Here is a 57,671-nt window from a genome sequence, read left to right on the forward strand (position 1 = left end):
CTCAACATCGATATTAACACCATTATCAAGGCTATCGGACTTGGCCCGGAAGAGATAAATGCCTTAAGAAAGCAACTGGAAAATTGAGCCTGTTAAAGCAGTACCAGGCAAGGGTGGCGCAGGTGAACGCCGCCACCGACCCGGCGGAAAAGGAGAAGCTCACCCGGGAGGCGAAGGTCCTGGAAGAGCAGCTCAGCACCTGGGACCAGGAAACAAAGCAGAAAACCATAATATTATGGCTGGGGACGAGATAAGGGACCGCAAGGTCCCTTAATTTACCGGATTCAAGATGTTATTTGCTGATGGCGGCTATATACTATATAATGGTTTGAGGGAGGTGTAATTCAATGTCTGTGGAAGAAATCAAATTAGCACTTAGTAAAATAGAGCATGACGATTTATCTAAACTTATTCCCTATTTAATCGAGCTTCTGGAAAAAAGAGGCTATAAAATTACGCTTGCTAATGAGGCGGCTATCTGGGAGCATTTAGCTGCAGACTTTATTAAGAGAAATAGACAAGCCCTGGAGGAGCTTGCTAAATGATCTACTATCCAGATTTAGACATAACTTTAAAGATTTACAGAAAAGTGATCAATGAAACAGGCGGGAGTTATGGCATCAGGGATCTAGGTCTTTTAGAGGCAGCCCTGGCAAGACCCAGGGCTACTTTTGATGGTAACGATCTTTATCCAACACTTTTTGCTAAAGCCGCTGTATTGGCTGAAAGCATTGCTAAAAATCATCCCTTTATTGATGGTAATAAACGAATGGCCGTGGTTTTGGCCAGCATATTTTTGGAACGTAATGGTTATCGCTGCAGTGCAATGCAAAAGGAGTGGGTTAAATTCGGGGTCGAATTAGCTGAAAGTAAGCTGGATTTAAACAAAATTATTCAGTGGTTTCATCTTCATTGCCAGCCCTTATAATTTCTTGCTCATTACCTGGCAGCTTTTTTAGTGTCATACCATCTCACTAGCACCGACAGTCTCTTTTGCCGCTCCCCTTGCCCCTAAAGGGGAGCTGACGTAATCTGAGAATGATGTTTACCTACAACCCTACAACCCGCCCATTCGGCCGGATTTAGTCCCACAGTGGCTGCAATCCTGTTTAAATATAACTTTATGACACAATAGTTCATAAAACGGAGTGAAAGCGGAGAGGGTACGGCGTGGGTCCGGATCAGCAATTAAGTTATATTTATGTCTAATAAGTGTCCGGGGAATACCGGGCCTCCAGGGGTGTTCTTCTTGAACCTTGGGAGCCAGCGCTTTCGAGTACACTAATAACCCGTTTCAATAATTCCTGTTGTGACATTTAACAAGTCGCTCCAGGTAAATTTTTTTTATTTCCTCTTCAGGAAGATCTGGGTACCTCTGGCGTAAACCGTGCAAGAATAGCTGCCTGCCGAACTCGGAAAGCTCGCAAGCTTTCAGCAACCTTTGCTCAGGAGTCATCTTCCGTAGGACTTCAATATAAATCTGGTGATTGGGCCGCGGTTTCGGGTCCATAATATATCCACCCTTTCAAACTACCCGCACTGGTACGCTCGCAGCGTCGATAACAAGCCGTGTAGCACCAGAACAGGTGATGCTGCCCGGCAATGGTCCACCCGCGCCTTAGGCTGCCAGGCTGGGGCGCTCCCCATTATCTCTTCTCAGGCTTATAGCCAATTCCACGAGCTAATTGGTAATTGATAAATTGATTAAGGCTTGTATTTTCTTCTCTGGCCCTCTCAACCAGCGCCCGGTGCAAAGACCGGGTAGTCCGGATTAATATGCGGCCGCTATATTCCTCATGGGATGCCGGCTCTGGAATTGGGTCTCCATGTTCCAGGGCATCAACCAACCAGCAACGTTTTGCATCTTCAATCATAGCCAGGGCTTCTTCTTTCGTCTCCCCCTGGGAAAGACAGCCCGGCAGCTCAGGTATTTCTACCGCATAACCACCTTCGGGAGAAGGGTATAGAACTATTCTATAGGGTAACTTCATATAATATGCAAGATCTTTATTCATCTTCATCTGCCCCCTCTAAAAGCTTAATAGCCCTTATTACATAGCTTTGTAATACATATGGCTGCCGGTAAGGTATAACTAACTTATATTTTCCCTTTCTGTATATGTAATGGCTTGATCCTCCACCCGGCTGAGATCTTATAAAACCAGCTTTTTGCAAAAGTTTATCTATCTCATCAAAGCGGACCGTTTTGGGGTTTCTTTTATATTCATTTCACCCGTGCCAGGACGGCCGCGGCCTGGGCGCGGGTGAGGGGGGAGAGGGGGGCGAAGACGCCCGGCGCCACGCCGCGCATGAGGCCTTTTGTATAGGCGCGGGCCACGGCCTCCCGGCCCCACGTCGGGATTTCGTTCCAGTCGCGGAAGATATCGGCTACCGCTGGAGTAGAAGAGACGGGCGTACCGGATGTACCCAGCGGAGAAGATCCCGCCTGCCCGGCCGGGGATGCCGCCGGGAGAGGCGCGGTCGCTCCGGAGGGAGGGGCGGCCTCGTCTGCAGCGCTACCGTTCCCGGTGCCTTTACTTACTATCTCCAGGTAACGGGTGAAAAAGGCCGCCGCTTCTACGCGGCTGACGGGCCGGTCCGGGCGGAAGCTGCCGTCCTCGTAACCGGCGACCAGGCCGTGGGCCCGGGCCGCGGTCACGGCCGCCCGCGCCCATTCCGGGATGCTGGCCGCGTCGCTGAAGGGCAGGGTTTCCCCGCCACCGGGCGCCCAGCCCGCCAGGCGGGCTAGTATTGCAACCAGTTCCACCCGCCGCAATGGGCTGTCCGGCCGGAAGCTGCCGTCTTCATAGCCTGCCAGCAGGCCCCGGGCGGCTATTTTCTTGATGTCCTCCTCCGCCCAGTGGCCGCGAGTGTCCCAGAAGCCCTCTTCCAACGTATTGTCCAGGTCGATTTTCTGCCCTACCACGCCGCTCGTCGCCTGGTCCAGGGCCACCAGCAAGACGCTTTTTTCCCCGCCGGTTAAAAGCCGCTGGAAGTCGCCCCTGGCGTCCAGGGTGATTACCTCCTGCCTGCCGTCGTCAAAGTTTAAGTACAAGCGGCTGGCGGTAGTGGTCCCTTTGAGGAGGACACCGCCTTGCTGGGGCAGCACCGAAACAGCCAGTGCCGGCGGCTTGCTGCCGGGCAGCCCGGCGGCCGCCACCTGGGCCAGGATGGGTCCCTGGGGGCTTTCGAGCAGGGTCAGGGTCACGGGTACCCAGGCCGGCAGGCCGGCGGCGTCCACCCGGTAGCCGTTTAAAGTGACCAGGGTGCGGTCGCTTAAGGTATAGCTACCGCCGTCGGCGGTGCGCAAGACGCCCTTCTGCCCGTCAACGCCGGCCAGGACTTTAACGGTTTCCCCGGCCGGGGTGGCGACGTCAACCCGCCAGGCCTTCCCCTGGCCGGGCACTGCCGTAAGGCGCACCCAGTCGCCCGGGGTCAGGGTAGCGGCGTTTATCGGGAGCCCCCACCGAAATACCTGGGTGCCGTCGTCAAGCTCAAAGAGGCGAAACTGGTTGGCAAAATCCATGAGGTAGAGGCTGCGCCGGTCTACACTCACATAAAGGACGCGGCCGTAGGTGACGGTGCTGTAAGCCGTCAGGTCAATTATCTCCCGGCTGCCCGGCATGAGATTCAGGGCCACCCAGTCGCCGGTGCGGATAAAGTTCATCTGCACCGGCTTGCCGTCGCGTTTGACCGGCGCACCGGGGAAGAGGGTGTAGGTAGCGCCCGTGGCCAGGGTGAGGCTGCTGCCGTCAACTCTGGCTACCTTTCCCAGGGCCAGTTCCCTTTTCACGGCGATGTATTCCACCAGGCCTGTTGCCGGGTCGAGGACCAGGCGCACGGCCATACCCGGCACCAGGGTCCCCGGTTCGGCCCGCCCGGCAGCGCCGTAAGGCAGGTCGGCCCTGCCGGCGTCTACCAGTTTGTCGGCAAAGGTAACGGCTGCATGGGAACTGAAGGTATAGGGGGCATCGCGTCCCAGGAGCCAGAGTTCTCGCTTTTCCAGGTCAATGCGGGCGAGAATGCCTTCCTTTTCCTGGTAGCCGGCCAGGACCCGCCAGAGGGTCTGGGTTGACGGATTGAGGGTGGCGGCCAGAGAAAAGCCGGGCGGCAGGTCCGCGGCTACGCCGGGACGGTTGTTAACAGCAAGGCTGCCGGTAGGATTGAGGTAGTAGCCCCCAGTGCGGGCCTGGCTGTTAATCTCTAGGAACAGATCGCCCTGGCTGGTCTCCAGGGCCTGGGCGCCGGTGGCCTGCCAGCGCCGGCCCACGATGTACAGGGTATGGGGCCCCAGGTAGGCGTCGGAGCCCGGCAGGATGGAAGCGGCACCGGCCGGGGCCACAGCGCCGTCGACGCAGTTTTTAATGCCCCCTGGCGGGGCGGTAATGGTGCGGCCTCCAGTTAAAGTTACCTGGTTGGCGCCAGGAACCCCGGCCACTACTCCTCGCTCAAGGAGCTGGCCAAAGGCCACGGCAAAATCCTGGACTGGCTGCCGGGTCCCGGGTAGAGCGCTTTTATTGATGGTTACGGCCCGTACTTTAACTGTATAAGTGCCGGGGGGCGGGTCTTTTATGTAAACTTTCTCCACGTTGTTGCTGTGATCGGCTTTGCCGGCACCGCTATAATCATTACCGAAAAACTGGCGGCCGTTGGGCGCAATTACCACCAGGTCCAGGTCGTTAACCAGGGCAGCCGCCGCCCCGGCTGGCGGCGCCGGGTCGGTCCAGGCCAAGGTAGCCTTGAAGGGTGCCGCTGCGGTAGTCACTTCGACCTGGAAGGTCATCTCCTCCCCGGCCGCCAGGCCCTGGCTGGCATCCACCAGGTGCATGGTCTTTTCCTCCAGGGCCAGCACCGTACCAGCGAGATCCAGGATACCGGGAAAAGCAGTCGATGGCCCGGCAGGCGGCGTCCAGGCGCCGTTGACCAGGGCGGCCTTGATAAGGGCAGCCGATGGATCGGCAAAGCCCTTTATTTTCAAGTACTGGCGCAAGACGGCCGCGGCACCGCCGGTCACAGCCGCCGCCTGGCTGGTGCCGCTCTGGACGTTATAGCTGGCATTGAGAGGGAAATTGCCTTCTACCAGGCGAGAGCGGGGGGCAACAATACCTGTGCCCGGCGCCAGGAGATCGGGCTTATAACGGCCGTCACCGGTGGGGCCGCGACTGGAGAAATCAGCCTGGCGGCGGGCGTCGCTGGCGTCAGGGCTGAAGGCCGGGCGCACGGACTCGCTCGCCCCTACCACCAGGGCGTTTTTGCTGTTGGCTTCGGTAGTAAGCGACCCCTGGACCGGCCCGCTGTTGCCGGCGCCGAAGATGGGAAGGAAGTCAGGGTACTGGCGGACAAAGTTGTCAATCTGGACGGCAGCATCGCGATAGGCGTTGGGACCGCCGCCCCAGCCGTCGACGTGAATGCGGACGCCAGCCTCATAGGCGGGGCGGAAGAGGCGGGTCAGATCTTCGGGGGGCGCCAGTTCGCCCCCGGAGTTTAACAGGCCCTGGAAATAGATGCTGGCTCCCGGGGCGATGCCGCGGTACTGGCCGTTTGATGCCGCACCTGTACCGGCGATAATACCGGCCAGATGGGTGCCGTGGCCGACAGGGTCGTCGGCCTTCTCCCGGCCGGCCCAGCTCTTCAACATCAGCACTTTGGGCATCTGGCCGGGGGTGCTCTGCAGGTCGGCATGAATATCGCTCACGCTGCCTGCATCCAAGCCGCTGTCGGCTAAACCTACAATCTCGCCCTTGCCGGTAAGGCCGCTCGGCACCACTAGGCCCGGCGCCGCCAGGGGGCGGGCCCCGGTGATATCGGCGGCACGGTCGGTAAGGAAACCCCGGCCGTGCCAGCCGGGTGTAGGTCCCAGGAGGACTGCCAGCAGCAGGAACATGGAAAGTATAGTTACCCTGGCAGTGGTTTTCAGATTATGTAAACTCATGCCTATGAGTATACTCCTCATCTCAAGCTTTTCCTCAAACTTCTCACAATGGTAACCAGTTAAGTTGCTGTTGTTATTAGCAGCTTGCATCCTGAAGCTGCAGCCGGGGCCAGGAAACACAGCAGTACGCTGCTCGCTTGAGGGTAAGGGATTGTTTAGCTTTCAGGCAATGAGGCTGGTCCTGGTGTATAGTGGGCATGGGAATCAACCCCTCTTATGGGCCTGCCGCAGTACAACCAACATAAACTTCGGCAGGGCCAGCGTTCTTTTGACCCTCCCGGGCTCCTGAATCACCCGGTACAGCCACTCCAGGTTCAAGCGCTGCACCCAGGTCGGCGCCCGTTGCACCCGTCCCGCCAGGACATCGAAACTACCCCCCACGCCCATGACCACCGGCACCTGGAGTTCTTCCAGGTGGCTGGCAATCCAGTATTCCTGTTTGGGGGCACCGAGGCCCACGAGGAGAATATGGGGCCGCGCCGCTTTGATAGCACCTATAAGTCCCGGTATTTCCCGGGATAACAGGTAACCATGGCTGGTGCCGGTCACCACAAGGCCGGGATGCTCCCTTTGCAATCTGGCAGCTGCCGCCTCAGCCACGCCGGGAGCGGCGCCATAGAGGTAAAAGCGCCAGCCCTGGCGGCCCCCCGCGGCCGCCAGGGCCTGGAGGAGGTCAATGCCCGTAACCCTTTCCGGCAGGGGCGTTCCCAGCTTCCGGGCCGCCCAGAGGATGCCGGCGCCATCGGCCGTCACCAGGTGCGCGCGGTTGATGAGGGCCTGGAGTTCAGGCTCACAGTAGGCCCGGTAGGCGATTTCAGCATTAAGGGTCACCACGTGATGGGGGGTACCGGCCCTGATAAACTCTGTCACCCTGGCCACAGCCCCGGCCAGGGTGAGGGCATCTACCCGGTTACCCAGGACATAGCAACTTGACATAAGATTACCTTCTCCTTCGCGGCAGGCAATTAGGAGCGGTGGGAAGCGAGAGATATTGGGACAGGCGTCAGGCCTGGAACAGAGAGGCTTTCTTTACCGCAGGTTGGGAATAGCCGCCAGGGTTTCAGCCAGCTTCTTCTGGTCGACCAGGTAGTAGCTGATGCCGTTGATATACTTGCCTTCCCCCGGGACCAGGTGCGCGGTCACGTCACTGCCGTTTAGATCTTTCATGCTCAAGGCCAGGGAGAGCATTTCTTTGAGGCTGAGGTTGGTCTTGACCTCTTTACTGATTTCACTGACCAGTCTGGGTATCTTGGGAATGGTGCTCAGCCTTAAGGTTTGGTCAATGAGGGCCTGGAGGAATTTCTGCTGGCGGCCGATCCTGGTGATATCTCCTTCCGGGTCGTTGCGAAAACGCACGTAGCCCAGGGCATCGTAACCGTTCAAATGCTGTAAACCTGGGCGGAGATTAATGCCCTCTTCCGGGTAATACATGCGCTTGTCGACATTGATGTCGACGCCACCCAGGATGTCAATGATTTTTTCAAACCCCTGGAAGTCCACCTCGACATACTTCTCGATATGGGTACCCAGGAAATTATTGAGGGTATCCATTAACAGCCGGGGGCCGCCCAGGGCATGGGCGGCATTGATTTTATCATAGCCGTGGCCGGGTATTTTTACCTGCGTATCCCGCGGTATGGAGAGTAGATCAACCTGGGGTTTCCTGGGATCAAGGACCGCCAGGATAATGGTATCGGACCGGGAAGGCTCCTGGGGCTGGCGCCGGTCGATACCAATGAGAAGAATGGTCTGGGGCTGACCGGGTGCCGCCTCAGCCAGGCCGCTGCCGTCCTTATCTCCCTGGCCGGTAGCCAGGCCACCGGCCAGCCACAGGTTGGCCAGCCGGTAGCCGGCAAAGGCAAAGGCACCAAAGGTAAAAAAGGCCAGCAGGATTATACCGAAAATTAACAGTAAGGAGCTGCGGCGCTGCCGCCTGGCCAGGGCCGCCCCTTCACCCCAAAATTCAGTTTGATGCCTATCTGGTGTCGCCACCATGAGCTCTTCCCCCAAACTTATAGACGCTAAATTAGCTCTCCTGGTTCCCCTGTCCGCAAAAATTTTTCTTCCTGACAAAGGAATGGGCGCCTGGCGCGCCCTTTGCAGTTCTGCTGTACCTGTACAGATTATCAACATGCGTCCTCGCCCCAGGCTGCCTGCCACTGCTACCGGGAGTTTTCCTCCTGATAGGCACCAGGGGGCCGGCAGCAGCTACCCGGCAGGTAGACCAGTCATGGCCTGATGGTAATGGTCAGCGTAGCCTGGTCCCAGTCCACCCTGGCACCCAGGCCCTGGCTGATGACCCGCACCGGTACCATAGTCGTCCCATTTACCAGGGTGGCCGGCGCAGGAAGGTTATCTTTCCGGCCATCAAATGTACCGGTGGTGGTACCGATTTTCAGGATAACAGAGTGGGTCGCGGTGGTATAGCTGACAGTTTGCGTTGCTTCGTTATAATCAACTTTAGCCCCCAGGGCCTCGCCGATAAAGCGGAAGGGGACCATGGAGGTGCCATTGCCTGTCTGGTAGGGAGCAACCGGCAGCTGTTTGGCGGTGCTGCCTACATAAGCCGTCTTACTGCCTATAGTTAACTTAATCACCGGGCGCTGCTCCAGGGCAGTTATCCTGGCTTCCAGTTCAGCGATCTGCTTATTTATGTTATCAAGCTGCCCCTGTAACTCCCGGGTGCGGCTGTCGATGTAATTGTCGACATAAGATTTGGTCACCAGGGGATCCTGGTTGCTACCCGGCTCCGGTCCCCCGGCCTGGACTGACCGGCCGGCAAAATAAATGCCTGCGGCTATTATCAGGGCCAGGGGCAGGAGTATTTTCCAGTTGCGTAAGGAAGGTTGCTTCATACTACCGGGCCTCCTCGTAACATGGAAGTCACAAGCAGGAAGTCGGAAGTCAGATTGCCTGTGAGAACTGATGATGCTAAAACATATCTGGTTTAATTTCGACACAAAGGACGAGATTCCTGTTAGCAATTTTTTTGTCCTGACGAGGAGAAATAATTGCAATTTTTTTTCAAGCTATAATTCACAAAGTACCTGTCTTTGTGGTATAATAAGAATGGGGGTAACGAGAGATACTATTTAACAAACAATCTAGTTTTCCTGCAATTCCCCCGGTTTACTTATTTATAGCGAAGAAAGGAGGCATAAAAAATGTTAAAGGACATCCAGCGCAATCTCCTCCGCGAACGCAAGGCGCTCTTGGAACAGTGGGCCTACGCCTCGGAAAGGGAACGGCCCCACCTGCTCGTCAGGATTATGGACATTGACGAGCAGCTTGAACTGGGCAAAAGCAAAAGCAGGCCCCAGGCCAGGCTTCCCAAGCGAAATGTGGTCTAGGAGGAGTAAAAAGGCGCGGGTTTAAGCCGCGCTTTTTTTCTTGCCGCCCGGGGGAGGCAGGTAGGGCAGCGACCCCGGGACCGATATTGCGGGCGCCGGGTTAAGCGGCGGCACCAGCAGCCGCGTCCCCCCTACCCGCCGATGCCCTGGAGAATCATCGCCGCAGCTTCGCTGGCGATGGCGGCCGGGTCGAAATCCATATCGCTATCAAAGAAAAGCTGGTGGCCCAGGGCGGCGATAAAGCCGACGATCAGGTTGGCAGCCATCCATGGTGACACCGGGCGCATCTCCCCCCGTTCGGCGGCTGCCTTGAGATATGCAGCCATGCGCTGGAGTTTTTCCTGCTTGGCGGCGAAGAGCAACCTTTGGGTAGCAGCGTCTATAGGTGGGTGGTCACTTAAAAGAATTCTGGCAATTTCCTGATGCGCCTGGAAGTAGCTCAGGCTTTCCCTAAAAAGGCGCTCCAGGAACCCGGCAAGGTCCGGTTCCTGGACCACTTTTAGCAGGTGGTCCAGGTGGGCGTTGAAAAGGTGCAGCAGTAGCTGCTGGAAGAGGTCCTTTTTACTGCGGAAATACTCGTAGACGGTCCCCTTCCCCACCCCGGCGGCCGCGGCGATGTCGGCTATTTTAGCCTGGTAAAAGCCGCGGGTGGCGAAGATCTCGGTGGCGGCGGCCAGGATCTGCTGGCGCTTGTCGCCTGTCGCGCGGGTCATACCTCTCCCCTCCCCTTTCTCTTGCTTTTCATACCTGCCATTTACATTCCCGGCGCCGGCCTCCTCCCCGGGCGGGCCGCAGGCGGGTGCGGCCGGCGGCGGTTTATCCAGCCGCCGGGTACCGGGGAACCTCCGTACCTATGCCCCTACCCCCTGCCGGCGCCGCGCCGGCGACAGCAAGCGGGCCAGGCGCTGGCCCAGGTCCTCAAAGAGGGTGTACAACACCGGCACCAGGACCAGGGTCAGCACCGTGGAAGCCATCAAGCCGCCGATAACCGCCGTGGCCAGGCTGGCGTTCATCTCGGCCCCTTCGCCGATGCCGGCAGCGAGAGGCAGCATGGCGAGGATTGTGGTCAGGGCCGTCATCAGGATGGGCCGCAGGCGGGTGCGGCCGGCTGTCAGGATCGCCTCCTGCCGTGGTACGCCTTCCCGTCTCAGGATGTTGATGTAGTCCACCAGGACGATGGCGTTGGAGAGAACAATCCCGGCCAGCATGATGATCCCGATAAAGGCGACGACGTTGAAAGTTCTTCCCGTGGCCAGCAGGGCCAGTACCACCCCTGTCAGCGCTACCGGGATGGAAAACATAATGATAAAGGGGTGGAAGAAGGATTCAAACTGGGCCGCCATGACCAGGTACACCAGGACCACGGCCAGGAGCAGGGCCAGCCCCAGCTGGCCGAAGGTCTCGTTCATCATCTTGTTCTCGCCGGTGTACTCAATGCTGTAGCCCGGCGGCAGCTTTAACTGGTCCATGTGCGCCCGCACGTCGCCCATCACGTCGGCCAGGGGCCGCGCCCCGCTTAAATTGGCGGTGATACTGGCCACCCGGTCCTGGTTGTAGCGGCTGATGGTGCTGGGGGTAGTGTCCGGCTTGAGGTTGGCGATCTCTTTTAAAGGCACCTGCACCCCCAGGGGGGACAGCACCGTGAGGTTCTCCAGGTCAGCAATATTGCGACGGCTGGCTTCCGGGAGGAAGACGCGGACGTCGTATTCGTCACCGCCGGTACGGTAGCGGGTGGCTACCGTACCGCCTACGGCCGTGGCCACCACCGCGCCGACCTGCCCGGCCCCCAGCCGGTACAGGGCGGCTTTTTCCCTGTCGACGGTGATCTCTACCTGGGGCCGGCCTTTAGCCAGGCTGTTTTCCACGCCCACCGCGCCCGGCACGGCGGCCACCAGCTGCTGCGCCTCGGTGGCGAGCTCCTTTAGCACCTCCAGGTCGGAACCGTGGATGTCTACCTGCACGGGCGCGCCGCTCATAGCCCCACCGAAGCTGGAGGAGGTAGTGACGTTAATCCTGGCGCCTGCGATTTTCCGGACCTGCGCCCGGATAGCCGCCGCCACCTCGGTCGAGCTCCGGCGGCGTTTCTCCAGCGGTACCAGGTTGATATTCAGACTGGCTGCCTCTGGCGTCTCACCGCTCATAAAGCTGGCCGTGCCGCCGGTACTGCCGATCTGCTGGTAGATGCTCTGGACCTCCGGCTGCTGCTGGATAAGCCTTACTACCTGGTCGGCTACCGCGGCGGTGGCCTCGAGGGCAGTCCCTTTGGGGAGCTCGATAGACACGCTGATGGTCCCTTCGTCGGTGACCGGCATAAATTCCACCCCCACCGCCGGCACCAAGGCCAGGCTGCCGGCAAAGATGAGGGCCACCGCCGCTATGGTCAGCTTGCGGTGCCGCAGGGCCCAGTTCAGGAAGCGGCTGTAAGCGTTGCTTAAACGCGCCAGCCAGAGGCCGTTAACCAGACTCTGCCAAAAACTGCGGGCTGTCGTGGCCTCCGGGGGCAAGGCGCCGGCCAGGAGGCGGGCCGCCACAGTCGGGGTGACAGTCATGGAGACAGCCAGGGATGCCATCAAGGAGAAAGCCACCGTCAAGGCCAGGGGGCCGAAGATCTCCCGCGCCATTCCCTCAATAAAGGCGATGGGCAAAAAGACGGATACAGTGGTCAGGGTGGAGGCCACCACGGCCGTGGTCACCTGCCGGGTTCCTGATACGGCCGCCGCCATGGCTTCCCGGCCCTCCTGGCGGTGGCGGTAGATGTTGTCAAAGACTACAATGGCGTCGTCAACCATGCGGCCTATTCCCAGGGAGAGGCCGCCCAGGGTCATCATATTGAGGGTCATCTTGCCAAAATAGAGCAGGACAAAAGTCGTAATTACCGAGATAGGAATGGTGAGGCCGATGACTAGGGTGGCCCGGAAGTTCCGCAGGAAAATGAAAATAATCAGCATGGCCAGCAGCCCGCCGTAAAGCATATCCCGGTAAACGCCATTGATGGCGCTTTCGATGTAGCGGGACTGGTCAACTACCGGCTCCAGGATTACCCCCGGCGGCAGCTCCTTTTGCAGCTCCCTGATAGTTTGTTTAACGGCATGGGCGATCTGCACCGTATTGCCGCTGGTCTGTTTCTGGATGGACAGACCGATGGCCGGCCGGCCGTTGAAAAGGGCATAGTTCTGCCGCTCGGCATGATAATCCCGTACTTCCGCTATATCGCCCAGCCGCACCGTCCCCGCAGCGGTGGCCAGGGTTACCTGGCGGACCTGGTCCAGGTCTTTAAACTCGCCATCGACCCGGACCAGGACGTCTTTGCCAGCGTCGCTGACCTTGCCGGCGGAAAAGGTGCTGTTCTCCGCTTGTAGGGCCTGGACCACCTGGCTGATGGACAGGCCGTAGAGTTGTAGCCGGGCCGGGTCTACCAGTACCTGGATCTCGCGCTCCAGGCCGCCGGTGATGTTTACCGAGGCGACGCCGTCCAGGCGCTCGAGACGGCTCTTGATGGTATTTTCTGCCAGGTCTTTCAACTGCTGCTCGTCCATGTCGCCGTACATGGCCAGGGTCATCACGGGCATCATGTTAGGGTCAAACTTGATGACCATCGGTTTATCTGCTGCATCGGGTAAAAAGCGCTCAGCCTGGTCGACTTTCTCCCGCATATTCAGGGCCGCAAAATCCATATCCTGGCCCCAGTTAAACTCCAGCAGGACCAAGGATGTGCCGGACATACTGTATGATTGGATATTTTTGACTCCTTGAACCGTGCCCAGGACGTCTTCCAGGGGCCTGGTAATAGTCTTTTCGATTTCTTCCGGCCCGGCACCCCTGTAAGTTGTAATCACCGCGGCGTAGGGCAGGTTCAAATCAGGCAGGAGGTCTATCTGCAGTCGCGCCAGGGACACGGCCCCCAGGAGGATGGCTACCAGGACGGCCACGGTTACCGCTACCGGGCGCCTGACCAGTGCCTGAAGCCAGTTCATGCCCCTGCACCCCCGTTCACGACTTCCACCGGCTGGCCTTCACTGACGAAGTCCTGCCCTTTGACGATAATACTGTCCTGGTCAGCCAGGCCCTTGACGATCTCGACGTTTTTATCGTCAGCAATGCCGGTAGTGACTACCCGGCCTGCCGCCTTGCCTTCAACGACTGTGTAGACTATGTCCTGGGCGCCGCGCTTGACCACGGCGTTTTTGGGTACCAGGAGGGCATTATTGACCTGCCTGGTGGTGTAGATAACCGTGGCGGCCATACCCGGCTTAACTCCCGGCGGGGCGTTGACAAGGCTGACCTTGACTTTAAAAACCCTGGAGCGTTCGTCGGCCGCCGGGCTGACGCTGGCGACCCTCCCTTTCAGGGATTCTGCCGCTACCACCGGCACCTCCACGGCAACCTCCCGGCCCGGCTGGAGGTAGTTGACGTCCTGTTCGGTAACGCCAATCTCCACCTGGCGCTCGCCGGAGGTCACCAGGGTGACCACCGCTCCCTGGGCCAGCGCGCCGGGCTCCAGCAGGCGCGCCGCCACCTCCCCGCTCACCGGCGCCTTGATGTATGTATTCTCCAGGGCTACCTCGGCCTGGCGCACGGCCGCCTCGGCCGCGGTGACCTGGGCACGGGAGGCCGCCAGGGAGGCGCGGGCTACAGCCAGGTCTTCCTGGCTGACGGCCGCGGCTGTGCGGGCGGCATCCAGCTGCTGCTGGGAAGCTGCGCCCTGGTCGAACAGCGTCTGGGTGCGCTTCAGGTTGGTCTCATCCAGTCCCGCCCTGACTTCCGCCTGCTTTACCCGGGCGTCAGCCTGGTCCAGGCCGAGGCGCGCCTGCTCCAGGTTCGCCTTTGCCTGCTGCAGGCGCGCTTCTATGTCGCTGTTTTCCAACTCGGCGATTACCTGGCCCTGGGAGACTTTATCGCCGACATCCACCAGAACCAACTTTATCTTCCCCGGGATGGCGGCCATCACCTGGACGGTGGCCCCGGCCTGGACGGTGCCGGTCACCCTTACCGGCTGGGCGATGCTGCCCCGCTTGACCTGCGCCACTTCCACCGCTACCCTGGGTGTTTCCACCTGGCTTGCCGGCTTTTTACCACAGCCACCTAAAGTTACAGCCAGGAGAAAAAGGGCCAGGATAACACCGGCGGAGTTCCTTTTTAGCCTCACGGTTACAACTCCCCTGTCTCTAAATTGACCGGACGGTCGGTCATTTTTTTCGAACTCATTATAACAGGATGCTGGTAAGACGATCAATACTTGCCATTCCAATTTAACATAATTTAACTTTCCCGTAACAGAAGAAAAGGCAAGTAGTTTTTGCCCCTACTTGCCTCTTCCAGCAAAATTCTTACCGGCCCATGCGCCAGCCTTCTGAAGGGTTGTTCTGCTTCAGGACATCCAGCATGGTCAAGGCCTTGCCTGTCCCCAGGGCGACGCAGGAAACGGGATCGTCGGCCACATGCACCGGCAGTCCCGTTTCTTCACTCAGCAGGAGGTCCAGGCCATGAAGAAGGCTGCCCCCGCCGGTCATGACGATGCCTTTGTTCACCAGGTCCGCCGCCAGTTCCGGCGGCGTTTTTTCCAGCACCTCTTTCACCGCACCGACTATCTGCTGCAGGGGCTCCTGGATGGCCGTATAGATTTCCCTGGAAGTAATGTTTACCGTTTTGGGCAGGCCGGTTACCAGGTCGCGGCCGCGGACATCCATACTCGCTTCGACCCGGGACGAAGGATGGGCCGTACCAATATTGATCTTTAATTCTTCGGCGCTGCGCTCACCAATCATCAGGTTGTGCTCACGGCGTATGTAACGGACAATGGCTTCATCAAGCTTGTCCCCGGCCACCCTTAAAGAATTGCTGCACACAATACCCCCCAGGGAAAGGACAGCGATGTCGGTCGTCCCCCCACCGATATCCACCACCATGGAGCCGCTGGGTTCAGCAATATCCAGGCCGGCCCCCAGGGCCGCCGCCAGGGGCTCTTCAATGACATAGGCCTGCCTGGCCCCGGCCTGCTGGGCCGCCTGGCGCACCGCCCGTTCCTCCACGCCGGTAACCCCGGAGGGGATGCAGACCATCACCCGCGGCCGGAAAAAACCCTGCCGACCAATTGCTTTTTCTATAAAATAGCGCAGCATTTTTTCGGTACTGTCGTAGTCGGCGATGACCCCATCCCTTAAAGGGCGCAGGGCGATAATATTTCCCGGTGTCCGGCCCAGCATGCGCCGTGCTTCTTCCCCAACCGCAAAAATCTGGCCGTTATCCCGGTTAAGGGCTACCACCGAAGGCTCCCGTAAGACAATCCCCTTACCCTGCACATATACCAGAACAGTGGCCGTCCCCAGATCGATACCGATATCCTGATAACCCAGGCCAAACATTAATCTTGCTCCCTTCCTCTCCCATGGCAATCTTGTTAATAATTCTCCAGGAGAGGAAAGAATTCCTGTCGGCCCTTTCAAGAAACCTGCGTTTCTTTATATTTTTTCCTGGTAGCTTCCCCACCCCGGAGGTGACGTTCAGCTTTGTTGGCGTTAAGTATTACCCGTACCTCCCTGGCCAGGTTTTCGTTAAGGCGCGGCAAGCGTTCGGTGACGTCCTTGTGGACAGTGCTTTTGCTAACATGAAAAACAGTAGCCGCCTGGCGGACCGTACAGCGACGCTCCACGATGTAAGCGGCTATCTGCAGTACCCTTTCCTGGATATGATCCTGCATGGAGGCAGCCTCCCAATTTCAACTCCGCTATAATTTTATTGGCAGGCTGCCGAAAAAAGAACTTATTGCAGGGCCGGGACGGGGTCGATGGCCTTGCCGTTTTTTAGTAATTCCAGGTGCAGGTGGGCTGGCGTACCGGCTTCGGCTGTACCAGGGTCCCCCAGTTGCCCGAGGATGGTACCTCGCTGGACCTTATCCCCCTTGGCTATCTTGATGCTGCTTAAGTGAGCATAGACCGTCTGGTAGCCGTTGCCATTGTCAATGATCAGGCGGTAACGCCAGGCATCACTGTGCTCTACCTGCTTCACCACCCCGGCAGCCGCGGCTTTAACCTCGCTGCCTGCCGGGGCTTCCAGGTCTACACCGGAGTGAAAGCGGTAGTCGTCAAAGGCCGGGGTATAGGTAAAGCCGTACCCCTTACCCATTTTACCGCTCACGGGCAGAGCCAGGGAAGGCAGAGCCTCGTCTTTGCCGACCTGTCCCGCTGCCGTAGCCGGGGCAGCCTGGGCGCCAGGTTGCTCCTGGAGTTCAGGTGGTACGGTGGTCGAACCTACCAGGGGTTCCCGCGGCACAGGCAGCTCCTGGGAGGCCGGTTGGCCGGCCAGCGTAAAGGTCTGGATAGTGGGCTTTTTAAAAACAGCGTCGTTGGTTACCAGGTAGTAGCTACCGCCAAAGAGAATAGCGAGCAGGACCAGGTAGAGGCCACGACGCCTCAACGCCCGCTGCAGCCTTTCCAGGCTTCCCGGTCTAAACAGCGGTTGCCGTGATAAAAGTTTTTTCCATGAGGCCAGAATCTTCAGCATGTGGTTGCATCACCTCAGTTGGATTCTGCCCCCTTTTCTGGCATTTTATACATAAGCATTTACCGGCTCTCAATCTTTACTCCCCGGTAGTAGTAAGTAAGAATATCAGCGAAGTTTTTGCCCTCTCTGGCCATACCGTTGGCGCCGTACTGGCTCATGCCCACGCCGTGGCCATAACCGGTAGTAGTGAAAATCATGCGGTCCCCCTGGACCTGCCAGGTGAAATCGGTTGAGGGGAGGCCCAGGAGCTGCCGTAACTCAGTGGCAGCAAAGGTCTTGTTACCGATTTTTATGGTCTTGACGCGGCCGGTAGGAGTCTTTTCCAGGACCTTCATGGCCGTCCCCCCGGACGGAGCCAGGGCTGCCGCCGGTACGGATGTGAGGTTGACCCCCAGCTTCCGGTCCAGCTCTTCCAGGGTGAAGGACATGGTGTCGTGGTAGCGAGGAGCTTCCCTGTCCCAGGGGGAGGGTACGCTCTGGAGGTAGGGCAGGTCCCGGCCCCAGACGGCAGCAGCGCTTTCCGTCCGGCCGCCGCTGTTGGCATGGTAGACAGGATCGATGAGCTTGCCCTGGTAGGTCAGGACCATCCCCTGGGTGGCCCGGACGGCTTCCTGGATTTTGCTTTTATAGCGCCAGAAATTAAAGAAACCCCAGCGTTGCCGCAAAAGGCTGTCATCGGCAAAGGCCTGGCAGTGGGCGGGGTCGGTGCAGATGTCGGCACCGGGATGGCGGTCGTCGGGCTTGTTTCTGGCTTCTTCTATCTTTTTTAGGGTATAGGTACGAGCGGCCACGGCCTGGGCTTTGAGGGCTTCCGGCTCAAAGTTGGCCGGCATCTCCCCAGCCACCACCCCGGTTATATACTGTTCCAGCGGCATAATCTTGATGTCACCGCTCTGGTGAAAGTAGACCCGTACCAGTTGTTGCCCTGCCTGGACCTGGACCGGCGGCTGAAAAAGACGGATACCTTCGATAATCATGGCCGGTACGATAATTACGGCCGCAAAAATGAGGATAATGAAAATGCCCATTACTTTACGCATGGTGCTCCCCCTCCGGTGGCTTGAGGTTTTGTCCACCTGCTATGTCCATGTATATGAGGGCTTGACCAAAAAAAGACCGCCCCTGGTGAGGGCGGTCAGCATAAAAACGACAATCCGGCGCTAGGCCCGATAGGATATGCCTGTTTTGTTCTGCTTTGATGGGCCAGATCCGGGCTATCTCTACCTTTCTTCCCGGCTAATCTTCGCTCCCAGGGCCTCCAGTTTACCCACCAGGTCCTCATAGCCTCGGTCAATATGATGGACGCAGGAAATTACCGTCTCCCCCTCAGCCATAAGGCCGGCTATGACCAGGGCGGCACCGGCCCGCAGGTCGGTGGCCTTGACCGGCGCGCCAGTAAGCTTTTCCTTACCTTTCACAACGGCGCAATGGCCCTCTATGACGATGCTGGCTCCCATGCGCTTTAGCTCATTGACATGCATGAAACGATTTTCAAAGACTGTCTCTGTCACGACGCTGCTACCCCGGGCCGTAGTCAGGAGGGCCATGAACTGGGCCTGCATGTCCGTGGGAAAGCCGGGGTAAGGCATGGTCTTGATGTCTACCGCCTTCAAGGGCAGTTCCGCCCGAACCCTGATGCCGCCGTCTTCCTCTGAAAGTTCAGCCCCGGCTTCCGCCAGCTTGGCCATGACAGCCTTCAGGTGGGTGGAAATGACGTTCTCCAGGAACACGTCACCCCCCGTGGCTGCTGCGGCGATCATAAAGGTGCCGGCCTCCACCCGGTCGGGGATGACGGCGTGGCGGGCGCCGTGGAGTTCCCTGACCCCTTCGATCTTTATAACCCTGGTGCCGGCACCGCTGACGCGGCCACCCATGGCGTTGATGAAGTTGGCCAGGTCGACAATCTCGGGCTCGCCAGCGGCGTTTTCAATGGTCGTCGTCCCTTCGGCCAGGGCGGCGGCCATCATAATGTTTTCCGTCGCCCCGACGCTGGGAAAATCCAGGTAAATGGACGCTCCCTTCAGGCGCCCGGCCTCGGCCTCCACGTTGCCGTTATTGACATGAATGCTGGCCCCCAGAGCGGCCATGCCTTTAAGGTGCAGGTCAATGGGCCGGGCGCCAATGGCGCAACCGCCGGGCAGGGATACCCTTACCCGGCCCAGGCGGGCCAGGAGCGGCCCCATGACCAGGAAGGAAGCACGCATGCGGCGGACAAATTCATAGGGTGGCTCTACTCCCTGTAAAGATCCGGCCGCCACCCTTAAACCCCGGACCCCGTCGGGGTAAACTTCGGCCCCCATTTCGCCAATAACCCCGCACATGGTATCAACATCGGCCAGGCGGGGGATATCCTCCAGGTAACATTCATCCTCAGTCAGCAGGCAGGCTGCAATAATGGGTAGTACAGCATTTTTGGCGCCGCTGATGGCTATCCGTCCCTTAAGGCGCGAATGGCCCTTAATGACAATTGCCTCCAATTTCCCTTAGCCCCTTTGGCCGCAAATCTCTATTTAAATTTTATTATAACATATAACGGCTAATACTCGCCACCTAAAAGGGGAGAACCTAAATGTAAATAAGTATTGCCATCGGTGGCGTGATAGCGCAGGGCCACGTTGGCATTTACCGGCCGGCCGGCAACTTCCAGGGACCGGGGTAACCGGGGGGAATAAGCGCTGATGGAGAGGATCTCCTCCTCTTCCACTCCCTCTACCTTCTCGGCCGCCAGGGCGGCCAGGACGGCCATGGCCCGCTGTTCCCTTTCCACCAATGTAAGTTTCCCGGGGATAACGCCGGTCAGGCTGTAGATAAGATGGGGCTCCACCTGCCAGGGCTGGAAGGCCTCCCTCACCCTTTCCTGCCAGGACAGCATCTCCTCTTCACCCTGCTGGGGCTGGCCTTCCAGGTTGATGAGGAGGTAGGTCTCGCCGCCCTCCCCCGCCCCTGCCAGGCTCTGGAGGGAAAAGTACAGGACCACCCCCGGCTGCAGTTCCCCTTCCCAGTAAAGGGCATGGAAATTGGTGTCATCCTGCCTGGTAAAACTGCCTGTCCCCTCCAGCCCCAGGGCAGCAGCCACCCTACCGGCCAGGTCGTGGATGGCCTCGCCGTCCATAAAAGTAGAATTAAGGCTGCCCCAGGCTTCCAGGCCCATGGTTTCCAGGCGGGCGCCGCTGGCGGTAAAGGCGTTAAATAAAAGGTGGGGTACCGGTTCGTCCCTGTTAACGGCCTGACCGATACTGGCAGCCTGATTACCTGCTACGCGGGAAGTCCGGGCCGCCAGGGGGTGCATGTGCCTGGCCAGGGCCAGGCCCCCGGCAAAACTCAGGATGAGGACGATTAACAGGAAAATCTTAAAATTAAAGCGCAGGGAATTAAATGAGAACCGGCGCAAATTAATGCCCCCTTGCAAAAAAGGATTATACCTATTCTTGCCAGGGGGCCAGAAAATTAAACAATCTTTCTCATACCGCGCCAGCGGCCTTGAGGCGAGCCGTAGCCCGCTGCAGGGCGGCCTCGGCCCGGGCCACATCCAGGCCGGGCGGCCGTTCCCGCAGGCGCCTTGCGGCCCTCTCCCTGGCCTGGCGCGCCCGCTCCACATCGATTTCTGCCGCCTTTTCCGCCGTATCCGCCAGGATGACCACATGCTCCGGCCCGGCTTCCAGGAAGCCGCCCGACACGGCCAGGCGCTCCTCCCCCCCGCCCTCCGGGCGGTAGGTTACCACCCCGGCCTTGAGGGGGGTAATGAGGGGGGCATGGCCGGGCAAAACGCCCAGGTAACCAAGGACGCCCGGGGCGATAATGCTCTCAGCCTCCGCCTTTAAGGTCACCCTCTCGGGCGTAATAACCTCCAGCTTTAGAGGGGCCATTTACATCAACTCCTGCCCCTTCTTTACGGCTTCGTCGATGGTGCCGACCATATAGAAGGCCTGCTCGGGCAGGTTGTCATGACGGCCCTCTAAAATTTCCTTGAAGCCGCGGATGGTTTCCTTTAAGGGCACGTAGACGCCGGGCTGGCCGGTAAAGGCCTCCGCCACGTGGAAGGGCTGGGAGAGGAAGCGCTGGATCTTGCGCGCCCGGGCCACGATCAGTTTGTCGTCTTCCGACAGTTCATCCATGCCCAGGATGGCGATAATATCCTGCAGTTCCTTGTAGCGCTGCAGGATGCGCTGCACGCCGCGGGCCACCTGGTAGTGCTCTTCGCCCAGGACCCTGGGGTCGAGGATGCGGGAGGTGGAATCCAGGGGGTCCACGGCCGGGTAGATGCCCAGCTCGGCGATCTGCCGGGAGAGCACCGTAGTGGCGTCCAGGTGGGCAAAGGTGGTCGCCGGCGCCGGGTCGGTCAGGTCGTCGGCCGGGACATAAATTGCCTGGACGGAGGTTATGGATCCCTTTTTGGTAGAAGTGATGCGCTCTTGCAGGGCGCCCATCTCCGTGGCCAGGGTGGGCTGGTAACCCACGGCCGAAGGCATGCGGCCCAGGAGGGCCGATACTTCAGAACCGGCCTGGACGAAGCGGAAAATGTTGTCGATGAAGAGGAGGACGTCTTGCCCTTCGGCGTCGCGGAAATACTCGGCCATGGTCAATCCCGTCAGGCCTACCCGCAGGCGGGCTCCCGGGGGTTCGTTCATCTGGCCGAAGACCAGGGCCGTCTTGTCAATAACCCCGGATTCCTTCATTTCCAGGTAGAGATCGTTGCCTTCCCGGGTGCGCTCACCGACACCGGCAAAGACGGAAAAGCCGCCGTGTTCATAGGCAATATTGCGGATGAGCTCCATGATGAGGACCGTCTTGCCCACGCCGGCACCGCCAAAAAGGCCGACTTTACCGCCCTTGGCGTAGGGGGCCAGCAGGTCAACTACCTTAATGCCCGTCTCCAGAACTTCAGTCGACGGCTGCTGCTCCTCAAAGGGGGGCGCCGGCCGGTGGATGGGCAGCCGTTCAGAAGCTTCTACCGGTCCCTGGTTATCAATGGGTTCTCCCAGGACGTTAAACAGCCGGCCCAGGGTGGCCCGGCCTACCGGTACGGTGATGGGGGCGCCGGTGTCCACGGCTTTCATGCCCCGCTGCAGGCCGTCGGTGGAAGACAGGGCCACGCAGCGGACGGTGTTGTTACCCAGGTGCTGCATGGCTTCCATAGTGATATTAATCTTGTCATTCTTAATGGTAATGGCGTTATACAGGTCGGGCAGCTGGTCGCTGGCAAATTCCACGTCAACTACCGGGCCGATTACCTGTACTACCTGTCCTTCGTTCAATCCATATCCCCTCCTTTACTTCAGGGCGTCGGCCCCGGCCACTACCTCCACGATCTCCCTGGTAATGGCCGCTTGCCGGGCGCGGTTGAAGGATAGGGTTAATTTATCAATCATTTCGGCTGCATTCTCGGTGGCGTTGTCCATGGCCGTCATCCTGGCCCCGTGCTCGCTGGCCTTGGCCTCCAGGAGGGCCTGGTAGACCTTGATCTCGCAGTAACGGGGCAGCAGGGACTTTAAGACCTCGGCGGGAGAAGGTTCATAGATATAATCCCCGCCATCCTCACCGGCGCCGCTGGCTTGAATAGGCAGCAGGCGGTCGACCTGGGGCACCTGGCGGAGGGCGGAGTAGAAACGGGTATAGATGAGGTTAACCTCGTCCAGGCTCCCCTCCAGGTACAGTTCTACAAGCTGGCGGGCCAGTTCCCGGGCCTGGATGAGGTCCGGTTCGTCACCGATATCGGTAAAAGAGCGGACTATCTCCACCCGGCGGCGGCGAAAGTAGTCCCGTCCTTTGCGGCCCACAGTTACCAGGGCTACCGGGCGCTCTTCCGCCTGCAGGCGTTCTTCCGCCAGGCGGATGAGGTTGGCATTATAACCGCCGGCCAGGCCGCGATCGCCGGTAATCAACACGTAGCCGGCTTTTTTGACTTCCCGGGCAGCCGCCAGGGGCTGGGTCTCCGGATCCACGGCCCCGATCAGGCGGCCGATGACTTCCTCCAGTTTCTCGGCGTAGGGCCGGGCTGCCGTGACCTGGGCCTGGGCCTTGCGCAGTTTGGCTGCCGCCACCATCTTCATGGCCCGGGTAATATGCTGGGTACTCCTGATACTGCGGATACGGCGCTTCAGGTCACGCATATTGGGCATACCGGCTCACCACCTTATGCTTTCCCGGCAGCGGTAAAGCTGCTCTTGAATTCTTCGATGCTCTTCTTAAGCTGTTCCTGGAGAGCGTCGTCCAGCTGGCGTTTCTCCCGGATGCCGGCGAGAATCTCCGGGTGCACGCTGTGCAGGAAGCGTAAGAATTCCCTTTCAAAGGGCCGCACCCTTTCTACCGGCAGGTCATCAAGGAAGCCGTTAACGGCCGCATAGAGGACCGCTACCTGCTCTTCCACCGGCATGGGCTGGTACTGGTCCTGCTTTAAAATCTCCATCATGCGCTCACCCCGGGCCAGGCGTGCCTGGGTGGTCTTATCCAGGTCGGAGCCAAACTGGGCGAAAGCCGCCAGCTCGCGGTACTGGGCCAGGTCCAGGCGCAGGCGGCCGGCCACCTGTTTCATGGCTTTGATCTGGGCCGCACCACCCACCCGGGATACCGATAGGCCCACGTTGACGGCCGGGCGCTGGCCGGCGTAGAAAAGGTCGGACTCCAGGTAGATCTGGCCGTCGGTGATGGAAATGACGTTGGTGGGGATATAGGCCGACACGTCCCCCGCCTGGGTCTCAATGACGGGCAGGGCCGTCAGGGACCCGCCCCCCAGGGCGTCATTCAGGCGGGCCGCCCGTTCCAGCAGGCGGGAATGGAGGTAGAAGACGTCGCCCGGGTAGGCCTCCCGTCCCGGCGGCCGCCTGAGTAGCAGGGAGAGTTCACGGTAGGCGGCAGCGTGCTTGGACAGGTCGTCATAAATGCAGAGGACGTCCCGGTGCTGCTCGTACATGAAATACTCGCCCATGGCGCAGCCGGCATAGGGGGCAATATAGAGCATGGGCGCCGGCTCGCTGGCCGTGGCCGAGACGACAATGGTATAATCCATGGCCCCGGCCTCCTCCAGGCGGTGGACAACGCCCGCCACGGTGGAAGCCTTCTGGCCTATGGCCACATAGATGCAGATAACATTTTGCCCTTTTTGATTGATGATGGTATCCACGGCGATGGCCGTCTTGCCCGTCTGGCGGTCGCCGATAATCAATTCCCGCTGGCCGCGTCCGATGGGGATCATGGAATCTATGGCTTTCAAACCCGTCTGGAGGGGGGTATTCACCGGCTGGCGGTAAACAACGCCCGGCGCCGGCGATTCCACCGGCCGGAACTTTTCCGTCTTGATGGGACCCTTGCCGTCAATGGGCTGGCCCATGGCGTTGACTACCCGGCCGATCAGGGCTTCCCCTACCGGGACCTCGACGATGCGGCCGGTGCGCTTGACCTGGTCCCCTTCTTTGATGTGGGTGTAGGGGCCCAGGACAACGGCGCCGACGTTGTCTTCCTCCAGGTTCAGGACCATGCCGTAAACATTGCCGGGAAACTCCAGCAACTCGCCGGCCATGGCCCGCTCCAGGCCGTAGATGCGGGCGATGCCGTCACCCACCTGGGTGATGATGCCCGTATCGGCCACTTCTACTTCCAGCTGGTACTGTTCGATCTGGTTCTTCAGAATACTGGTTATCTCATCGGGCCGGATGCTCAAGACTGCTTTTCACCCCTTTGCTCTTTCTGCTCACGCGCCCTTCAAGTGCTCGCCCAAAAGTTCCAGCTTTTTCTTCAGGCTGGCGTCCAGGACCCTGTCCCCGAGGCGGATGACCATGCCGCCCAGGAGGGCCGGGTCCACCGCGGTCTGCAGGCGGATGTTTTGTCCCGTAATATGGGCCAGCCTTTCTTTAAGCGCTGTTGTGACCTCTTCTGAAAGAGGTACTGCTGATTGCACTTCCACCGGCAATACCCTGTTTTCCCGGTCCACCAGGCGCCGGAACTGGATTGCCATCTCCGGCAGGGCCCGCTCCCGGCCTTTGGCCAGGACCAGGTGGAAAAAGTTCTTTAATAACGGGTCGACGTCCGGGAAGAGGGTGTCCATTATCCTTTGCTTCTCCCGGACGGGAATGAGCTGGTGATAGAGGACCCGGCGCAGTTCGGGATTCTCTGCCAGGGCCTGGCCGACCCTTTCCAGGGCGGCAGCAAAGCCGGCCAGCGCACCCTTCTGCCGGGCAACTTCAAAGAGGGCGCGGGCATAACGCCTGGCGATAGTCTGACTGCTCATTGCAACCGCTCCACCTCGGCCAGCGCTTCCCGGGCCAGGCGTTCCTGGTCGTCAGGCGTTAAGGTGCGCTCTAAAACTTTGCCGGCCGCCAGGACGGCCAGGGTAGCTGCCTCACTGCGGATGGCAGCCAGGGCTTTGCTCTTTTCGCCTTCAATCTCGGCCCGGGCCTGTTCCAGAGCCCGGCTGGCTTCTTCTTTAGCCCTGGCGACTATCTCCGCCCGGGTTTCTTCGGCCATCCTGTTGGCCCGGTCTAGTATTGCCTGGGCTTCCTGGCGGGCACCCTGGAGTTGCTGCTGGTACTCAGTCAGCATTTGCTCTGCCTTCTCTTTGGCCGCCGCCGCGTCCTTTAAATTGCCCTCAATTTTGGCCTCGCGGTCGGCCAGGATCTTGCCCAGGGGTTTATAAAGGAGAATATAAAGAACCCCCATGACTACCAGGAGGTTGATGACCTGGAACAAAAAGGTCCAACCGCTGAAATTCAGGGCCTGAAAGATGCCCTGCACGTAGCCACCCCCCTTTCGTTGTTCCTGAAAGCAGGACAGGGGCGAATAAGACGGTTTGGCCCGCCTTACCCGCCCGCTTCATTTTAAAGCTTGGTCCACATGAGGATGGCAATAACGAAGGAAAAGAGCGTCAGCGCTTCCATAAAGGCCAGGGCCAGGAGCAGGGTGGTGCGGATGTCGCCGCTGGCCTCGGGCTGGCGGGCTATACCTTCCATTGCTCCGCGGGAAGCATTACCCTGGCCAAGGGCCGAACCCAGTGCTGCCAGGCCAATGGCCAGGCCGACGCCGATAAAACCTAGTGCTGTCATGTGCATATCCTCCTCTAAAAATGGCTTCCTTTGTGGGCTGGCTATGTTGGTGGTTAGCCAGCCACTAATTTCCGTTCATTCCCGGGAAACTAACCACGTAAATTTAGCTCTTTTAATGCCCGTGGATAAAGTTGGCGATATAAGTAACTGTCAGCAGGGTAAAAACAAAGGCCTGGATCAAGCCCATGAGGACGCCCAAGATCATAATGGGTGTCGGTAATAAAAAGGGCAGCATGATAAACAGGATAGTCACCACCATCTCTTCCCCGAACATATTGCCGAATAGACGCAGGGAAAGGGAAACCGGCTTGACCAGTTCCTCAATTACATTCAGGGGAAAGAGAAAGGGTGCCGGCTGGAAAAAGTGCTTGATGTAGCCCACCAGGCCCCTTTTCCGGATGCCGATAAGCTGGACCAGGATGATGGTGGCCACGGCAAAGGCCGCCGTGGTGGAGAGGTCCATGGTCGGGGGCTTCATCCCGGGGATAAACCAGGATAGATTAAGGCTAAGGATAAAAATAAACAGGGTGGCTACCAGGGGCAGGTAGCGCCGGCCTTCCTTGCCCATGGTTTCCTCCAGGAGGCCGTAGAAAAATTCCAGTAGCATCTCAAAGATGTGCTGGATACCACGGGGGATAAAGTTTAATTTCCGGGTAGCCAGGAAAACCCCCAGGACCAGGAGGGCCATGATAATCCACGTATTGACCACCGTGGAGTAGACCGGGATGGGCCCCAGGTAAAATACTTCATGGGGCCGGACATGGGCCATTATCTCGCCCAGGGCTTGCAGTCCCACTGTTCTATCCCTCCTTTCCCAGGATAATGAGAATGGCCTTGCCCATATAGGCCAGGACCTGGAGTACCAGCCCTGCCAGCACGCCAAAAAGAAACTCTATTCCCCCGGCCAGGGCCAGGCCCAGAAGGGCCAGGGACAGACCCGACCGCATGAGGGAACGCCCGAAAAAACGATTAAAAGCCTTCTGGGGCGGCAGGTTGTCCAGGTTATCGACGGCTGCCACCTGCCAGCGGAGCAACAACAGGGAAACAGGCAAAGCAAATCCCAGGCCGGCAACAAAGGAGTAATAGCCGCCGCCCAGGCCGGCTACTGCTCCCAGGGCAGCCATGACCAGCATCCCTTTTTCAGTCCGGGTGAGTTTTATCTTGATCATCGGTTTTAATTTTTGGTGCTTCCTTTTCCAGGACACGCAGTTCGCTTAAGAAGCTACGAAAACCCACCCCTACCCCCAGGAGGACGCCGGCCAGCATGAAAAGGGGCGACGTGCCCAACCGCCGGTCCAGCCATCCCCCACCGTAAAGGCCGAGGAGGATGCCGGCAATCATGGTAACCCCAAAGGAAAAGGCCATATTGGCATACCTGGCGTAATCCCAGAAATGATGCTTTTTAGCTACCATTGATGTTAAATTGTGCCTGGAGGAAATTTTTATACCCCTGCCAGTCTTAAAACATATTCTCTTTTGTTGACGAAATTCCTGCCGGGAAGAATGTTTATTTTTTAATCCAAAGGATAGAAATACTTTATCCGGGCGTAAATTCCTGGGGTCTGGCTATAGTTAGGCCAAAATAATGACGCAGGGCGCCCCGGATACGCCGCGAGGCCTGGCCATCTCCATAAGGGTTAATGGCGTGGGCCATCCGCAGATAAATCTCACGGTCTTCCAGGAGCTCGCCGGCCGCTGCCAGGATCTCCTGGTAGCCCGTGCCCACCAGGCGCACGGTACCGGCAGCAACGGCTTCCGGCCGTTCGGTGACTTCACGCAGGACCAGCACGGGTTTACCCAGGGCCGGCGCTTCTTCCTGGAGGCCGCCGGAATCCGTCAACACTAGATAGGAACGGGCCATCAGGTTGACAAAGGGCTCGTAGTCCAGGGGGTCAATTAAGTAAACACGTTCCCGGTTACCGAGAATTTCCCCGGCCAGCTCCCGCACCCGGGGGTTGTAGTGGACGGGGAAAACGACGACTGTATCCTCATAGCGCTTTACCAGGTCCCGCAGGGCCGTGAATATTTCCCGCATGGGTTCGCCCCAGTTTTCCCGGCGGTGGGCCGTTACCAGGATAACCCGCCACTTTTGAAAATCCAGCTCCTGGAGGCGGGGATCGCTAAAGCAGTAGCCGGGGCGAACAGTAGCCTTTAAGGCATCAATAACAGTATTACCGGTGACGTAGATGTGCTCCGCCGGTATGCCTTCCCGCAACAGGTTATCCCGGGCAGTGGCTGTGGGGGCAAAATGAATGTCGGCCAGGGCCCCGGCCAGGCGGCGGTTCATCTCCTCCGGGAAGGGGGCGTAGCGGTCCCCCGTCCTTAAGCCTGCCTCGACATGACCGACGGAAATTTGCTGGTAAAAGGCGGCCAGGGCCGCTACGAAGGTGGTGGTGGTGTCTCCGTGAACCAGGACCACGTCCGGCCGGGAGGTTTTTAAAACCCCGGCCAGGCCATTTAAAGCCCTGGTGGTCACTTCTTCCAGGGTCTGGCGGGGCCGCATGATATCCAGGTCATAGTCGGGCTGAATTTGGAACAGGTGGAGGACCTGGTCCAGCATTTCCCGGTGCTGGGCCGTGACGGCCACCTGGCAAGTGAATTCCTCCGGGTAACGGGTTAGTTCTTTTACTACCGGGGCCATTTTAATGGCCTCGGGACGTGTGCCAAAAACGGTGAGTACCTTTAAGGGCGGCATGGAAAAACTCCTCTTTATTTCAAATACCTTTTCGCCCTGAGTTTATTGATATGCTCCTCCAGGGCCTGCTGGATGTCGACGCCGTACTGGTCTTCCAGGACAAACATTAGGGAAACGGCCGTCTGGGCCACGTCCAGCAACTCGCGGGTAATGGCCGCCAGGACGGCGTTATGGTCCACCTGGACCTCCTCGCCGCTTAAACCCCGGAGCTTGCCGATGGCCTGGGCCAGTTCCCCGGCTTCTTCCATGAGCTTTAAGGCGGTAGACTCCATAGTTGGTGTCAGGTTGTCCAGTTTGGGTAAGGCAATAATCTTTTGCTGCAAATTTTTTCCCTCCAGCAGGATATTGCCGCTTTACCGGGGCAGGTGCACGATTTCGATCCCGGCTTCCCGCAGCCAGTCGCGGGCGACCGGGTAGGGCCGGGCATAGACGAGCCTTTTAATCCCGGCCTGGATAATGGTCAGGGCACACCTCTCGCAGGGGTAATCGGTAACGTACATGGTCGCCCCGGCCCGTTCTTCCGGTGAACACTCCAGGAGGGCGTTGATTTCGGCGTGGATGGTCCGCTGGCAGTGCTCTCCTTCCATGAGGCAGCCCACATCCAGGCAGTGGGGCAGGCCGTGGGGGGCGCCGTTGTAACCGGTACCCTTAATGCGCTTGTCCTTAACTACCAGGGCGCCGACGGCCCGCCGGTTGCAGGTGCTCCGGCCGGCCACCTGGAAGGCGATATCCAGGAAGTACTCGTCCCAGCCTTTACGCATAAAACTCACCTGGGGAGTAAAATAACAGCAAAATTTTAGCGGGTAGTTCCCGCCAAAACTTAAAAAATTAAATTGCGCGTATCCTGGCTTATTTTAGCATAATTTGTCCTTGACGGCCAGACTTTTTTAAAGCCCGCCCCGGAGTTTTTAACCTCCAGGCGGGCTTTTTAAGTTCAACCAAGCTCCGGGTACAGGGGGTAGGCCTGGCAGAGCTCGGCGACGATGCCCCGGGCTGTATCCAGTTTCTTTTCATCAGGGCCGTAGGAGAGGGCGAGATCTATGGCCCTGGCTACCATCCGCATGGCGTCGGCGTCCATACCCCTGGAGGTCAGGGCGGCCGTACCCAGGCGGATGCCGCTGGTTACGCTGGGCTTCTCCGGGTCAAAGGGGATAGCGTTTTTATTGACGGTGATCTGGACGGAACCTAAAATATCCTCGGCGTCGCGACCGGTAAGGCCTTTATTGCGCAGGTCCACCAGGATGAGGTGGTTGTCGGTACCGCCGGATACCAGGTGGAAACCGTAACCCATCAGGGCTTCGGCCAGGGTACGGGCGTTGGTGACAATTCTCTCCTGGTAACGCTTGAATTCCGGTTGCATGGCTTCCTTCAAGGCAACCGCCTTGGCGGCAATGACGTGCATCAGGGGCCCACCCTGGATGCCGGGAAAGACCGCCTTGTCGATTTCCCTGGCGTATTCCCTGGTGGTAAAAATAATACCTCCCCGCGGCCCCCGCATGGTCTTGTGGGTGGTAGTGGTCACAAAATGGGCGTAGGGTACGGGGCTGGGGTGGATGCCGGCGGCCACCAGGCCGGCGATGTGGGCCATGTCCACCATAAGGAGGGCGCCGACTTCATCGGCTATCTCCCGGAAGCGGGCAAAATCGATCACCCGCGGGTAAGCGCTGGCCCCGGCGACAATGAGTTTGGGCCGCTCTTCCCGGGCTATCCGGGCCACTTCATCGTAATCAATCCGGCCGGTATCGGGGTTGACGCCGTAAAAGGAAAAACTATAATACCGGCCGGAAAGGCTGACCGGGCTGCCGTGGGTCAGGTGACCACCGTGGGCCAGGTTCATCCCCAGGGCTTTATCGCCGGGGTTAAGGACGGCGAGATAGACGGCCGTATTGGCCTGGCTGCCGGAATGAGGCTGGACGTTGGCATGGTCGGCGCCGAAGAGGGCTTTGGCCCGCTCCTGGGCCAGGTTTTCGACCACATCGACCCACTCGCAGCCGCCGTAATAGCGCCGGCCGGGATATCCTTCGGCGTATTTATTGGTCAGTACCGAGCTGTAGGCTTCCATGACGGCCCGGCTGACGAAGTTCTCCGAGGCGATGAGTTCCAGGTGGGTGCGCTGGCGTTGCAACTCGCCTTTGACGGCCTCGACCAGTTCCGGGTCCACTCGAGCTACGGTTTCTAGGTTCATTAAATTTCCCTCCTGTTTTTGCTGCTGGAAACTCTTTCCTTTGCCAGCTTCTAACTTCCTGGCTTCTGGCTCCTCATCCTTATCTCGCCTCAAGCTGTAACAACCGGCTATTTCTCCTGCCTTTTAACTACCCTGAAAATAACTTCACTCCAGGCAGGCATTGTTTTTACTCGCTCCCTGGTCCTCGCGGATCAGCCTACGGCTCAGCCTCGGGCTCGGGCGCCCAGCACTCACTAAACTCAGGTACCTCCAAAGGTAGTACGACTGCATAGACCGAAGAACTGGTTACTGTAACTTGGTTAATGTGAGTGCTGGGCGGCCTATTCGGCATCCTTGCCTTTAGAATCCGGCCTTTGGCCTCGCTGTCCTCGGCCCCGCCCTCGCTCCTCGGCACAGCCTGCGGCTGCTTAACCGCTCGAACCAAGTCGCTCGCTCCAAACCAATGCCAACCCGTTATCTCGTTTTTTTCTTCCTTCTAATGGTGCCGCATTAGCGGCATGAGGGTCTTGTTCCCTCTGAAATACGTATACAGCCCGTTCACCACCAATCAGGGGGGGCCGCGTCCGGGCCGCCGTGACGGGGGCGCTGCCGATGGTTTTGACCTGCAGTCGGACGGGGACGGCTACTGGCCGCAGGTGCATGCCGATGAGGGTGGCGCCGATGTCCAGGCCGGCATGGGCCTGGAGCCCGGCGACCACCACCGGCCGGTGCAGGGCGGAAAAAGCCGCCGTGGCCAGGGAACCGCCGGCCTTTGGCGCCGGGACGACTGTTACCACCGGCAGGTCGTAAAGCCTGGCGGCACCGGCCTCGATGACCAGGGCTCTGTTTAAATGTTCGCAACACTGGGCCGCCAGGTAAACCTGGGCGGCATTGGTGGCCTGAAGCAGGCCTTCTACCACGGCCTGGCCTACTTCCAGGGAAGAGGCCGTGCCAATTTTCTGGCCCGTGATCTCGCTGGTACTGCAGCCGGCCACCAGGATCTGGCCGGGCTTTAGCGCGGCAGCTTCAATAAGCTCGGTAGCAGCTGCTTTAACTGCCGCCGTGATGGTGCTTAAGTCGACCATTCTATCCGTCCTCCCTGCCCCGCCCTATTTTTCCTTCTGGCGGTAACTGGCCTCTATAGCGCTAATTTTGGCCACCCGGCGGGCATGGCGGCCGCCGCTAAATTCGGCCGCCAGCCAGGTGGCGACAATTTCCAGGGCCAAGCCGGGGCCGATGACCCGCTCTCCCAGGGTCAGGATATTGGCATCATTATGTTCCCGTGCCGCCCGGGCAGAAAAGGTATCGTGACAAAGGGCGGCGCGGATACCGGGGACTTTATTGGCCGCGATGCAGACGCCTATCCCCGTGCCGCAGCAGAGGATACCCCGATCGTAGGCGCCGCTGGCCACAGCTTCGGCTACCTCCCGAGCATAGTCAGGATAGTCTACTGCCTCAGCGCTATAAGTGCCGAAGTCATGGTTGGCAATGCCCTGCCGGTCCAGGTACTCCTTAATTGCTGCCTTGAGATGAAAACCGCCGTGATCACTACCCAGGGCGATGCGCAATCTCACTACACCTCTTATCGTAAGGATTAAATACTGCTTAATTATTCGCCGTATTAACGTTAATTCCTGCTTAAGTTACCAAACCTACTTTTTTCTACCCTGAAAATAACTTCGCTCCAGACTGGCATTGTTTTTGCTCGCTTCAAACAAATACCAGCCCGTTATTTTCATCCTTCTGATGGTGCCGGGTTAGCGGCATGGGTGTCTTGTGCATATTTCTCCAGGGCCTGTCCAACAAGTTCGGCCAGTTCCCTGGCAGTAGCCTGGTAAACTTCCAGGGGCTGGCCAAAGGGATCGGGAATATCGTCATCAACAGTAACAGGCGGTTCTTCCACAGCCGCTCCTTCACCCGTCTCTTCCCGGGGCTCCCCTGAGGGGGGCTTTTCTTTCCCCTCCCGGACATACTCTTTGAGGGTAAAGGTTTTTCCCCGGGCCTCGGGGTAAAGTTGGAGGAGGTATTCCTTGTGGGACCTGGTCATGGTTAAAATCAGGCCGGCATCATCTACCAGGGCGCCTGTAACCTGCCGGGCGCGGTGGTCCTGGAGATCAATACCCATGGCCGCCACCGCCTGGATAGCTTGCGGTGTTGCCGGGTCCCCTTCCCTGGCTGCCAGGCCGGCCGAGGTAATATCAATATCTAAGCCCCGCTCTTCCTTTATATGGGTGGCAATGGCTGCCGCCATGCTGCTGCGGCAGGTGTTACCGGTACAGACAAAAAGAATACCGGGCATGTCTTATACCCCCATCAACATTTTTAAGCCGATACCCACCAGAATCAGGCCGCCGATAACCTCGGCCCTGTTGCCCAGGTAGGCGCCCAGGCGCCGGCCAGCCAGGAGCCCCAGGACTGTCATAGTCCCGGCAATAAAACCCATGGTCAGGACCGTTAGGGGGACATTGACGCTGATGGCGCCGAGGCCAAAACCGACGCTAAGGGCGTCCAGGCTGACGCTCCCGGCCATGAGCAGGATGGCCATTAGGCCGCCGATCACGCCTCCCTGGCCTGGTACGGCCCGCAGCACCTGCCCGGCCAGGCCACCGCTTTCCCCCCGAGTCGCGAGGGCCTCCCAGAGCATCAACCCCCCCATGCCGGCCAGGACCAGGGCGCCGATAATGGCCGCCAGTTTCCCCAGAAGCCGGCCCAGGAGCAGGCCCAGGTAGAGGCCCGTCAGGGGCATAATGATGTGAAAAATCCCCACCATGCCGGCAAAAAGCAGGGCCTGCCGGCCCCGGAGGCCCCCCAGGGCCAGGCCGGTAGCCAGGGAAAAGGCATCGGTCCCCAGGGCCATGGCTACCAGGATGAGACCTAACGGCTCCATGTCAATGCCTCCATCTTAAGCATGGATGATGCGGTTGGCTGCTGACTTGCGCAGGCGGTTCATGATGGCCAGGCCCAGGCCTTCTTCGGCTATGGTTTCGGCCAGGATGATGTCGGCCCGGTGGCGGTCACAGTTGCGCAGCGCACTAAAGAGATTGGCGGCAATGGTAGCCGGCTGGGAGCGGCTGCCCAGGACCTCCAGGTAATCGGGCCGGGGCTCCTGCTGGTAAGCCGCGGCCGTTTCCCTGGTCGCCAGGACGGCCACCCGGCATCCCCTTTGCTGCCAGGCTGCCACCAGGGCCCGGATTTTAGCCGTCACCCGCTCTAGCTCGCCGGTAATGAGATAAACTTCGCCCCGCGGGGCATAGTGTTTATACTTCATCCCCGGCGCCCGCGGCTGCGCCACCTGGCTGCCGCGGACGGCCGGGTCAATAGCTACTTCGCCGAGGACAGCTTTCAGCTCTTCATAGGTCACTCCCCCCGGTCTTAAAATGGTGGGCACCGGGGTTGTCAGGTCCAGGACCGTTGATTCTACCCCCACGGTAGCCGGCCCGCCATCGACGACGGCATCAATTTTGCCCCGCAGGTCTTTCAGGACGTGCTGGCCGGTGGTAGGGCTGGGGCGGCCGGAGATATTGGCGCTGGGCGCTGCTATGGGCAGGCGGGCCACCCGGATGAGGGCCTGGGCCACCGGATGGGCAGGCATGCGGATGCCTACCGTATCCAGGCCGGCGGTCACGATATCCGGGATCAGGTCGCCCCGCGGCAGGACCAGGGTCAGGGGCCCGGGCCAGAAGCGCTGCATGAGCAGGGTCGCCCGGGGCGGCAGGTAGGCCACCAGGTCCTGGACATCCCGGAAACTGGCAATATGGACAATCAGGGGATTGTCAGCCGGCCTTCCCTTGGCGCGAAAGATGCGCCGCACCGCCCGGCCATCCAGGGCATTGGCCCCCAGGCCGTAGACCGTTTCCGTGGGGAAGGCCACCACCCCGCCCCGGTTAAGGATCCGGGCCGCCAGGCGAATTTTATGGAGTTCCGGTACCATGGGATCTATCTTTAAGTACTTCGTCTGTTTACCCACAGCCACCCATTTCACCTCTATGTATTTATCCCTGTTATTATTCTTCCCGGCGATAGGCCAGGAAACAACGATCGCGGCCGCCATAATCGGGTAACACCGCCATATCCCGGTAAGCCCCGGCGGCCGCTGCCAGGTCCAGGACGGCCCTGCCTTGATTATACCCGATTTCCAGGGCCAGGAGCCCTCCTGCCTTTAAAACTTCCGGTACCCCGGGTAACAGGGCCCGGTAGGCGCGCAAACCGTCGGGGCCACCATCCAGGGCCAGGCGCGGCTCGGCCCGGACCTCCGGCGGGAGCCTGTCCAGTTCGGCCGCAGGTATGTAAGGAGGGTTAGCCACCAGGGCATCTAACTTTAAACCCTTAAGGGGCGCCAGAAAATCGCCCTGTAGGAAAGTAACCCGGTCTGCCAGGCCTAAAGCACGGGCATTCTGCCGGGCTACTTCCAGGGCTGCCGGGCTTAAGTCAGTGGCGTAAACTTTGGCGTTGGGCAGGTAGTAGGCCAGGCTTAAGCCAATGGCCCCGCTGCCAGTGCCGCAATCGGCAATGACATAGCTCCCGTCAGGCTCGAGGCGCTTTAAGACGGCTTCCACCACCACTTCCGTGTCCTGGCGGGGGATTAAAACCGCCGGGGTAACTTTAAACTCCAGGGACATGAATTCCTGGCGGCCGGTAAGGTACTGGAGGGGGTACCCGGCCACCCGGCGCTCCACGGCCGACCAGAACCTGGCCGCAGCGGCAGGCTCCAGTTCCTCCTCCAGCCGGGCCAGGAGCTGCGGCCGGCTATACCGGCCGGCCCAGGCCAGGAGGACTTCCGCCTCCAGGCGGGGCCGGGGGAGCCCTGCCACCGCGAGTTTCCGGCTTGCTTCTTTTAAGGCTTCCTGGAGGTTCAATCTCAACGCCTTAAGCCTCCATATTCTTTAACCGCTCGGCCTGGTCACTGGTCACCAGGGCATCGATGATTTCGTCCAGTTCGCCATCCAGGATAGCATCCAGGTGGTGCAGGGTCAGGCCGATCCGGTGGTCGGTTACCCGGTTCTGGGGAAAATTATAGGTGCGGATCCGCTCGCTGCGGTCGCCGCTACCCACCTGGGAACGCCGTTCGGCCGCCAGCTCCCCCTCCTGCTCGGCCCGGGCCATATCCAGGAGGCGAGCCCGCAGGACCTTCAGGGCCTTCTCCTTGTTCTTCAGCTGCGACTTCTCGTCCTGGCAGGATACCACCAGGCCCGTCGGCAGGTGGGTAATCCGCACCGCCGAGTAGGTGGTGTTGACTGACTGGCCCCCTGGCCCGCTGGAACAAAAGATGTCAATCCGCAGGTCCTCGGGGTTAATCTCCACATCTACTTCTTCCGCCTCTGGCAGGACGGCTACGGTAGCCGTAGAGGTATGAATCCGTCCCCCGGACTCGGTGGTGGGGATGCGCTGCACCCGGTGGACGCCGCTTTCAAACTTCAGGCGGCTGTAAACTCCCTGGCCTTCAATCAGGAAAATAATTTCTTTGAAGCCCCCCAGTTCCGTGGGATGAGAGCTGATAATCTCCGTCCGCCAGCGGTTTTTTTCCGCATAGCGCTGGTACATGCGAAAAAGGTCGCCGGCAAAAAGGGCCGCTTCATCGCCCCCGGCTCCAGCCCGGATCTCCATGATGATATTCTTTTCGTCGTTGGGATCTTTGGGCAGGAGCAGGATCTTTAACTGCCGTTCCAAGTTCTCCCTTTCCTCTTCCAGGCGTTTTATTTCATTTGTTAGGAAGTCGCGGAACTCGGGATCCTTTTCTTCTTCCAGCATGGCCCGGCTTTCTTCCAGGTCGGACATGACCCGGCGATACTGGCGAAAGGTCGTAACTATTTCTTCCAGGGCTGCATGGGCCCGGGCATGCTTCTGCAATTGCTCCGGGTCGGCGATTACTGCCGGGTCGCCCATGAGCCGGCCCAGTTCTTCATATTTAGCTTCGAGCTGTTCCAGCTTCTCCAGCATAAGGCATCACCTCGCTTCTTCCTCCCGCGCCGCTTCCAGGGCGGCCAGGGCTACCTCCAGCATGCCGTCGTCGGGCTCCCGTGTAGTAAGCTTTTGTAGCCACAGGCCCGGGGCAGCTATGGCCCGGACCCAGGGTACGTTTAAATGGCGGCCGGTGAATTTGAGCAGTTCATAGGCCAGGCCAGCTACTACCGGCAGCAATACCAGGCGGGAGGCCAGGCGCCAGGCAATCCCACCCCGGCCAACGATGGAAAAAAAGACGATGGTTAATACCAGTACCAGCAGGAGGAAGCTGGTACCGCACCGGGGGTGCAAGGTCGGATAGGGCCGCACCGTTTCCACCCTTAAATCTTCCCCTGCCTCCAAGGCATTAATTACTTTATGCTCGGCCCCGTGGTACTGGAAGACGCGCTGGACGTCTTTGACCCGGCCAATGGCCGCCACGTAGCCTAAAAAGAGGAGCATCCTGAGCAGCCCCTCGACTACATTCTGCCAGAAGATAGATAAATGGTTATGGAGGAGCAGGGCCGCCCCGGCTGGGAGGAGGACAAAGAAACCCACGGCCACCGCCAGGGCAATGGCTACCGTCAGGACCAGGTCCCTGGTGCTTAACTCCTCTTCTTCTCCCTCCATAGCCTGGTTGGCCGAAAAGGTTAGATACCGGATACCTAGGATTAAAGACTCAAATAAGGCCACAACGCCGCGGAGCAGGGGTAGTTTTAAAACAGGGTAACGGGCAGTGATGGAACTGTTGGGTTCGGCCTCGACCAGGATCTCGCCGCTGGCTTTACGGATGGCTACTGCCGTTTTGTGTGGCCCCCGCATCATCACGCCCTCAATGACGGCCTGGCCGCCGTATTGCACCTCGGGGGCCGCCGGCAATAGGAAAAAGCAGAGCCTGCGGCTCCGCCTTTTTGCCCTAGCGACCATATTTTTGCCGGAAACGCTCAATCCGCCCGCCACGCTCGACTACCCTTTGCCGGGTACCGGTGTAAAAGGGATGGCACTGAGAGCATATCTCTACCCGGATCTCTTTTTTGGTGGAACGTGTCTCAATGACATTACCGCAGGCACAGATAATCCGGGCTTTGTCGTAATTGGGATGAATATCGGGTTTCACGCCATCTTCACCTCCGCGGGAAAATCAAACTCATATCAGTATAACATGAAAGGGCCGCCAGTGCAAAGAAAAAAATTGGCGGGGGGGGCAAATCCCCTTACCATCAAAAAAAGGCCGGCGTACCGGCCCTTTTTACCTGTTTAAGAATCGTTCAGGGTTGATGGCCTTGCCCCTTTCCCGGATTTCAAAATGAACGTGGGGACCGGTGGCATTGCCCGTACCGCCCACTTCGGCAATGGGCTCGCCGGCCCGGACGTACTCACCCACCTTGACCAGGTTGCGGGAGTTATGGGCATAAACAGTCTCCAGCCCATTGCCATGGTCGAGTTTAACCATGTTGCCATAGATACCGTTACCCCAGCCGGAAAAAGTTACCACCCCGGACCAGGCAGCCCGGATGTAATCCCCCACCTTGCCGGCGATATCCAGGCCGTGGTGGAACTCATTATCCCGCCAGCCAAAGCCGGATGTAATGGCGCCGATGAGGGGCCAGAGAAAGGAAGCCGGCCTTAAGCTGCGGGAAGCAGGTAGAATCTCTACCCTGGTGGCCGGTACCCCGCGTGGCGAACCGGGGATAGTCAGAACCATACCAATCCGCAGCCGCCTGGCATCGACAATACCGTTGGCAGCGGCCAGGCTTTCCACGCTGGTGCCAAAACGCCGCGCAATATCCCAGAGGGTGTCCCCGGCAGCTACCGTGTAGCTCCGCTCTTCTTCGTGGGGCAGCACCAAGAACTGACCCGGTGTTAGGACGGCATCAGGTTCCAGGTAATTCATCACCGCCACCAGCTCCGGGTCCGTCTGGTACCGGCGGGCAATACGCTCCAGGGTGTCGCCTTCTTCTACCCGGTAGATGCGGGTATAGTTATTGACCCGGGCAGCCAGTTCCCAGTAGGTTCCCGGCGTCAGGACGGTCGCCACCTGCTGCAAATCCTCGATGACGGCCGCTTGCACCGGGAGGGCAAAAAGGCTGTTAACCAGCAGGGCCAACCCCAGGGCCAGACTTACCGCCATCTTTTTGTCCAGCATTTTTTCACTCCTATCCTTTACCATTCTGGCATTACTTGCCTTTTCTCCCATTTAGCTTTTATTTTAGCCATACGTAAACAAAAATATACCCCGTTCTGGACGGGGTTAGTCTTGCAATTGCCAACTGCCTATTTTGCTGGTTTTGTTTTCGCTCGCTCCAAACAAAACCCAGCCTTATACTATTTTTTAGCATTTTGCTAACGGTGTTGCTAGCCTCACTAATGCTCCCGGGGGAATAAGGCCGGCAGGGCGCGCAGGAGATCCTTGTTGCTTTTGGTCTTTTGCATGGACTCAATTAACACCTCGGCTACTTCTACCGGACCCATGCCGCTGGTCACCCGCCGGAAATGCCAGACCAGCTCCAGCTCCTCAGGGCTTAATAACAATTCTTCCCGCCTCGTACCGGAGCGCTTGACGTCAATGGCCGGGAAAATGCGGCGTTCGGCCAGTTTCCGGTCCAGGATGAGTTCCATATTGCCCGTTCCTTTAAATTCTTCAAAGATAACTTCATCCATGCGGCTGCCAGTTTCAATCAGGGCCGTCGCCACAATGGTCAGACTCCCCCCCTCTTCCACCTTGCGGGCAGCGCCGAAAAAGCGTTTGGGTTTATAGAGGGCGGTAGGATCAACGCCGCCGGAAAGGGTGCGGCCGCTGGGAGGGACGACCAGGTTGTGGGCACGGGCCAGGCGGGTGATGCTGTCCAGGAGGACGACGACGTCTTTTTTATGCTCCACCAGGCGTTTGGCCCGTTCCAGGACCATATCGGCCACCTTGACGTGGTTGTCCGGCAGCTCGTCAAAGGTGGAGCTGACCACCTCACCCCGCACCGAGCGTTCAATGTCGGTGACTTCTTCGGGCCGTTCGTCGATTAATAAGATTATCAGTTCAACGTCGGGATAGTTGGTAGTGATGGCGTTGGCGATTTTTTTCAGCAGCACGGTCTTGCCGGCCTTGGGAGGGGAAACGATCAGGGCCCGCTGGCCCTTACCCAGGGGAGCAATAAGGTCAATAATCCGGGTGGAGGGGTCGCCGTTATCCGTCTCCAGGGTATAACGTTCGTAAGGGTAAATGGGCGTCAGGGCATCAAAGTGCAGGCGTTCCGGCGATGTCTCCGGTTTTTCCCCGTTGACCTTCTCCACCCGTAGCAGGGCGAAAAAGCGCTCGTTATCCTTCGGAGGGCGGACCAGGCCGGCTACCTTGTCTCCCGTACGCAGGTCAAAGCGGCGGATCTGGGAAGGAGAGATGTAGATATCGTCGCCGCTGGGTATGTAACCGAAGGGACGCAAAAAGCCGTAACCATCCGGCAGTATCTCCAGGATGCCCTGGGCCTGCAGCTGCTCCTCCTTTTCCTGTTCCTGCTGTTCCTTCTGGGCCAGGGCCTTGGCAATTTCAAAGACCAGCTCTTTTTTGCGCAGGCGGTAATAGCCGCTTAAATTGAGCTCCCGGGCTATACGGTAGAGCTCAACCATAGTCTTGCTTTCTAACTCGGCAGTATTCAAATGTGAATAACCTCCATAATTATTTATCCTTTACCTTCTCCCAGTCGGCCAGGAACCTGGCCAGGCCGGCATCAGTCAGGGGGTGCTTTACCATCTGCATGATAACTTTATAGGGAACGGTGGCGATATCAGCACCCAGGCGGGCGGCCTGGAGCACATGGAGGGGATGGCGGATACTGGCGGCAATAACCTGGGTTTCCAGGCCGTACTGGGCATAAATGGGGACAATATCGGCAATGACCTGCATGCCGTCATGGTTGATATCATCCAGGCGCCCCACAAAGGGGCTCACATAGGTTGCCCCGGCCAGGGCGGCGAGGAGTGCCTGGTTGGCGGAAAAGACCAGGGTCACGTTGGTTTTAATCCCTTGAGCGGCCAGTTCTTTGACGGCCTTAAGGCCCTCGGCAAGCATGGGGATCTTGATGACGATGTTGGGGTGGATGGCTGCCAGCTCCAGGGCTTCAGCTATCATAGCCCCGGCTTCCGTGCTGATTACTTCCGCGCTGATGGGGCCGTCCACAATGGCAGCAATCTCTTCCACAACCTGGCGGAAATTACGTCCTTCCCTGGCAATCAGGGAAGGATTGGTGGTTACACCTGAAATTATACCCAGATCATTGGCTGCTTTAATCTCTTCAATATTGGCTGAGTCGATGAAAATACGCACTTCTCAAGGGCACCTCCGTAAAAGATGTGGGAAGTGAGAGGTTGGATACTTATAGGTGAAGGGCTATAAAAAACGAAAGTTATCTGGCAAAAAAAAGAAGGGTAATACCTTAGTAAATCATTCACCATGTAATGCCAGAATCCTGCTGGCGATTGGAAAAAGTCTAGATTAAGGATAAGAGCCCGGCGGCAGAGGGCCGCGGGGCTCTTTTTAAAGCCCGCTAAGGTTATTTCTTTTTGGGACGGAAGGTATGGCAGGCCGTCCCATCAGAAGTGGTTACTTTGCGATCGCCGCTGGACCTGACTTCAATGGAATCGGCAGTACAGGCCATGTTGTCCCAGAAATGACACTCTTCCACGCCGCATTTTATGCCCGCCATCTTTCTCCACCTCCTTTGGGTGTTCACCTATAGGTTTTCACCCCGGGGGAGAAATATGCAAGCGACCGGCACAGCCAAAGACCTGCATTTTATGGCGGATAATGCCGATGGCAGCTTCCCGGGCCGGCCCCAGCACTTTACGGGGGTCGATTTCGTCAGGGTTGGCTGCCAGGGCCTGGCGGGTAGCTTCCACAAAGGCGATACGGATATCGGTATCAATGTTAATTTTGCGGACGCCCAGCTCCACGGCGCGGCGGATATCGGCATCGGGGACGCCGGAAGAACCGTGCAGGACTATGGGGGTGGGCACCAGGCGGTCAATGGCTGCCAGGCGGTCAAAATCCAGTTTGGGCGTACCCTTGTAACGGCCGTGGGCCGTACCGATGGCTATGGCCAGGGCATCGACGCCCGTCTCGGCGGCAAAGCGCCTGGCCTCTTCGGGATCGGTCATGGTCGCCTCGCGTTCGGACACGCTGATGTGGTCCTCGGTGCCGCCGATTCTGCCAAGTTCCCCCTCGACAGAAGCGCCCATGGCATGGGCAATCTCCACAACGCGCCTGGTCAGGGCAATGTTTTCTTCCAGTGGGTATTTGGAACCGTCGATCATGACCGAGGTGAAACCGGCCCGCAGGCAGCGCAGGACCTGGTTGAAGTCAGTGCCATGGTCAAGGTGCAGGACTACCGGGACAGAGGTCCCTGCGGCTGCCGTCCGCACCAGGGCCGTTATGTACTCCAGGCCGGCATATTTAATCGCCCCCTGGCTGGCCTGGATGATGACCGGCGCCCCTTCTGCCTCGGCAGCATTGATGATGGCCTGGACAATTTCCATATTATTACAGTTAAAGGCCCCAACGGCATAGCCCTTGGCGTCGGCTTCTTTGAGAACCTCGGCCAGGGTAACTAAAGGCATAGAATCAACTCCTTTAAAAATTTAGAAGTCGGAGGCAGGAAGTCTGAAGTCAGAATGTCACTACATATGTTAGCCTTTGCCTTGCAAACTTTATTCTAAAAAGGGATAATATGTTGCTCCTTGAAATCCTACTTCCTACTTCCCGCCTCTAACTTCCGTTCATTATACCGGCGACTTCTGGCGGCGGCGATAACGCTGTTTGGAAGAGGTTTCATTTTTACTCACCAGGTGACCGGGCAGGCGGATTTCCTGTAAGTTCTCTACCCGCTCCAGGTCGGCCATGGTACCGGCCGGCAGGTTTTTTTCCGCCCGGCAGGCCTCGCAGCGGAGCTGCAAATGGCCGGGAAAAATTTCTATTTCAATATTTTCGTTACCGCACCCGCAACTGACGCGACCGTCTTCGGCCAGCTGGTAAATAAGGGACAGCAGCTGGTACATGACGTCCGGTTCCTCAAAATAATCGTCGAAACCAAGGTCCTGGGCCACTTCGGCCAGGGTGCGGTCATGGCGCTGCACCGCCCGCTGCACCTTTTCCCGGGGACCAATAAAGCCGACTTCCAGCTCTGTCTCCTTACAGGTCAGGGTCAGGAGTTCCCGCGACCACAGTTCCTGGCGGGTATAGCGGTTGATATGAAGGCAATCACACATGCCGCAGTGATACTGGAGCCAGAAGTTCTTGCCCTTTTTCCTGCTGATGGTTAAAAGGGTGGTGCCGCAGCTGCACTCTGCCTGCCACGTCCGGCTCCCGGCGAAATTAAAGAGGGAAAGACCGCGAAACTCCAGGCGGCCACAGGTTGGACAGCGTAAAACCACAACATTCAGCGTGGGTATGAGCATCTTTAATCCTCCTCACCCCTCCATATTCGCCGTAACCGGGGAAATTCCTGCTCCAGGGCAAATTTAAAAGGCCCTGCCAGCAGCAGAGCCCCGTGCGTCCCGTGACAACAGCTTTACTTTTACACCTGTCCCACTGCCTGGACCTGGCAGTATCCCGGCTGCAATGCCCCCCGCACCAGCCTGTATAGCTGCTGGATATCAAAGGGTTTTTGCAGGAAATACCGGGCGTCGTATTTGCTGGCCTGTTCTACCAGATCCAGTTCGTCATATGCCGTTATGATTATCACCGGTGTGACAAAAGAACGTCTGCGCAACTCCTTTAAAAATTCCACTCCGCTCATGCCTGGCATTTTTATATCCAGGATCACTAGGTCTGGCGCTTCGCTAGCAATTTTTTCGAGGGCCTCCCTGCCTTCAGTGGCCACACATAAGTTATAACCGGCCTGTTTCAAGGCTTCGCAAATTAAACGGCGTACACCCGGCTGGTCGTCAATTACCATTACCTTTTTTTCTGTCAGACCAGCTCACCTCCGATCCCGGCGGTTCCAGAGCCCCCCTTTCTTCATCGCTTCGCTCTTACTTCGCTATCATAATATTTAGCTATCAATCGCTAAATTCCTGCTCCAGGAGCTAAATTTTGGCCGGCAGAGGAAAGTACCGGCACCATCTCCCCGGAGGTTGTGCGCACCAGGTAGGGTTGTCCCTCCCGGCAATAGACCCGGGGCAGGCGGGCGCTGGCTGTAGGCCGACGGAGGTCAAGCTGCACTTCCTGGCCTACTTTTACCTCCGGCAGGTGACCCACGTCGACCATGGAGAGCTGCATGCCCACCCGGCCTACCACCGGCGCCCTCTGTCCGGCGATGGTGACTGCCGTTCCTTCCCCGCCCCCGCGGCCCAGGTAGGCCAGGATGGTCTTCACCAGGTGGCGGGCCAGGTCGTTTAGATCTTTGGGACGGCTGACGGGCGTCAGGGCAAAGCCATCAGCATAACCCACCGGGATGACGGCCAGGCGGGTGGCCTTTTTGACTACATAATCGCCACCATAGCCAACGGGGGTACCGGCCGCCACATCATGGATAAATAGAATACGGGCTTTAAACTGCCAGGGGTTCTTTAATTCCAGGCCCCGGCGGGGAGCCTGGTAGGGGAACTGGCCGTACAAAAGGGTACCGGCCCTCACCATATCAAGGTGCATTCCCCGGTGGAGCAACAGGCCGGTGCTGTTGCAGATATGCTTTAAGGGCAGGGATATCTGCTGCTCTTCCAGTTCCATAAGAACCCTTTGAAAACATTCCATCTGCCTCCGGGCGGCCCCCGGGTGGGCCGCTTCGGCCAGGTGGCTGTAGATGCCCTCCAGTTGCACCCCCGGCCAGCACCGCATTTCTCTTGCCAGGGGCACCACTTCTCCCGGTTCCAGGCCGGTGCGCTGCAGGCCGGTCTCTACCTTCAGGTGCACCCGGGCCTGGCGGCCCACCATGGCTGCAGCGGCTGCTGCCGCCTCAGCGCCAGAACGGCTGCTGATGGTCAGGGTGAGGTCATTGGTCAAGGCTTGCGGCAGTTCTTCCGGCAGCAGGGGGCTCATTAACAGAATGGGGGCCGTAATGCCGGCCCGGCGCAATTCCTGCCCTTCGGCCAGGGTAGTAACCCCCAGGTAGTCTGCGCCTGTGGCCAGGAAGATCCGGGCTGCCTCGACGGCGCCGGCGCCGTAGGCATCGGCCTTGATGACGGCCAGGAGGCGGGTCGGGGGTTGGAGCAAGCCTTTGACGGCCCGCAGGTTGTGTTCCAGGGCCGTAGCTTCGATCTCAATCCAGCGAGGACCGGCCAGCCGGGTTAGCTTTGCTAAGTCCACAGGGGATTGACACCACCCTATGTTGAGGGAGTAATTCACGTCAAATAGGGGCATGCAATAGAAAAAAGAGATGGAAAGCTCCATCTCTTTCCGTTTTAGCTGTTTTGGGCAGGACCGCCGGTACTCCTGCATCTCTTATGACCTTCAAAATGAAGGTGCGTGGGGGGCGGATTTGCCCACCTCCAAAACAGCTTGTTTATATTCTATGTTTTTTTGCTATATATTAGTCTACCACTATCAATATCTTTTTGCAACTCCCTTCTACGAGCCATTCTAAATGATTGAATCGAGTTTTTATAATGTGGGGGGTCTTGTGGTGCTTTTAGTAAGATTACTGCTCTCAAATAGTGATTTTCGTAGCGATAATAGTAAAAGGCAACCACTTGTTTATCATGTTTATCTATACAAACATAATCAGGGTTAGCAACTATTTCAGGTAGTAGTTGATAAGCCTCGTCGTCTACATTTCTATGATGCCTTTTATTTTTCTTAAGCCTTTCGCCTGTTAAGACTACTTCGGAGGTTTCCTGATACGGAAGTAATTGCAGAATTTCACCCGTAATGTTGCCAACGAATTGCGTTGTCCTGCATTCTGCATCTATTTTAACCATGCTATAATCAGCCTTAAGATGCATAAAACCATTTCATTCTACGGTGGTAGCCTTTTTCCTCCAGAAAAGCAGGCGGCGGAATCCTTTGGAATAGAGGGGCAGGGCCGACTGCCAGAGCCAGTAGTAAAAAGGGGAGTAGACACGGTCGTACTCGCCGATAAACTCGGTAAAGGTGCCGTTGAAGCCCTTCTTAAAACGATAGAGGCCGTAGAGGGGGTTCTTTTCGTCCAGGTCACCCGGCACGCCGCGGAAGTCGTACATGGTGCACCCCTGTTCCCTGGCCCACAGGATCATGGCCCACTGCAGGAGGTAGTTGGGCATGACGTTGCGGTGGCGGTTGCTGGATGCGCCGTAGAGGTACCAGGCCTTGTCACCCATGATAAAGGCCAGGGTGCCAGCAATGGCCTCCCCCTGGTAGTAGGCCAGGAAGAGCCTGGCGTAGCCGCGCTCCACCATCTCCCGCCACATGGTTTCAAAATAACTGTAGGAGCGCACCAGGAAGCGGTCCCTGAGGGTGGTTTCTTTTAAAATCTCGTAAAAAACTGGCAGGTCATCCAGGGTACAATCATCTTTGATGGTCACACCCCTTTTTTGCGCCAGGCGGATGTTATAGCGGGTTTTGCCGTGCATGTTGGCCAGGAGTTCTTCCGGGGAAGGGGTTAAGTCGAGGCGGAAGACATGGCGTGGCTGGACGCCTTCAAAGCCCGCTCCTTTATTGGCCAGGCGGAAACCCTTTTCCCGCAGCAGCTGCTTTACGGCCGTATCGCTTTCCGGGATATCGGGGTCGATTTTTAGTAAAATAGCCCCTTCCTGCCGCGCCACGCCGTCGATGGCGGCCAGGAGTTCGCTGAAGAGGTTAGCGTCATGGAAGTCCACCACCGGTCCCCGGGGGGCATAGAGGATAGATTTGCCAACATAAGGGAGCTGCCTTTTTAGGAGGCTGGCGCAAGCTACGATGCTGCCCCCCTCCTCCAGGACAAGCCGTAAAGGTTGCCATCCGGTAGTAGCCTTCACCTCGCCCCAGCCATAAGACTGGAGAAAATGGCCCTTGGGATGGCTGGCAATGAAAGCGTCAAAGCGCTTTTCCTCCTCCGGGCCGATGAGCCTTGCCTGGCGGTTCATACCCCTCGCCCCCCTTGATAAGCCAGGGCCGCCCCGACAAAGTCCCGGAACAGGGGATGGGGCCGGTTGGGCCGCGATTTAAATTCCGGGTGGAACTGGCTGGCGACAAACCAGGGATGGTCGGCCAGCTCGATGATCTCTACCAGGCGGTTGTCGGGGGAAGTCCCGCTGATGACCATACCCCTGGCCGTGAGTTCCGCCCTGTAGCTGTTATTGAATTCGTAGCGATGGCGGTGGCGCTCGTAGATCACTTCCTCGCCGTAGGCCTGATAGGCTTTCGTCCCCGGCTGCAGCCGGCAGGGATATAGCCCCAGGCGCATGGTACCGCCTTTTTCGGCTATATTCTTTTGTTCCGGTAATAAATCAATGACCGGGTGAGGCGTTTCCGGGTTAATTTCTGCGCTATGGGCTTCTTTAAGGCCGCAGACATGGCGGGCCAGCTCTACCACCGCCAGCTGCATGCCCAGGCAGATACCCAGGTAAGGTACCCTCTTTTCCCGGGCATACCGGGCTGCTAAAATCTTCCCTTCAATGCCCCGGTCACCAAATCCCCCCGGCACCAGGATGCCGGCCACACCCTGGAGCTGGTCCAGCCCGCCCCGCTCCAGCTCGGCCGAGTAAATCCAGCGGATATCCACCTGGACGCCGTGGTAGAAACCGGCATGGCGTAAAGCCTCAACAACGCTTAAGTAGGCGTCGGGCAGGGTTACATATTTACCCACCAGAGCAATCTCCAGGTGGCGGGCGATGCTCTTCATGCGCTCTACCATGGCCCGCCAGTCATCCATCTGAGCGGGGCCACAATTTAACTTCAGGCGTTCCACCACAATGCTATCCAGGCCTTCCTTTTCCATCAGCAACGGGACTTCATAGATGGAATCGGCATCCCAGGCCTGGATGACGGCATCGGGGTCGATGTCGCAGAAGAGGGCTATTTTTTCCTCCATTTCCCGGGAAAAGGGACGTTCCGTCCGGCAGACGATGATATCGGGTTGGATACCGATGCTGCGCAATTCTTTGACGCTATGCTGGGTGGGTTTGGTTTTGGCTTCCCTGGCAGCCCGCAGGTAAGGGACAAGGGTGACGTGAATGTAGAGGACGCGGTCGCGGCCGATGTCGCTTTTCATCTGGCGGATGGCTTCCAGGAAGGGCAGGGACTCAATGTCGCCCACCGTACCGCCAATCTCGGTGATTACCACATCCGGGTCGCTTTCTTCGGCCACTCGGTAGAGCTGCTCTTTGATCTCATTGGTAATATGGGGTATAACCTGGACCGTACCTCCAAGGTAGTCGCCCCGGCGTTCTTTGGTGATGACCGACCAGTAAATCTTGCCGGCGGTGACATTGCTGGCCCGGGTCAAGTTAATATCGATAAAGCGCTCGTAGTGACCCAGGTCCAGGTCGGTCTCCGCGCCGTCATCGGTGACAAAAACCTCACCGTGCTGGTAGGGGCTCATGGTGCCGGGGTCAATATTGATATAGGGGTCAAATTTCTGGATGGCGACTTTCAGGCCCCGGCTCTTTAAAAGTCTGCCTAAAGAAGCGGCGGTTATCCCCTTCCCTAAAGAAGATGTGACACCGCCGGTAACAAAGATAAATTTCGCAGGCATAATTTCCTCCGTAAAATGGCTCTTTCGTTCATCCTACATCCTCTCCGGGGCGCTGACCCCCAGGAGATGCAGGACGTTGCGCAAGGTTATACGCGTAGCTTCCACCAGTACCAGGCGTGCCTTCCTTATTTCCGGGTCGTCGGCCAGGACACGGCAGCTGGTATAAAAGCTGTGGAACAGGCTGGCCAGGTCATGGGCAAAACGGGTGAGTCTATGGGGCTCCAGGGCCTGGGCCGCCCCGACCACCGTTTCCGGTAAAGCGGCAATCTGCTTGATTAATTCCAGTTCGGCCGGCTCTTTTAAAAGATCCAGGCGGGCCTCCCGGGCCGGAGGAACTTCCAAGCCCCTATCTTTTGCCAGGCGTAGGATACTGCAAATGCGGGCATGGGCGTACTGGACGTAGTAAACGGGGTTGTCGGCCGTTTGTGACCGGGCCAGGTCGAGGTCAAACTCCAGGTGGCTGTCGCTTTTCAGCATGACAAAGAAATAACGGGCGGCGTCCCGGCCCACCTCTTCAATCAGCTCATTCAAAGTTACGTAACGGCCGGTACGCTTGGACATGCGTAAAACCTCGCCGCCCTGGTAAAGGCGGACCAGTTGCATGAGAACCACTTCCAGGCGCCCCGGATCGTAACCGAGGGCCTGGAGGGCCCCTTTCAGGCGGGCCACATGGCCGTGGTGGTCGGCACCCCAGATATTGATGACCCGTTCAAAGCCCCGCTCGAATTTATTGCGGTGGTAGGCAATATCGGCGGCAAAATAGGTGGGCAGGCCGTTCTTGCGGACCAGCACCTCATCCTTTTCTTCGCCAAAATGGGTGGCCTTAAACCACAAGGCGCCGTCCTTTTCATAAATATAGCCAGCCTTATCCAGGTCGGCTATGGCCCGGGCGACGGCCCCGGAATCGTGTAGGGACTGCTCGCTGAACCAGACGTCATAGGTAACGCCAAAATCCTCCAGCACCTGGCGGATGGCGGCCAGCTTTTCCTCCAGGGCAAAGCGGACCAGCATCTCCCGCCTTAAAGCCGGGTCGGCGTCCAGGTACTTGTCCCCGTACCGGTCAATAAAATGGCCCACCGTCTCCACCAGGTCCTCCCCGTGGTAACCGTCGGGGGGGATGGTCGCCTCCTGGCCCAGGGCCTGCAGGTAGCGGGCCTCCAGGGAAAGGCCGAAGTTCTCAATCTGATTGCCGGCGTCGTTAATATAAAACTCACGGGTAACGTCGTAGCCCACGGCTGTGAGGAGGTTGGCAATACTGTCTCCCAGGGCCGCCCCCCTGGCGTTGCCCATATGCAAGAGGCCGGTAGGATTGGCGCTGACAAACTCCACCTGGACCTTAGCCCCCTGGCCGATATTGGACCAGCCGTAATGCTCGTCTTCGGCCAGGACGGCCGGCAATACCGGCAAAAGCCACCGGTCGTCCAGGGTAAAATTAATAAAGCCCGGTCCGGCCACCTCGATCCTGGCCACGCCGGGTTGGGGTATTTCCAGGTGTCGCACCAGTGCTTCCGCTACGTTCCTGGGTGACTGGCGGGCCTGCCTGGCCAGCAACAAGGCCAGGTTAGCAGCAAAGTCGCCGTGAGATTTATCCCGCGGCGCCTCAATTACAAAATCAGGCAGCGCATCAAAGCTTATCTCGCCGGCTGCCCGGGCGGCGGCAGCGGCATCCCTCAATGCCGCTGCCAGCCGCCTCCTGGTTTCCTGGACTATATTCACGCCCTGCCTATACTCCTTTTTCTTGATTATTTCAATCCTCTACTCCCCCGGCAAGATGAAAGCCTGCCTTTCCCTCCCGCTCCGGGGAGCAGCTATCCACCTCTAAAAATCTTCCCCTTAGCGTTTTACGCTCAAGGTTTTTAAGCATAACTCTCCAGGTGCTCAACCGTGATCTCTAACTGGTTGTCGCTGATTTTCTTCTGGCCGACCTGCAATTCATACTCTAGATTAATACTTCCGCCCTGTTCTGTCAAGTCGACTTCCACTTTAGAAGGTAATACGGTAATCTTCATAGTGCCGTATGGAGTTACATAGAAGCCGGCATTTAAAATACCTGCTTCAAAGGTCGTTTTTTGCTCGGCCGTACCCATGCGGTTCAAGGTAACCCGCCGGGGTTCGACCTTTAAAGTTGTGGTGGTACCCTCCATTCCCGATAGACTGGTTTCATTGTAAAGGATGTAGTAGTGTTGATCCCGGATGAAGAAGCGACCTTCGGTAACCAGCTCGATGGAATCCTTTTCCCCCAGCTCGTTGGTCTGGGTGCCCTTGACCTTTACCAGTACGTCCTTCTTCAAGCCTCGCACATCCCTTCGGGATTTTTTGGGGTCCTTAAGTTATAATTCTCCAGAAAAGACTGATCTCCTTTTTATTTTTAACGATAATTTAACAATTCTCGTTGTTAATTATACCTTGCTATAGCAAATATTGCCTAGATAAAAAAAGAAAGCTCCCGGCCGGGGAGCTTATGACTTATAAAACTGCCCTCTTAGTAATACTTAGTAATAGACGGCGATTGTCATCTACTTCCCGCCCGCCAGGACCGCAGCCTTTTCAAGGAATACACCTGTGGGGGCCAGGCCGCGGCCGACAGCCAGGGCTACCGGCGCCAGCTCGCCCATCAGGCGGTCAAAGGTTTCCGGGTGCAGGGACTGGGGACCGTCGCAAAGGGCCCGGGCCGGGTCGGGGTGAACCTCGATGATCAGCCCGTCGGCGCCGGCAGCCACCGCGGCCCGGGCCATGGGCAAGACCAGGCGCCAGCTCCCCGTACCATGGCTGGGGTCAACTATCACCGGCAGGTGGGAGTTTTCTTTGACCACAGCTACGGCAGCCAGGTCGAGGGTGAAACGGGTGGCCGTCTCAAAGGTACGGATCCCCCGCTCGCACAAAATCACATTGGGATTGCCGCTGTCCAGGATGTATTCGGCCGCCATGAGCCACTCTTCGATGGTCGCCGCCAGGCCCCGCTTCAGGAGGATGGGCTTGCCGGTGGCACCGGCTTCCTTTAGCAGGCGGAAGTTCTGCATGTTGCGGGCGCCAATCTGGATGGCGTCGGCATATTCAGCTACCAGGGCCACATCCCGGGTGTCCACGGCTTCGGTGACAAAGGGCAACCCTACCTCCTCCCGCACCCGGGCCAGCATTTTAAGGCCTTCCTCCTCCAGGCCCTGGAAGGCATAGGGAGAGGTGCGAGGTTTAAAGGCGCCGCCGCGCAAGATTTGGGCTCCGGCGGCCTTGACGGCCCGGGCCGCGCTCAAAAGCTGTTCCTCGCTTTCCACGGCACAGGGCCCGGCCATGACCACCAGGCCGCGGCCCCCTACCGGCACCCCGCCGACCCGTACCATGGTCGGCGTTTCCTTAAGTTCCCGGCTGACCAGTTTATATGGCTTCATAATGGGGACAATTTTTTCGACGCCGGGCAGGTTGATGATAGCTTCCGAACTGAGGGCTTTCTTGTCGCCAATAGCGCCGATAACGGTCTTTTCCTGGCCATAGATGGGGTGGGTCTTAAAGCCCAGTTCTACCAGGCGTTCACTTACAGCCTCGATCTGTTCCCGGGTTGCTCCCGGTTTCATAACGATGATCACAGTCCATTCCTCCCTCCTGGAAATAAACAGCAAAATAAAAACTCCCCGTCCCAGGGACGAGGAGTTATACCCGCGGTACCACCCTACTTGGCTGCGGCAAGCAGCCCGCTCATTACAGGGTACGGGAAAAGAAGCATGCGCCTTTTTCCTGCTCCCCCTGGCGCCGCAGCGAAAAAAGGCGCGAGAGAAAGCCCCCCGGCAGCATCCTTTCCGATACCCCCTCCCTTTTAACGGCGGGAGCTCCGGCCCGGCCTACCCAGCCGGTTGTTACCGGCCTTCAGCCTGCTCCTCCGGGGAGAACTTCAGCTCTAGCTTCCCGGCCGGTCTCCCACCAGCACCGGCTCGCTGGGCAGGCCGCTAAAGCCTACTTTTCCCCATCATGGGATTTATTCTTTACAGGTTGTGTAAGGATAATTTAGCAGATGGGCCGGGCGGCGTCAAGGGGTAAAAGAAAGTTTGTCACGGCTTTCAGCCTCATCTCTAATTCCGCAAAGCACTCAACACCAGCTCTCCGTCAAGGTATGACGAAACCGTTCTTACGCCAATTCATAGTCCAAGTGTAGATTGTTAATGAGTTTCTAGTAATACCAGGCAATAAAGGCCACATTACTTGGCTTTTCACATTTAGCTATGACCTGCTCTTTAAAGCCATCACTGTTCCGCTTCACTAATACTTAACCCCCTAAACTGATTTTAGTATATATTACAGTTCGGTTGGGGGCTATAGAGTTTCTGTGCTGAAATAGGGTCTTCAAACTGCGGATTCGCTGATTCACAATCAGTTTTGGGCAAACATCTCTAACAGTGTTTCTTAGTGCAGGCTTTATTTAAAATTTCTAGTACGCGTATACATGCTGGCAATGGCCACACTAACTGCTAACGCTAATGTACTTGCTGTAATCCCTATGTAAATTGAATCGGGCCCGGAAGGTAATAATGCCTTATTGAAAAGGATAGCCAGTGGTCCTGCAGTTGCGCCAACCACCCCTACCCAGTAGGGAAATTTTGAATGGGTATACATAGCAACCACCAGTAATAAAAAGATTGATGATCCCCTTATAGCCATCGAAAGATATGCCCAAGATAAAATGATTGATTTAAGATTAGTTTTTGCGAAAAATATACTTAACAAAAGGATAGCTACCACCGCCGCACGGGAGACAAAAAGTATTTCACGGTCCCCGGCTTTCTTTCTTAGGAGGCGCCCATAAATATCTTTGGCTATCATAAGGCTCATACCAAGAGCAAGCCCAGCGCCAGTCCCCACAACCGCTAGAATAAGTGCAGCAATGGCCATACCTCCAACCACGGGATTTGTATATTGAAGGAAAAAAGCTGGCAAGGCATAAGCCGATTCTATTCCTGGATGATTTATTCGCATGTACATTCCCACTAGTACAGATGCAAGTCCAGTCGGCGGTATTAATACTGCCGAAAGAAACGCTGCTTTTCTGCAAGTGGCAATGTCTCTACCAGCAAACATTACCTGCAGGTATGTTTGGGTTGATAGCAATCCAATTATAACTGCTATTAGGCCCGCTCCGTCCTTATCGAGGCCCCTTCCCAGGAGATTTAACCAGGGGTAGGAAGGAAATGCATTCTTAAGACCTTCAAATCCCCCCGAAAGCCTGTAAGCCGTTACCCCAGCAACAGCTAAAGTAAAATATATCAGGATAGATTTTACAATTCCAACCATCCCTGCTCCCCAGGCTCCCCCAAAGAGCACATAAGCAACCATCAGCCCTACCGATAAAAAAATCGCAACAGATGATTCTATTCCGAAAGTAGTTTTCAATAATGCGACTGAAGAAAGAATCTGGCCGACTACTTGAATAAACATAGCAAGTGTTGCTATTGTTCCGGTAACAATCCTTATGGCAGGACCATAAGTGCTACTTATATACTCCGGTATGGTTTCTGCCCCTGATCTTCTAAGGGGTCCCGCATAAAATAACCCCATAGCCAGGCAGGCTATACCTCCACCGAGAGTAAAGCACCATCCCGTTAGCCCATACTCAAAAGCTAGTTGCGCAGCCCCAACTGTGGCTGCCCCGCCAACAATCCCCATCAACATACCAGTAAGCACCAATGCACCAGCTTTTTGTCCACTTACGGCAAAGTCCCGGGAATCTTTAACATGTCTCCCTGAAATTGTCCCAATTATTCCGGCTATCATCATGGTAACTGCCATAACTGCCCCCTGTACAATATTTGGAGTTGCCATTCAACCCCACCTTGCCTTTCTAATTTACCAGCGCCTGAGGTCGGCAGTTAATTTAGTAAGGACAACTACCACTCATGCGGATTATACCGAAGCCAAAAGATAAAACTACTACCGATTATCCGGTGCCGAATCGGGGGGCGTTCTCCCGTGTACTACTATATATAAAAATAAAAAATATAATAGACTCCTGACACCTGGAGCCCAATGAAGAAAACGAAAGTTTCTAAGTAACAAAAGCCAAGGCTGGCAAAAAAATTAGGTAGCCTTCCCCTTCCCTGAATCCGGGAAGGGGAAGGCAATATTCCACCCTTAAGGGACTTTTCATCCATTTTTCCCAAGGTCAGTGTGGCCTGAAGCCAGAGCACTTAAATTTTGAACAGCCCTGTTACGGTACAGTAAAATTATAAATATAGCGATTCCCACCGAGTTGAGCAGCACCAGGTCTATTCGGACGAGAATTAGGGCGGCCGCCACAACAAACAATAAACGTTCCACACTGTTTAGGCGCCGGTTGATGAAACCCTCAATCCCATAAGTTAGGGATATTATCGCTACTAGTCCCTGCAGGGTAAAAAGAAGTACCTGCCACGGTTCACCCTTCATAAGGATGGCAGGGTGAAAAACGCCTATAAAGGGTACGAGGTATCCTACCAGGCCCAGGCGAAAAGCCGTAAACCCGGTTTTCATAGGATCGGCCCCAGCAATTCCCGCGCCGGCATACGCTGAGAGGGCTACAGGAGGTGTAATGGTGGAAATGCATCCAAAGAAGAAAATGAAAAAGTGTGCTGCCAGGGGATCTACTCCCAGCTTGATAAGGGCCGGTGCAGTCAGAACTGCCAGGATAACATAGGCCGCTGAAGTGGGTAGACCCATACCTAGTATTATTGAAGCAACCATAGTCAGTACAAGCATCAAGAAAACCGAGTTTCCCGACAGGCTAATAAGGATGGATGAAAAGCGCAGGCCAACACCGGTAAGTGAAATAATCCCCGTAATTATACCCGCCGCAGCACAGGCCGAGGCAACCGGGATGGCATTTTGGATCCCGTTTTCCATAGCGTTAAGCATATCTTTTACGTTCATCCTGGTAGATTTACGCAGCATACTTACTACCACTAGGAGTACAATGCTCCAAAAAACTACCTTCCCGGGCGAATAACCTTTGATTATCAGGACGATTAACACAGCTAGCGGAATAGCTAAATGGCCACCTTCCAGAATGGCCTCCTTTATAGAAGGTATCTGATCTTTACTGAGACCACTAAGCCCTGCCTTTTTTGCTTCAAGGTGGACACACTGGTATAAGTAAACATAGTACAGCAATGAGGGGATAATTGCTGCTAAAGCAACTTTACCATAAGGGACTCCAACTATCTCAGCAATCATGAAGGCCGCCGCCCCCATCACGGGCGGCACAAATTGGCCCCCGGTAGAGGCCACTGCTTCAATCGCCCCTGCTACGTAGGGAGGATATCCAGTACGTTTCATCAAAGGAATGGTGAAAGTCCCCGTTGTAACAACATTAGCCACCGCTGCCCCGGACATCGTACCCATGAGGCTACTGCTAACCACGGCAGCCTTGGCCGGACCGCCAACAGCACGGCCTACCAGGCCAAAGGCCAGATCAGTAAAGAACTTACCACCGCCGGATGCTTGTAAAAATGCTCCGAACAAGACGAATAGCACAACATAAGAAGCCGAAATACCTATTGGCATGCCGAAAATACCGTCAGTACTCATATATAGGGTCCGCGTAACGGCCTCCAAGTCATATCCTTTATGAGCCAGGATAGACGGCATGTAAGGACCCGCAAAACCATAGGCAAGAAAGACACCTGCCAAGATGGCCAGGGGCAAACCGACGACACGCCGGCTGGCTTCCAACACGAGAACAATTTCAATTACCCCCATAAATGTATCACGGCTGGTGGTAAACCCGCCGTTTTCGGCTACAGTTTGCCAATTAAAAACGACATACAAACCTACAATTAGTGAGACAACCGCTAAGAAAATGTCAAGCAGCGTGGGCTTGTTACGTGGTGATTTTTTGTTGGCAGGATACAGCAGAAATGCCAGGGCCGAGATGAAGGTCCAGTGAAAGGAACGCAGAATCATTGCTGAAGTTGAGCCAAAACCTGCAACATAAAGATGGTAAAGGGCCCCTATAATCGCTATAACCATAGCAGCAAAACTGATAGGACCTGCCAGATCCCTTTTAGTAATTATTATATCTTTATCTTCCTGTGCTTTAGCTTTTGGCTTGTCCTTCAAGTTAATCCACCTTCTTTCATTAATGTTTGGGTGGAGAGATTCACCCCTCCACCCTTACACTCAGGATTATTTAGTCTTTATCCCCATCTCGTCATAGAATTTTTTAGCACCGGGGTGTAGCGGTACAAGGGATGCTCTGTATCCATCAAAAGATAAGTTTTTGACTGATGGGTGAACTGCCTGAAGATCTTTGATATGTTCATAGAGCGCCTTGGTAATCTGATATACTGTCTCTTCATCCATGGAGGCATTTACCACGAGGATGTCCCTAATACCCAGGGCCGGTACGTCTTGGTCAACACCTTTATAGGTCCCCGCAGGAATAACTGTCTCTTCATAGTAAGGGTACTTGGCGTTTATCTCCGCGAATTTTTCCTTTTCAATGGGGATAATCTTGATCTGGTTTTGCCCCGTAAGCTCTGATATGGCTTCAAGGGGCGGCGCCCCATGGGGCATGGTGACATCAACATTACCATCTTTTAAGGCCTCTGAGCCTTCAGCATAAGAGATGTAACTCTGGACTACATCGTCCTTACTGAGACCCCAGAAGGGTAAAATCCTCTGGAAAGCAAGGGCGCCACCGCCACCAGCCGGCCCAGCAGCAATCTTTTTCCCTTTAAGATCAGCGATACTGTTAATGTCCTGCCTTTAAGCAAAAGTAACAAAATGAAGTACACTAAACTGCAAGGGAGCGATACCGGCAATCTTCATTGGCTTATCATAGGGTTTGTTGCCTTGCAAGGCGTCCATAGCGGAATAGTAGTTGGTAATCCCCAGTTCTGCTTCCCCTTTGTCGACCAGCTTAGGGTTACCAACTGAGCCCTGCGCAATGACAGCATTCACCTGTAGGCCGGGAACATTTTTAGTGATAATATCCGCTACTGCAGAACCGATGATGTAATAAGTACCGCCCAGGCTAGCAGTGGCTAATGACATAATCTTGTTTGTTGAACCGCCACCTGAACTATTGCTACTACTCTTATCACCGCCGCCGGTCTTTGTACCCCCGCCACCACATCCAGCCAATAACATGGTAACAATTACTAGGAATGTAAATAACATAAAACTCTTGCTTTTTTTCATTAAAAATTCCCCCCTGTTTTATTATGGCTTCCTTATAGTCCTACACATTATCTTCATGTTAGTTGTAACTGCTCGCCCGTACTCATATTTGGCAAAACCTTTTTAGAATTTATCAGCCGTAACGGCAGGCTCTCCATTCGTCCCCTGGGAAATAATTATTCTTTGCTGCCAAGCCGGCTCAGAATCCGGGAAGTCTTCACGGTAATGGGTACCCCGGCTTTCCTCCCTGGTTAAAGCGGCCAGAGCTAAAATCTGACCTACTAGCA

Annotated in this window: 59 protein-coding genes, 2 pseudogenes and 1 other annotated feature (2 of these 62 cut by a window edge); of the genes and pseudogenes, 5 read left to right on the forward strand and 56 right to left on the reverse strand. The window is 57.2% G+C overall.

Annotated elements, in window-relative coordinates:
* The 4 genes from MOST_RS14430 to MOST_RS14440 form a co-directional block, all read left to right on the forward strand.
* Positions 1-87: the 3' end of a hypothetical protein gene (locus tag MOST_RS14430; protein ID WP_054937509.1), read on the forward strand. The gene continues 174 nt to the left of window position 1, outside the view; the window shows 87 of its 261 coding nt (coding positions 175-261); its start codon lies off the left edge, out of view; it ends in the stop codon at positions 85-87.
* Entirely contained in the window at positions 84-254 is a 171-nt protein-coding gene (locus tag MOST_RS17375) for a hypothetical protein (protein ID WP_157049496.1), read from the forward strand. Before MOST_RS14430 ends, MOST_RS17375 begins: the two co-directional genes overlap by 4 nt.
* Before the next feature lie 93 nt (positions 255-347).
* Entirely contained in the window at positions 348-545 is a 198-nt protein-coding gene (locus tag MOST_RS14435) for a hypothetical protein (RefSeq protein ID WP_054937508.1), read from the forward strand.
* On the forward strand, positions 542-928 hold the full coding sequence (locus MOST_RS14440; protein ID WP_054937507.1) for a type II toxin-antitoxin system death-on-curing family toxin: 387 nt from the start codon (positions 542-544) through the stop codon (positions 926-928). The genes MOST_RS14435 and MOST_RS14440 overlap by 4 nt, the downstream gene beginning before the upstream one ends.
* Before the next feature lie 366 nt (positions 929-1,294).
* Here the strand turns inward: MOST_RS14440 and MOST_RS14445 are convergent, their stop codons facing one another.
* From MOST_RS14445 to MOST_RS14480, 6 genes are all read right to left on the reverse strand, one after another.
* On the reverse strand, positions 1,295-1,510 hold the full coding sequence (locus tag MOST_RS14445) for a hypothetical protein (RefSeq protein WP_054937506.1): 216 nt from the start codon (positions 1,508-1,510) through the stop codon (positions 1,295-1,297).
* A 136-nt stretch (positions 1,511-1,646) separates the two neighbouring features.
* Positions 1,647-2,015, reverse strand: coding sequence for a type II toxin-antitoxin system HicB family antitoxin (locus MOST_RS14450; protein WP_054937505.1), 369 nt, complete (start codon positions 2,013-2,015; stop codon positions 1,647-1,649).
* 209 nt (positions 2,016-2,224) lie between these two features.
* Positions 2,225-5,932, reverse strand: coding sequence for a S8 family serine peptidase (locus MOST_RS14460; RefSeq protein WP_054937504.1), 3,708 nt, complete (start codon positions 5,930-5,932; stop codon positions 2,225-2,227).
* Positions 5,933-6,136: 204 nt separating this feature from the next.
* A complete protein-coding gene (locus MOST_RS14465) occupies positions 6,137-6,868 on the reverse strand; it encodes a WecB/TagA/CpsF family glycosyltransferase (protein ID WP_054937503.1) in 732 nt (243 codons plus the stop codon).
* Positions 6,869-6,961: 93 nt separating this feature from the next.
* The gene (locus MOST_RS14470) at positions 6,962-8,065 is read right to left on the reverse strand and encodes an LCP family protein (protein ID WP_161952858.1); all 1,104 of its coding nucleotides are present in this window, start codon (positions 8,063-8,065) and stop codon (positions 6,962-6,964) included.
* Positions 8,066-8,160: 95 nt separating this feature from the next.
* Positions 8,161-8,787: a copper amine oxidase N-terminal domain-containing protein gene (locus MOST_RS14480; protein ID WP_054937500.1), complete on the reverse strand. Its 627-nt coding sequence runs from the start codon at positions 8,785-8,787 to the stop codon at positions 8,161-8,163.
* Between the two features lie 309 nt (positions 8,788-9,096).
* On the opposite strand from MOST_RS14480, the gene MOST_RS14485 reads away from it, so the two are divergent.
* A complete protein-coding gene (locus MOST_RS14485) occupies positions 9,097-9,282 on the forward strand; it encodes a hypothetical protein (RefSeq protein WP_054937499.1) in 186 nt (61 codons plus the stop codon).
* Between the two features lie 131 nt (positions 9,283-9,413).
* Here the strand turns inward: MOST_RS14485 and MOST_RS14490 are convergent, their stop codons facing one another.
* The 50 genes and pseudogenes from MOST_RS14490 to MOST_RS14745 all read right to left on the reverse strand — a co-directional run.
* Complete coding sequence (locus tag MOST_RS14490; protein WP_054937498.1) at positions 9,414-9,995, reverse strand: TetR/AcrR family transcriptional regulator; 582 nt, start codon at positions 9,993-9,995, stop codon at positions 9,414-9,416.
* 138 nt (positions 9,996-10,133) lie between these two features.
* Entirely contained in the window at positions 10,134-13,256 is a 3,123-nt protein-coding gene (locus MOST_RS14495; RefSeq protein WP_054937497.1) for an efflux RND transporter permease subunit, read from the reverse strand.
* A complete protein-coding gene (locus tag MOST_RS14500) occupies positions 13,253-14,428 on the reverse strand; it encodes an efflux RND transporter periplasmic adaptor subunit (RefSeq protein WP_054937496.1) in 1,176 nt (391 codons plus the stop codon). The genes MOST_RS14495 and MOST_RS14500 overlap by 4 nt, the downstream gene beginning before the upstream one ends.
* Before the next feature lie 181 nt (positions 14,429-14,609).
* A complete protein-coding gene (mreB, locus tag MOST_RS14505; protein WP_054937495.1) occupies positions 14,610-15,644 on the reverse strand; it encodes a rod shape-determining protein MreB in 1,035 nt (344 codons plus the stop codon).
* Positions 15,645-15,721: 77 nt separating this feature from the next.
* On the reverse strand, positions 15,722-15,979 hold the full coding sequence (gene spoIIID / locus MOST_RS14510) for a sporulation transcriptional regulator SpoIIID (RefSeq protein ID WP_054937494.1): 258 nt from the start codon (positions 15,977-15,979) through the stop codon (positions 15,722-15,724).
* Between the two features lie 62 nt (positions 15,980-16,041).
* Positions 16,042-16,782, reverse strand: coding sequence for a M23 family metallopeptidase (locus tag MOST_RS14515; protein WP_054937493.1), 741 nt, complete (start codon positions 16,780-16,782; stop codon positions 16,042-16,044).
* A 59-nt stretch (positions 16,783-16,841) separates the two neighbouring features.
* Positions 16,842-17,822 (reverse strand): stage II sporulation protein D, encoded by a 981-nt coding sequence (spoIID, locus tag MOST_RS14520; RefSeq protein WP_054937492.1) that lies wholly within the window; start codon positions 17,820-17,822, stop codon positions 16,842-16,844.
* A 180-nt stretch (positions 17,823-18,002) separates the two neighbouring features.
* The gene (gene murA, locus MOST_RS14525; protein ID WP_054937491.1) at positions 18,003-19,259 is read right to left on the reverse strand and encodes a UDP-N-acetylglucosamine 1-carboxyvinyltransferase; all 1,257 of its coding nucleotides are present in this window, start codon (positions 19,257-19,259) and stop codon (positions 18,003-18,005) included.
* 59 nt (positions 19,260-19,318) lie between these two features.
* Entirely contained in the window at positions 19,319-20,071 is a 753-nt protein-coding gene (locus MOST_RS14530) for a YwmB family TATA-box binding protein (RefSeq protein WP_422879893.1), read from the reverse strand.
* Positions 20,072-20,243: 172 nt separating this feature from the next.
* A complete protein-coding gene (locus MOST_RS14535) occupies positions 20,244-20,648 on the reverse strand; it encodes a F0F1 ATP synthase subunit epsilon (RefSeq protein ID WP_054937489.1) in 405 nt (134 codons plus the stop codon).
* Complete coding sequence (gene atpD, locus MOST_RS14540; RefSeq protein WP_054937488.1) at positions 20,649-22,037, reverse strand: F0F1 ATP synthase subunit beta; 1,389 nt, start codon at positions 22,035-22,037, stop codon at positions 20,649-20,651.
* 15 nt (positions 22,038-22,052) lie between these two features.
* Positions 22,053-22,901: an ATP synthase F1 subunit gamma gene (gene atpG, locus MOST_RS14545; protein ID WP_054937487.1), complete on the reverse strand. Its 849-nt coding sequence runs from the start codon at positions 22,899-22,901 to the stop codon at positions 22,053-22,055.
* 14 nt (positions 22,902-22,915) lie between these two features.
* The gene (gene atpA, locus MOST_RS14550; protein ID WP_054937486.1) at positions 22,916-24,439 is read right to left on the reverse strand and encodes a F0F1 ATP synthase subunit alpha; all 1,524 of its coding nucleotides are present in this window, start codon (positions 24,437-24,439) and stop codon (positions 22,916-22,918) included.
* Between the two features lie 30 nt (positions 24,440-24,469).
* Complete coding sequence (gene atpH / locus MOST_RS14555; protein ID WP_054937485.1) at positions 24,470-25,006, reverse strand: ATP synthase F1 subunit delta; 537 nt, start codon at positions 25,004-25,006, stop codon at positions 24,470-24,472.
* Positions 25,003-25,509, reverse strand: a complete 507-nt coding sequence (atpF, locus tag MOST_RS14560; protein ID WP_054937484.1) for a F0F1 ATP synthase subunit B — start codon at positions 25,507-25,509, stop codon at positions 25,003-25,005. Before atpF ends, atpH begins: the two co-directional genes overlap by 4 nt.
* 83 nt (positions 25,510-25,592) lie before the next feature.
* Entirely contained in the window at positions 25,593-25,823 is a 231-nt protein-coding gene (gene atpE / locus MOST_RS14565) for an ATP synthase F0 subunit C (protein ID WP_054937483.1), read from the reverse strand.
* 106 nt (positions 25,824-25,929) lie between these two features.
* On the reverse strand, positions 25,930-26,613 hold the full coding sequence (atpB, locus tag MOST_RS14570) for a F0F1 ATP synthase subunit A (RefSeq protein WP_054937482.1): 684 nt from the start codon (positions 26,611-26,613) through the stop codon (positions 25,930-25,932).
* A 4-nt stretch (positions 26,614-26,617) separates the two neighbouring features.
* Positions 26,618-26,986 (reverse strand): hypothetical protein, encoded by a 369-nt coding sequence (locus tag MOST_RS14575; protein ID WP_054937481.1) that lies wholly within the window; start codon positions 26,984-26,986, stop codon positions 26,618-26,620.
* Positions 26,958-27,230, reverse strand: a complete 273-nt coding sequence (locus MOST_RS14580; protein ID WP_054937480.1) for an AtpZ/AtpI family protein — start codon at positions 27,228-27,230, stop codon at positions 26,958-26,960. The genes MOST_RS14575 and MOST_RS14580 overlap by 29 nt, the downstream gene beginning before the upstream one ends.
* Positions 27,231-27,354: 124 nt before the next feature.
* Positions 27,355-28,512 (reverse strand): non-hydrolyzing UDP-N-acetylglucosamine 2-epimerase, encoded by a 1,158-nt coding sequence (wecB, locus tag MOST_RS14585; RefSeq protein WP_054937479.1) that lies wholly within the window; start codon positions 28,510-28,512, stop codon positions 27,355-27,357.
* A 14-nt stretch (positions 28,513-28,526) separates the two neighbouring features.
* A complete protein-coding gene (locus MOST_RS14590; RefSeq protein ID WP_054937478.1) occupies positions 28,527-28,835 on the reverse strand; it encodes a MazG-like family protein in 309 nt (102 codons plus the stop codon).
* Between the two features lie 30 nt (positions 28,836-28,865).
* Positions 28,866-29,273, reverse strand: a complete 408-nt coding sequence (locus MOST_RS14595) for a deoxycytidylate deaminase (protein ID WP_054937477.1) — start codon at positions 29,271-29,273, stop codon at positions 28,866-28,868.
* A gap of 173 nt (positions 29,274-29,446) precedes the next feature.
* Positions 29,447-30,697, reverse strand: a complete 1,251-nt coding sequence (glyA, locus tag MOST_RS14600; RefSeq protein WP_054937557.1) for a serine hydroxymethyltransferase — start codon at positions 30,695-30,697, stop codon at positions 29,447-29,449.
* Between the two features lie 524 nt (positions 30,698-31,221).
* A pseudogene (locus MOST_RS14610) lies at positions 31,222-31,761 on the reverse strand (TIGR01440 family protein); the annotation flags it as partial.
* A 24-nt stretch (positions 31,762-31,785) separates the two neighbouring features.
* Entirely contained in the window at positions 31,786-32,244 is a 459-nt protein-coding gene (gene rpiB, locus MOST_RS14615; RefSeq protein WP_161952859.1) for a ribose 5-phosphate isomerase B, read from the reverse strand.
* 167 nt (positions 32,245-32,411) lie between these two features.
* The gene (locus MOST_RS14620; RefSeq protein ID WP_054937474.1) at positions 32,412-32,975 is read right to left on the reverse strand and encodes a low molecular weight protein arginine phosphatase; all 564 of its coding nucleotides are present in this window, start codon (positions 32,973-32,975) and stop codon (positions 32,412-32,414) included.
* Positions 32,976-32,978: 3 nt separating this feature from the next.
* A complete protein-coding gene (locus MOST_RS14625; protein ID WP_054937473.1) occupies positions 32,979-33,563 on the reverse strand; it encodes a manganese efflux pump MntP in 585 nt (194 codons plus the stop codon).
* Between the two features lie 15 nt (positions 33,564-33,578).
* Positions 33,579-34,607 (reverse strand): L-threonylcarbamoyladenylate synthase, encoded by a 1,029-nt coding sequence (locus MOST_RS14630; RefSeq protein ID WP_054937556.1) that lies wholly within the window; start codon positions 34,605-34,607, stop codon positions 33,579-33,581.
* A 73-nt stretch (positions 34,608-34,680) separates the two neighbouring features.
* The gene (prmC, locus tag MOST_RS14635) at positions 34,681-35,538 is read right to left on the reverse strand and encodes a peptide chain release factor N(5)-glutamine methyltransferase (protein WP_054937472.1); all 858 of its coding nucleotides are present in this window, start codon (positions 35,536-35,538) and stop codon (positions 34,681-34,683) included.
* Positions 35,539-35,542: 4 nt separating this feature from the next.
* Complete coding sequence (prfA, locus tag MOST_RS14640; protein ID WP_054937471.1) at positions 35,543-36,613, reverse strand: peptide chain release factor 1; 1,071 nt, start codon at positions 36,611-36,613, stop codon at positions 35,543-35,545.
* Between the two features lie 6 nt (positions 36,614-36,619).
* A complete protein-coding gene (locus MOST_RS14645; RefSeq protein WP_244267144.1) occupies positions 36,620-37,477 on the reverse strand; it encodes a DUF1385 domain-containing protein in 858 nt (285 codons plus the stop codon).
* A 55-nt stretch (positions 37,478-37,532) separates the two neighbouring features.
* Complete coding sequence (gene rpmE, locus MOST_RS14650; protein WP_054937470.1) at positions 37,533-37,733, reverse strand: 50S ribosomal protein L31; 201 nt, start codon at positions 37,731-37,733, stop codon at positions 37,533-37,535.
* A gap of 132 nt (positions 37,734-37,865) precedes the next feature.
* On the reverse strand, positions 37,866-38,762 hold the full coding sequence (locus MOST_RS14655; RefSeq protein WP_054937469.1) for a peptidoglycan DD-metalloendopeptidase family protein: 897 nt from the start codon (positions 38,760-38,762) through the stop codon (positions 37,866-37,868).
* 218 nt (positions 38,763-38,980) lie between these two features.
* Positions 38,981-40,261, reverse strand: a complete 1,281-nt coding sequence (gene rho / locus MOST_RS14660) for a transcription termination factor Rho (protein WP_054937468.1) — start codon at positions 40,259-40,261, stop codon at positions 38,981-38,983.
* A 19-nt stretch (positions 40,262-40,280) separates the two neighbouring features.
* On the reverse strand, positions 40,281-40,928 hold the full coding sequence (gene fsa / locus MOST_RS14665; protein ID WP_054937467.1) for a fructose-6-phosphate aldolase: 648 nt from the start codon (positions 40,926-40,928) through the stop codon (positions 40,281-40,283).
* Positions 40,929-41,154: 226 nt separating this feature from the next.
* On the reverse strand, positions 41,155-41,307 hold the full coding sequence (locus MOST_RS14670; RefSeq protein WP_083476726.1) for a DUF1540 domain-containing protein: 153 nt from the start codon (positions 41,305-41,307) through the stop codon (positions 41,155-41,157).
* Positions 41,308-41,344: 37 nt separating this feature from the next.
* Entirely contained in the window at positions 41,345-42,217 is an 873-nt protein-coding gene (locus MOST_RS14675) for a class II fructose-1,6-bisphosphate aldolase (protein ID WP_054937466.1), read from the reverse strand.
* Between the two features lie 162 nt (positions 42,218-42,379).
* The gene (locus tag MOST_RS14680) at positions 42,380-43,054 is read right to left on the reverse strand and encodes a hypothetical protein (RefSeq protein ID WP_054937465.1); all 675 of its coding nucleotides are present in this window, start codon (positions 43,052-43,054) and stop codon (positions 42,380-42,382) included.
* A gap of 119 nt (positions 43,055-43,173) precedes the next feature.
* Positions 43,174-43,554: a response regulator gene (locus MOST_RS14685; protein WP_054937464.1), complete on the reverse strand. Its 381-nt coding sequence runs from the start codon at positions 43,552-43,554 to the stop codon at positions 43,174-43,176.
* Positions 43,555-43,664: 110 nt separating this feature from the next.
* Positions 43,665-44,903: an alanine racemase gene (gene alr, locus MOST_RS14690; protein ID WP_054937463.1), complete on the reverse strand. Its 1,239-nt coding sequence runs from the start codon at positions 44,901-44,903 to the stop codon at positions 43,665-43,667.
* A 203-nt stretch (positions 44,904-45,106) separates the two neighbouring features.
* Entirely contained in the window at positions 45,107-45,514 is a 408-nt protein-coding gene (locus tag MOST_RS14695; RefSeq protein ID WP_153060787.1) for a hypothetical protein, read from the reverse strand.
* Between the two features lie 33 nt (positions 45,515-45,547).
* Positions 45,548-46,636: a lipid II:glycine glycyltransferase FemX gene (locus MOST_RS14700; protein WP_054937461.1), complete on the reverse strand. Its 1,089-nt coding sequence runs from the start codon at positions 46,634-46,636 to the stop codon at positions 45,548-45,550.
* Entirely contained in the window at positions 46,633-48,246 is a 1,614-nt protein-coding gene (pyrG, locus tag MOST_RS14705; protein WP_054937460.1) for a CTP synthase, read from the reverse strand. The genes MOST_RS14700 and pyrG overlap by 4 nt, the downstream gene beginning before the upstream one ends.
* Positions 48,247-48,279: 33 nt before the next feature.
* Positions 48,280-49,962 carry an arginine--tRNA ligase gene (gene argS, locus MOST_RS14710; protein ID WP_054937459.1) on the reverse strand — a complete coding sequence of 561 codons (1,683 nt, stop codon included), beginning with the start codon at positions 49,960-49,962 and terminating at the stop codon, positions 48,280-48,282.
* A gap of 140 nt (positions 49,963-50,102) precedes the next feature.
* Positions 50,103-50,537, reverse strand: a complete 435-nt coding sequence (locus MOST_RS14715) for a YwiB family protein (protein WP_054937458.1) — start codon at positions 50,535-50,537, stop codon at positions 50,103-50,105.
* A gap of 225 nt (positions 50,538-50,762) precedes the next feature.
* A complete protein-coding gene (gene aroF / locus MOST_RS14720) occupies positions 50,763-51,827 on the reverse strand; it encodes a 3-deoxy-7-phosphoheptulonate synthase (protein ID WP_054937457.1) in 1,065 nt (354 codons plus the stop codon).
* Positions 51,828-51,876: 49 nt separating this feature from the next.
* Positions 51,877-52,217, reverse strand: a binding site (T-box leader).
* 433 nt (positions 52,218-52,650) lie between these two features.
* Entirely contained in the window at positions 52,651-54,051 is a 1,401-nt protein-coding gene (locus MOST_RS14725; protein ID WP_054937456.1) for a sodium:solute symporter family protein, read from the reverse strand.
* 321 nt (positions 54,052-54,372) lie between these two features.
* Positions 54,373-56,322: a TRAP transporter permease gene (locus MOST_RS14730; protein WP_054937455.1), complete on the reverse strand. Its 1,950-nt coding sequence runs from the start codon at positions 56,320-56,322 to the stop codon at positions 54,373-54,375.
* Between the two features lie 66 nt (positions 56,323-56,388).
* A pseudogene (locus MOST_RS14735) lies at positions 56,389-57,405 on the reverse strand (TAXI family TRAP transporter solute-binding subunit).
* A gap of 102 nt (positions 57,406-57,507) precedes the next feature.
* A protein-coding gene (locus MOST_RS14745; protein WP_054937453.1) for an L-aspartate oxidase crosses the window boundary here: on the reverse strand, positions 57,508-57,671 show its 3' end. It continues 1,483 nt past the right edge of the window; the window shows 164 of its 1,647 coding nt (coding positions 1,484-1,647); its start codon lies off the right edge, out of view — the gene reads right to left on this strand; it ends in the stop codon at positions 57,508-57,510.

This window comes from Neomoorella stamsii (assembly GCF_002995805.1).
GTDB lineage: Bacteria > Bacillota > DSM-521 > Neomoorellales > Neomoorellaceae > Neomoorella > Neomoorella stamsii.

What these genes read in the sequence shown, in the direction of transcription:
- MOST_RS14435 (WP_054937508.1), top strand. Translation starts at nt 348, where the DNA reads ATGTCTGTGGAAGAAATCAAATTAGCACTTAGTAAAATAGAGCATGAC.
- MOST_RS14440 (WP_054937507.1), top strand. Translation starts at nt 542, where the DNA reads ATGATCTACTATCCAGATTTAGACATAACTTTAAAGATTTACAGAAAA.
- MOST_RS14445 (WP_054937506.1), bottom strand. Translation starts at nt 1,510, where the DNA reads ATGGACCCGAAACCGCGGCCCAATCACCAGATTTATATTGAAGTCCTA.
- MOST_RS14450 (WP_054937505.1), bottom strand. Translation starts at nt 2,015, where the DNA reads ATGAATAAAGATCTTGCATATTATATGAAGTTACCCTATAGAATAGTT.
- MOST_RS14460 (WP_054937504.1), bottom strand. Translation starts at nt 5,932, where the DNA reads ATGAGTTTACATAATCTGAAAACCACTGCCAGGGTAACTATACTTTCC.
- MOST_RS14465 (WP_054937503.1), bottom strand. Translation starts at nt 6,868, where the DNA reads ATGTCAAGTTGCTATGTCCTGGGTAACCGGGTAGATGCCCTCACCCTG.
- MOST_RS14470 (WP_161952858.1), bottom strand. Translation starts at nt 8,065, where the DNA reads ATGTTGATAATCTGTACAGGTACAGCAGAACTGCAAAGGGCGCGCCAG.
- MOST_RS14480 (WP_054937500.1), bottom strand. Translation starts at nt 8,787, where the DNA reads ATGAAGCAACCTTCCTTACGCAACTGGAAAATACTCCTGCCCCTGGCC.
- MOST_RS14485 (WP_054937499.1), top strand. Translation starts at nt 9,097, where the DNA reads ATGTTAAAGGACATCCAGCGCAATCTCCTCCGCGAACGCAAGGCGCTC.
- MOST_RS14490 (WP_054937498.1), bottom strand. Translation starts at nt 9,995, where the DNA reads ATGACCCGCGCGACAGGCGACAAGCGCCAGCAGATCCTGGCCGCCGCC.
- MOST_RS14495 (WP_054937497.1), bottom strand. Translation starts at nt 13,256, where the DNA reads ATGAACTGGCTTCAGGCACTGGTCAGGCGCCCGGTAGCGGTAACCGTG.
- mreB (WP_054937495.1), bottom strand. Translation starts at nt 15,644, where the DNA reads ATGTTTGGCCTGGGTTATCAGGATATCGGTATCGATCTGGGGACGGCC.
- spoIIID (WP_054937494.1), bottom strand. Translation starts at nt 15,979, where the DNA reads ATGCAGGATCATATCCAGGAAAGGGTACTGCAGATAGCCGCTTACATC.
- MOST_RS14515 (WP_054937493.1), bottom strand. Translation starts at nt 16,782, where the DNA reads ATGCTGAAGATTCTGGCCTCATGGAAAAAACTTTTATCACGGCAACCG.
- spoIID (WP_054937492.1), bottom strand. Translation starts at nt 17,822, where the DNA reads ATGCGTAAAGTAATGGGCATTTTCATTATCCTCATTTTTGCGGCCGTA.
- MOST_RS14530 (WP_422879893.1), bottom strand. Translation starts at nt 20,071, where the DNA reads ATGCACCCCCTGGCGGCCCGGACTTCCCGCGTAGCAGGTAATCAGGCT.
- MOST_RS14535 (WP_054937489.1), bottom strand. Translation starts at nt 20,648, where the DNA reads ATGGCCCCTCTAAAGCTGGAGGTTATTACGCCCGAGAGGGTGACCTTA.
- atpG (WP_054937487.1), bottom strand. Translation starts at nt 22,901, where the DNA reads ATGCCCAATATGCGTGACCTGAAGCGCCGTATCCGCAGTATCAGGAGT.
- atpH (WP_054937485.1), bottom strand. Translation starts at nt 25,006, where the DNA reads ATGAGCAGTCAGACTATCGCCAGGCGTTATGCCCGCGCCCTCTTTGAA.
- atpE (WP_054937483.1), bottom strand. Translation starts at nt 25,823, where the DNA reads ATGCACATGACAGCACTAGGTTTTATCGGCGTCGGCCTGGCCATTGGC.
- MOST_RS14575 (WP_054937481.1), bottom strand. Translation starts at nt 26,986, where the DNA reads ATGATCAAGATAAAACTCACCCGGACTGAAAAAGGGATGCTGGTCATG.
- MOST_RS14580 (WP_054937480.1), bottom strand. Translation starts at nt 27,230, where the DNA reads ATGGTAGCTAAAAAGCATCATTTCTGGGATTACGCCAGGTATGCCAAT.
- wecB (WP_054937479.1), bottom strand. Translation starts at nt 28,512, where the DNA reads ATGCCGCCCTTAAAGGTACTCACCGTTTTTGGCACACGTCCCGAGGCC.
- MOST_RS14595 (WP_054937477.1), bottom strand. Translation starts at nt 29,273, where the DNA reads ATGCGTAAAGGCTGGGACGAGTACTTCCTGGATATCGCCTTCCAGGTG.
- glyA (WP_054937557.1), bottom strand. Translation starts at nt 30,697, where the DNA reads ATGAACCTAGAAACCGTAGCTCGAGTGGACCCGGAACTGGTCGAGGCC.
- MOST_RS14620 (WP_054937474.1), bottom strand. Translation starts at nt 32,975, where the DNA reads ATGCCCGGTATTCTTTTTGTCTGTACCGGTAACACCTGCCGCAGCAGC.
- MOST_RS14625 (WP_054937473.1), bottom strand. Translation starts at nt 33,563, where the DNA reads ATGGAGCCGTTAGGTCTCATCCTGGTAGCCATGGCCCTGGGGACCGAT.
- MOST_RS14630 (WP_054937556.1), bottom strand. Translation starts at nt 34,607, where the DNA reads ATGGTACCGGAACTCCATAAAATTCGCCTGGCGGCCCGGATCCTTAAC.
- prfA (WP_054937471.1), bottom strand. Translation starts at nt 36,613, where the DNA reads ATGCTGGAGAAGCTGGAACAGCTCGAAGCTAAATATGAAGAACTGGGC.
- MOST_RS14655 (WP_054937469.1), bottom strand. Translation starts at nt 38,762, where the DNA reads ATGCTGGACAAAAAGATGGCGGTAAGTCTGGCCCTGGGGTTGGCCCTG.
- MOST_RS14670 (WP_083476726.1), bottom strand. Translation starts at nt 41,307, where the DNA reads ATGGCGGGCATAAAATGCGGCGTGGAAGAGTGTCATTTCTGGGACAAC.
- MOST_RS14675 (WP_054937466.1), bottom strand. Translation starts at nt 42,217, where the DNA reads ATGCCTTTAGTTACCCTGGCCGAGGTTCTCAAAGAAGCCGACGCCAAG.
- MOST_RS14680 (WP_054937465.1), bottom strand. Translation starts at nt 43,054, where the DNA reads ATGCTCATACCCACGCTGAATGTTGTGGTTTTACGCTGTCCAACCTGT.
- MOST_RS14685 (WP_054937464.1), bottom strand. Translation starts at nt 43,554, where the DNA reads ATGGTAATTGACGACCAGCCGGGTGTACGCCGTTTAATTTGCGAAGCC.
- MOST_RS14695 (WP_153060787.1), bottom strand. Translation starts at nt 45,514, where the DNA reads ATGGTTAAAATAGATGCAGAATGCAGGACAACGCAATTCGTTGGCAAC.
- MOST_RS14700 (WP_054937461.1), bottom strand. Translation starts at nt 46,636, where the DNA reads ATGAACCGCCAGGCAAGGCTCATCGGCCCGGAGGAGGAAAAGCGCTTT.
- pyrG (WP_054937460.1), bottom strand. Translation starts at nt 48,246, where the DNA reads ATGCCTGCGAAATTTATCTTTGTTACCGGCGGTGTCACATCTTCTTTA.
- MOST_RS14725 (WP_054937456.1), bottom strand. Translation starts at nt 54,051, where the DNA reads ATGGCAACTCCAAATATTGTACAGGGGGCAGTTATGGCAGTTACCATG.